The organism is Planctomycetota bacterium (assembly GCA_021414025.1).
Classification (GTDB): Bacteria; Planctomycetota; Phycisphaerae; order Phycisphaerales; family SM1A02; genus SYAC01.
In genome coordinates this window covers 173,015-229,592 of the sequence record JAIOPG010000006.1, presented here as the reverse complement: position 1 = coordinate 229,592, position 56,578 = coordinate 173,015, and the positions used below count along the sequence as shown (strand labels likewise).

The 56,578-nt window shown below is 63.4% G+C and carries 52 protein-coding genes (2 of these 52 cut by a window edge); 20 read left to right on the top strand and 32 right to left on the bottom strand.

Annotated features, from left to right (window positions below):
- From K8R92_08615 to K8R92_08600, 4 genes are all read left to right on the top strand, one after another.
- Positions 1-1,287, top strand: the 3' portion of a protein-coding gene (locus K8R92_08615) for a hypothetical protein (GenBank protein MCE9619959.1). Its footprint begins 603 nt before the window's first position; 1,287 of the gene's 1,890 nt are visible here — the last part of the coding sequence; its start codon lies off the left edge, out of view; the stop codon is at positions 1,285-1,287.
- Between the two features lie 235 nt (positions 1,288-1,522).
- Positions 1,523-2,518, top strand: coding sequence for a hypothetical protein (locus K8R92_08610; GenBank protein MCE9619958.1), 996 nt, complete (start codon positions 1,523-1,525; stop codon positions 2,516-2,518).
- Between the two features lie 208 nt (positions 2,519-2,726).
- A complete protein-coding gene (locus K8R92_08605) occupies positions 2,727-3,980 on the top strand; it encodes a hypothetical protein (protein ID MCE9619957.1) in 1,254 nt (417 codons plus the stop codon).
- 84 nt (positions 3,981-4,064) lie between these two features.
- Complete coding sequence (locus K8R92_08600; protein ID MCE9619956.1) at positions 4,065-5,648, top strand: hypothetical protein; 1,584 nt, start codon at positions 4,065-4,067, stop codon at positions 5,646-5,648.
- A 54-nt stretch (positions 5,649-5,702) separates the two neighbouring features.
- Here the strand turns inward: K8R92_08600 and K8R92_08595 are convergent, their stop codons facing one another.
- The 4 genes from K8R92_08595 to pap are packed head-to-tail and all read right to left on the bottom strand — an operon-like array spanning position 5,703 to position 9,676.
- Positions 5,703-6,398 carry an FkbM family methyltransferase gene (locus tag K8R92_08595; protein ID MCE9619955.1) on the bottom strand — a complete coding sequence of 232 codons (696 nt, stop codon included), beginning with the start codon at positions 6,396-6,398 and terminating at the stop codon, positions 5,703-5,705.
- The gene (locus K8R92_08590) at positions 6,395-7,087 is read right to left on the bottom strand and encodes an FkbM family methyltransferase (GenBank protein MCE9619954.1); all 693 of its coding nucleotides are present in this window, start codon (positions 7,085-7,087) and stop codon (positions 6,395-6,397) included. The genes K8R92_08595 and K8R92_08590 overlap by 4 nt, the downstream gene beginning before the upstream one ends.
- A gap of 16 nt (positions 7,088-7,103) precedes the next feature.
- Positions 7,104-8,183, bottom strand: coding sequence for a hypothetical protein (locus K8R92_08585; protein MCE9619953.1), 1,080 nt, complete (start codon positions 8,181-8,183; stop codon positions 7,104-7,106).
- A 17-nt stretch (positions 8,184-8,200) separates the two neighbouring features.
- Entirely contained in the window at positions 8,201-9,676 is a 1,476-nt protein-coding gene (gene pap / locus K8R92_08580; protein ID MCE9619952.1) for a polyphosphate:AMP phosphotransferase, read from the bottom strand.
- Positions 9,677-9,853: 177 nt separating this feature from the next.
- Between pap and K8R92_08575 the strand changes: the two genes are divergently transcribed.
- A complete protein-coding gene (locus K8R92_08575; protein ID MCE9619951.1) occupies positions 9,854-10,723 on the top strand; it encodes a dienelactone hydrolase family protein in 870 nt (289 codons plus the stop codon).
- A gap of 19 nt (positions 10,724-10,742) precedes the next feature.
- Positions 10,743-12,431 carry an AarF/ABC1/UbiB kinase family protein gene (locus K8R92_08570; GenBank protein ID MCE9619950.1) on the top strand — a complete coding sequence of 563 codons (1,689 nt, stop codon included), beginning with the start codon at positions 10,743-10,745 and terminating at the stop codon, positions 12,429-12,431.
- Between the two features lie 32 nt (positions 12,432-12,463).
- On the opposite strand, the gene K8R92_08565 is transcribed toward K8R92_08570, so the two are convergent.
- The 4 genes from K8R92_08565 to K8R92_08550 form a co-directional block, all read right to left on the bottom strand.
- Positions 12,464-12,961 (bottom strand): hypothetical protein, encoded by a 498-nt coding sequence (locus tag K8R92_08565; protein MCE9619949.1) that lies wholly within the window; start codon positions 12,959-12,961, stop codon positions 12,464-12,466.
- 88 nt (positions 12,962-13,049) lie between these two features.
- Positions 13,050-14,216: an FAD-dependent monooxygenase gene (locus K8R92_08560; GenBank protein MCE9619948.1), complete on the bottom strand. Its 1,167-nt coding sequence runs from the start codon at positions 14,214-14,216 to the stop codon at positions 13,050-13,052.
- 12 nt (positions 14,217-14,228) lie between these two features.
- Complete coding sequence (locus tag K8R92_08555; protein ID MCE9619947.1) at positions 14,229-14,948, bottom strand: CPBP family intramembrane metalloprotease; 720 nt, start codon at positions 14,946-14,948, stop codon at positions 14,229-14,231.
- 2 nt (positions 14,949-14,950) lie between these two features.
- A complete protein-coding gene (locus tag K8R92_08550) occupies positions 14,951-16,177 on the bottom strand; it encodes a hypothetical protein (GenBank protein MCE9619946.1) in 1,227 nt (408 codons plus the stop codon).
- A gap of 58 nt (positions 16,178-16,235) precedes the next feature.
- Here K8R92_08550 and K8R92_08545 point away from each other — a divergent pair, with 58 nt between their 5' ends.
- Positions 16,236-16,703: a hypothetical protein gene (locus K8R92_08545; protein MCE9619945.1), complete on the top strand. Its 468-nt coding sequence runs from the start codon at positions 16,236-16,238 to the stop codon at positions 16,701-16,703.
- A 10-nt stretch (positions 16,704-16,713) separates the two neighbouring features.
- Here K8R92_08545 and K8R92_08540 read toward each other — a convergent pair whose 3' ends face one another.
- The 5 genes from K8R92_08540 to K8R92_08520 form a co-directional block, all read right to left on the bottom strand.
- The gene (locus K8R92_08540; GenBank protein ID MCE9619944.1) at positions 16,714-17,550 is read right to left on the bottom strand and encodes a hypothetical protein; all 837 of its coding nucleotides are present in this window, start codon (positions 17,548-17,550) and stop codon (positions 16,714-16,716) included.
- 181 nt (positions 17,551-17,731) lie between these two features.
- A complete protein-coding gene (locus tag K8R92_08535; GenBank protein ID MCE9619943.1) occupies positions 17,732-18,514 on the bottom strand; it encodes a hypothetical protein in 783 nt (260 codons plus the stop codon).
- Between the two features lie 34 nt (positions 18,515-18,548).
- Positions 18,549-18,734, bottom strand: a complete 186-nt coding sequence (locus K8R92_08530; GenBank protein ID MCE9619942.1) for a hypothetical protein — start codon at positions 18,732-18,734, stop codon at positions 18,549-18,551.
- A gap of 25 nt (positions 18,735-18,759) precedes the next feature.
- Complete coding sequence (locus K8R92_08525) at positions 18,760-19,569, bottom strand: hypothetical protein (GenBank protein MCE9619941.1); 810 nt, start codon at positions 19,567-19,569, stop codon at positions 18,760-18,762.
- A gap of 5 nt (positions 19,570-19,574) precedes the next feature.
- Positions 19,575-19,814: a cupin domain-containing protein gene (locus tag K8R92_08520; GenBank protein MCE9619940.1), complete on the bottom strand. Its 240-nt coding sequence runs from the start codon at positions 19,812-19,814 to the stop codon at positions 19,575-19,577.
- Positions 19,815-19,993: 179 nt separating this feature from the next.
- Here K8R92_08520 and K8R92_08515 point away from each other — a divergent pair, with 179 nt between their 5' ends.
- Positions 19,994-21,727, top strand: coding sequence for an STAS domain-containing protein (locus K8R92_08515; protein MCE9619939.1), 1,734 nt, complete (start codon positions 19,994-19,996; stop codon positions 21,725-21,727).
- Positions 21,728-21,739: 12 nt separating this feature from the next.
- On the opposite strand, the gene K8R92_08510 is transcribed toward K8R92_08515, so the two are convergent.
- Both K8R92_08510 and K8R92_08505 read right to left on the bottom strand, forming a co-directional pair.
- Positions 21,740-22,462, bottom strand: coding sequence for a hypothetical protein (locus K8R92_08510; GenBank protein MCE9619938.1), 723 nt, complete (start codon positions 22,460-22,462; stop codon positions 21,740-21,742).
- A gap of 92 nt (positions 22,463-22,554) precedes the next feature.
- The gene (locus K8R92_08505; protein MCE9619937.1) at positions 22,555-24,105 is read right to left on the bottom strand and encodes an MFS transporter; all 1,551 of its coding nucleotides are present in this window, start codon (positions 24,103-24,105) and stop codon (positions 22,555-22,557) included.
- 101 nt (positions 24,106-24,206) lie between these two features.
- Here K8R92_08505 and K8R92_08500 point away from each other — a divergent pair, with 101 nt between their 5' ends.
- Positions 24,207-24,941, top strand: a complete 735-nt coding sequence (locus K8R92_08500; protein MCE9619936.1) for a hypothetical protein — start codon at positions 24,207-24,209, stop codon at positions 24,939-24,941.
- A gap of 173 nt (positions 24,942-25,114) precedes the next feature.
- Positions 25,115-25,906, top strand: coding sequence for a hypothetical protein (locus tag K8R92_08495; protein MCE9619935.1), 792 nt, complete (start codon positions 25,115-25,117; stop codon positions 25,904-25,906).
- A gap of 39 nt (positions 25,907-25,945) precedes the next feature.
- Here K8R92_08495 and K8R92_08490 read toward each other — a convergent pair whose 3' ends face one another.
- Entirely contained in the window at positions 25,946-26,542 is a 597-nt protein-coding gene (locus K8R92_08490) for a hypothetical protein (GenBank protein MCE9619934.1), read from the bottom strand.
- A gap of 310 nt (positions 26,543-26,852) precedes the next feature.
- Here K8R92_08490 and K8R92_08485 point away from each other — a divergent pair, with 310 nt between their 5' ends.
- Positions 26,853-29,444: a CotH kinase family protein gene (locus tag K8R92_08485; protein MCE9619933.1), complete on the top strand. Its 2,592-nt coding sequence runs from the start codon at positions 26,853-26,855 to the stop codon at positions 29,442-29,444.
- Positions 29,445-29,789: 345 nt separating this feature from the next.
- Here the strand turns inward: K8R92_08485 and K8R92_08480 are convergent, their stop codons facing one another.
- From K8R92_08480 to K8R92_08445, 8 genes are all read right to left on the bottom strand, one after another.
- Positions 29,790-30,242, bottom strand: coding sequence for a nucleoside deaminase (locus K8R92_08480; protein MCE9619932.1), 453 nt, complete (start codon positions 30,240-30,242; stop codon positions 29,790-29,792).
- Complete coding sequence (gene atpA, locus K8R92_08475) at positions 30,239-31,828, bottom strand: F0F1 ATP synthase subunit alpha (GenBank protein ID MCE9619931.1); 1,590 nt, start codon at positions 31,826-31,828, stop codon at positions 30,239-30,241. Before atpA ends, K8R92_08480 begins: the two co-directional genes overlap by 4 nt.
- 48 nt (positions 31,829-31,876) lie before the next feature.
- On the bottom strand, positions 31,877-32,482 hold the full coding sequence (gene atpH / locus K8R92_08470; protein MCE9619930.1) for an ATP synthase F1 subunit delta: 606 nt from the start codon (positions 32,480-32,482) through the stop codon (positions 31,877-31,879).
- 60 nt (positions 32,483-32,542) lie between these two features.
- Entirely contained in the window at positions 32,543-33,079 is a 537-nt protein-coding gene (gene atpF, locus K8R92_08465) for a F0F1 ATP synthase subunit B (protein MCE9619929.1), read from the bottom strand.
- A gap of 107 nt (positions 33,080-33,186) precedes the next feature.
- Positions 33,187-33,495 (bottom strand): ATP synthase F0 subunit C, encoded by a 309-nt coding sequence (gene atpE, locus K8R92_08460; protein MCE9619928.1) that lies wholly within the window; start codon positions 33,493-33,495, stop codon positions 33,187-33,189.
- A 153-nt stretch (positions 33,496-33,648) separates the two neighbouring features.
- Complete coding sequence (atpB, locus tag K8R92_08455; GenBank protein ID MCE9619927.1) at positions 33,649-34,596, bottom strand: F0F1 ATP synthase subunit A; 948 nt, start codon at positions 34,594-34,596, stop codon at positions 33,649-33,651.
- Positions 34,597-34,635: 39 nt separating this feature from the next.
- Positions 34,636-35,082, bottom strand: a complete 447-nt coding sequence (locus K8R92_08450) for a hypothetical protein (protein MCE9619926.1) — start codon at positions 35,080-35,082, stop codon at positions 34,636-34,638.
- On the bottom strand, positions 35,075-35,485 hold the full coding sequence (locus tag K8R92_08445; GenBank protein MCE9619925.1) for a hypothetical protein: 411 nt from the start codon (positions 35,483-35,485) through the stop codon (positions 35,075-35,077). Before K8R92_08445 ends, K8R92_08450 begins: the two co-directional genes overlap by 8 nt.
- A 48-nt stretch (positions 35,486-35,533) precedes the next feature.
- On the opposite strand from K8R92_08445, the gene K8R92_08440 reads away from it, so the two are divergent.
- Positions 35,534-36,091 carry an NADH-quinone oxidoreductase subunit I gene (locus K8R92_08440; GenBank protein MCE9619924.1) on the top strand — a complete coding sequence of 186 codons (558 nt, stop codon included), beginning with the start codon at positions 35,534-35,536 and terminating at the stop codon, positions 36,089-36,091.
- A 44-nt stretch (positions 36,092-36,135) separates the two neighbouring features.
- Here the strand turns inward: K8R92_08440 and K8R92_08435 are convergent, their stop codons facing one another.
- From K8R92_08435 to ispE, 3 genes are read right to left on the bottom strand one after another with little or no spacing between them, the layout of a single operon-like run.
- Complete coding sequence (locus tag K8R92_08435; protein MCE9619923.1) at positions 36,136-40,239, bottom strand: hypothetical protein; 4,104 nt, start codon at positions 40,237-40,239, stop codon at positions 36,136-36,138.
- A 21-nt stretch (positions 40,240-40,260) separates the two neighbouring features.
- On the bottom strand, positions 40,261-41,472 hold the full coding sequence (nadA, locus tag K8R92_08430) for a quinolinate synthase NadA (protein ID MCE9619922.1): 1,212 nt from the start codon (positions 41,470-41,472) through the stop codon (positions 40,261-40,263).
- 9 nt (positions 41,473-41,481) lie between these two features.
- Positions 41,482-42,414: a 4-(cytidine 5'-diphospho)-2-C-methyl-D-erythritol kinase gene (ispE, locus tag K8R92_08425; GenBank protein MCE9619921.1), complete on the bottom strand. Its 933-nt coding sequence runs from the start codon at positions 42,412-42,414 to the stop codon at positions 41,482-41,484.
- A gap of 65 nt (positions 42,415-42,479) precedes the next feature.
- On the opposite strand from ispE, the gene K8R92_08420 reads away from it, so the two are divergent.
- The 3 genes from K8R92_08420 (at position 42,480) to K8R92_08410 (ending at position 46,814) form a co-directional block, all read left to right on the top strand.
- Positions 42,480-44,213, top strand: coding sequence for a M3 family oligoendopeptidase (locus K8R92_08420; GenBank protein ID MCE9619920.1), 1,734 nt, complete (start codon positions 42,480-42,482; stop codon positions 44,211-44,213).
- Positions 44,214-44,295: 82 nt separating this feature from the next.
- Positions 44,296-45,372, top strand: a complete 1,077-nt coding sequence (locus K8R92_08415) for a saccharopine dehydrogenase NADP-binding domain-containing protein (protein MCE9619919.1) — start codon at positions 44,296-44,298, stop codon at positions 45,370-45,372.
- The gene (locus K8R92_08410; protein ID MCE9619918.1) at positions 45,369-46,814 is read left to right on the top strand and encodes an aminotransferase class V-fold PLP-dependent enzyme; all 1,446 of its coding nucleotides are present in this window, start codon (positions 45,369-45,371) and stop codon (positions 46,812-46,814) included. Before K8R92_08415 ends, K8R92_08410 begins: the two co-directional genes overlap by 4 nt.
- 9 nt (positions 46,815-46,823) lie before the next feature.
- Here the strand turns inward: K8R92_08410 and K8R92_08405 are convergent, their stop codons facing one another.
- Complete coding sequence (locus K8R92_08405) at positions 46,824-47,726, bottom strand: metallophosphoesterase family protein (protein MCE9619917.1); 903 nt, start codon at positions 47,724-47,726, stop codon at positions 46,824-46,826.
- A gap of 1 nt (position 47,727) precedes the next feature.
- Positions 47,728-48,735 carry a hypothetical protein gene (locus tag K8R92_08400; protein MCE9619916.1) on the bottom strand — a complete coding sequence of 336 codons (1,008 nt, stop codon included), beginning with the start codon at positions 48,733-48,735 and terminating at the stop codon, positions 47,728-47,730.
- 22 nt (positions 48,736-48,757) lie between these two features.
- Between K8R92_08400 and arfB the strand changes: the two genes are divergently transcribed.
- Positions 48,758-49,216 (top strand): aminoacyl-tRNA hydrolase, encoded by a 459-nt coding sequence (arfB, locus tag K8R92_08395; protein ID MCE9619915.1) that lies wholly within the window; start codon positions 48,758-48,760, stop codon positions 49,214-49,216.
- Here arfB and purM read toward each other — a convergent pair whose 3' ends face one another.
- Positions 49,217-50,326, bottom strand: coding sequence for a phosphoribosylformylglycinamidine cyclo-ligase (gene purM / locus K8R92_08390; GenBank protein ID MCE9619914.1), 1,110 nt, complete (start codon positions 50,324-50,326; stop codon positions 49,217-49,219).
- A 43-nt stretch (positions 50,327-50,369) separates the two neighbouring features.
- Between purM and sucD the strand changes: the two genes are divergently transcribed.
- Together sucD and K8R92_08380 are read left to right on the top strand one after the other, a co-directional pair.
- A complete protein-coding gene (gene sucD / locus K8R92_08385) occupies positions 50,370-51,320 on the top strand; it encodes a succinate--CoA ligase subunit alpha (GenBank protein MCE9619913.1) in 951 nt (316 codons plus the stop codon).
- Between the two features lie 48 nt (positions 51,321-51,368).
- Positions 51,369-52,415 (top strand): hypothetical protein, encoded by a 1,047-nt coding sequence (locus K8R92_08380; protein MCE9619912.1) that lies wholly within the window; start codon positions 51,369-51,371, stop codon positions 52,413-52,415.
- On the opposite strand, the gene K8R92_08375 is transcribed toward K8R92_08380, so the two are convergent.
- Entirely contained in the window at positions 52,315-54,420 is a 2,106-nt protein-coding gene (locus K8R92_08375; GenBank protein ID MCE9619911.1) for a hypothetical protein, read from the bottom strand. The genes K8R92_08380 and K8R92_08375 overlap by 101 nt on opposite strands.
- A 28-nt stretch (positions 54,421-54,448) precedes the next feature.
- Here K8R92_08375 and K8R92_08370 point away from each other — a divergent pair, with 28 nt between their 5' ends.
- Positions 54,449-55,171: a methyltransferase domain-containing protein gene (locus K8R92_08370; GenBank protein ID MCE9619910.1), complete on the top strand. Its 723-nt coding sequence runs from the start codon at positions 54,449-54,451 to the stop codon at positions 55,169-55,171.
- 31 nt (positions 55,172-55,202) lie between these two features.
- Here the strand turns inward: K8R92_08370 and K8R92_08365 are convergent, their stop codons facing one another.
- The gene (locus K8R92_08365; GenBank protein MCE9619909.1) at positions 55,203-55,952 is read right to left on the bottom strand and encodes an aquaporin family protein; all 750 of its coding nucleotides are present in this window, start codon (positions 55,950-55,952) and stop codon (positions 55,203-55,205) included.
- 61 nt (positions 55,953-56,013) lie between these two features.
- On the opposite strand from K8R92_08365, the gene K8R92_08360 reads away from it, so the two are divergent.
- Positions 56,014-56,578, top strand: the 5' portion of a protein-coding gene (locus K8R92_08360; GenBank protein MCE9619908.1) for a YdcF family protein. It continues 260 nt past the right edge of the window; 565 of the gene's 825 nt are visible here — the first part of the coding sequence; its start codon is at positions 56,014-56,016; its stop codon lies beyond the right edge, outside the window.

The window sequence follows — 56,578 nt, the reverse complement described above, 5'->3', positions numbered from 1 at the left end:
TGGCACTCGATAGCTCTTCAAGAAGATGGAACCGTGGTGAGTTGGGGTATTGGCAACGCCAATGTGGTGCCTGCAAATCTTGGCGCATGCAAAGCAATCTCTGCGGGCGTCAAACTCTCCGTGGCCATTCGGGAAAATGGGACTGTTGTCGCGTGGGGTGACGATGACTCCGGCCAAACCGCTGTTCCTGCGACTCTTGGCGCCAGCAAGGCCGTCGCTGCGGGATATGACTATGCCGTGGCACTTCAGGATGATGGCGTTGTCGTCGTTTGGGGCCACAAAAACTATGGACAGATCAATGTGCCGGCGACTCTTGGCGACTGCAAAGCCGTAGCTGCGGGCTATGTCCACACGCTGGCCCTCAAGGAAAATGGAACCGTTGTGGCCTGGGGAGCGGGAACGACAATAGGTGGAGGTTTTAATAGCCCGCACTTAGGCCAATCAATCGTGCCCGCAACCCTTGGCGCTTGCAAAGCGGTTGCCGCGGGCTATTTCCACTCCGTTGCGCTTCAAGAAAATGGAACTGTTGTGGCTTGGGGCTACAACTCCAAGGGGCAATGCACTGTGCCCGCGACTCTCGGCGCCTGCAAAGCGATTGCAGCAGGTCGGTATCACACCTTGGGTTTGCGGGAAAATGGGACCGTCGCCGCTTGGGGCAGCAATTCCAATGGTCAATGCATCGTGCCAGCGACGCTTGGTCCCTGCAAAGCAATTTCAGCGGGCGAATATCACTCAGTGGTACTTCAAGAAAATGGAACTGTTGTGGCTTGGGGCTACAACGGTAGTGGCCAATGCAATGTTCCTGCGACCCTGGGAGCTTGCAAAGCAATTGCTGCTGGATCGGACCAAACTGTGGCTCTCAAAGAAGATGGAACGGTCGTGCTGTGGGGTGTGTCTCCTTTCCCCTTAACCCTCGGCAATTGCAAAGCGATTGCCTCAAGTGTCCTTCACGACATTGCTTTGCAGGAGGATGGAACCGTTGTGGCCTGGGAATCGGGAGTCTATGTGAATGGCATAAATAGTTACGGTCAATTCGATGTGCCGGGAACGCTCGGACCCTGCATTGCTATTGCTGCGGGCTATGCGCATTCAGTCGTGATTCAATCTCCTGCGGTTCCCTGCCCCATGGATCTTGACGGCTCCGGCGAAGTGGATGGCGGCGACATCGGCATGATCCTGCTGGACTTCGGCCCCTGCCCCGGCTGCGTCACCGACCTCGACGGCTCCGGCGAAGTGGACGGCGGCGACATCGGGATGGTGCTGCTTGAGTTTGGCGCTTGCCCTTGATGCGCCCGTGATCACCTATTCATTGCGCTCATCGATCTGATTGAATCCGCGCGAGCAACGCGGTTTTGAAATCGTTATAGGCAATCGCAACTGCATATATGATTAAACTCGGTTAACGGTGACTATTCGGGGAACTTGGCTCAACCGGCCAACGGAAGGGGTGGTGCCTCTTCTTCTTTGGAAGCGGGCACGGTCGCGAGCCTTCCGGTTTGCGGATCACTGTCCAAAGCCATTTATGAATCCACACACTGCTTCGCTCTTGAAGTTTGTCTCCGTCTTGGCTCTTTCGCTCTCGCCCGCCGCGCTGGCAGCAACGCCGGGTGATGTGGTGTGGGGCACCGGCACGCCGCCCAAGAATCTAGGCCCATGCAAGGCGATCGCCGCGGGCAGCGGACACAGCGTGGCCATCCAGGAAAATGGAACCGTGGTGGCCTGGGGCTTCAACCGATGCGGCGAATGCAATGTGCCCAAGACGCTCGGCCCCTGCAAGGCGATCGCCGCCGGCTCATCGCACACCCTCGCCCTGCGCGAGGATGGAACCGTCGTCGCCTGGGGCTACAACCAATACGGTCAGACAAAAGTGCCCGCGACCCTTGGCCCATGCAAGGCGATCGCCGCGGGCAACTACCACTCGATGGCGCTGCAGGAGGACGGGAAGGTCGTCACCTGGGGCTACGCCGGCTACGGGCAATCCATCATTCCCGAGACCCTGGGCCCCTGCAAGGCGATCGCCGCCGGTTACTTCCACTCGGTGGCGCTGCGCGATGACGGCACCATTGTCAGCTGGGGCGCGGGCATTTCCGACACCGCCATGGATGTCAACTACGGCCAGTCCGTCATCCATCAGAATCTGGGTCCCTGCAAGGCGATCACCGCCGGGCGCTACCACACCGTGGCGATCCAGGAGAATGGAACCGTTGTCGCCTGGGGCCGCAACGTGAACGGCGAGATCGATGTACCGGAAACGCTCAACTCCTGCAAGGCGCTGGCCGCAGGCAACTACCACACCGTCGCGCTGCAGGACGATGGCACCGTCGTCGCCTGGGGCGCGGGATCCCGCGTTGCGCTGTCGCTGAACAATCACAATCAGTCCATCGTTCCCGAGAATCTGGGCCCCTGCAAAGCAATCGCCGCGGGCTCCTATCACTCGATGGCGCTGCAGAACGACGGCACGGTGGTCGTGTGGGGCGCGGGCACCAAGAACACCGGCACGCAAGGCAAGACGAAATAGCCGGCCGCGCCGGCCAGACCGGACCGCCCTTGGTTGTGCCGTCGATTCGTCGCTCATTTCGCCCATTTCCGCCTCCGGAAAACCCTTATTTTGTTTGCTTCAAAGCCATGCGCTGTCATACTGCGTGGGCGTCGCGGCCAGACCCCGCCGGCGGCATCCGTTCGTTCGGTTTTGAATTGCCCCACAACATTTTCCGGAGATCGTCGAAATGAAATCAGCCCCTGCCTTCAAGTTTCAGAACATGCTCACGAGCGCGGTGCTGACGGCCCTCTCCACGCTTGCAGCGACTTCGGCGGCGCTGGGCAGCGGCGGTCCGGTCGTAGGCTGGGGCGATCACTTATCCGGTCAGCTTCCCGTACCCGGCGACCTCGGCCATTGCACCTCCGTCGCGGGCGGCGCCTATCACACGCTGGCGTTGCAGGCGGATGGAACGGTCCGCGCCTGGGGCGCGGGCACCACCGATGTCGCCTTCGGCGGCGCGTCGGGAATTGAGTTTGGTCAGTGCCTCGTTCCCGAAAATCTCGGCTCCTGCAAAGCCCTCGCTTCGGGCGCCTATCACGGACTAGCCATTCAGGACGATGGCACACTCCGGGCCTGGGGCATGGAAGCCACCCCGCAGGGAAATTTTCCGAACATGGGACAGGCCATCGTGCCTCCGTTGCTCGGACCTTGCAAAGCGGTTGCCGGGGGCTACTTCCACACCGTCGCGATCAAGGACGATGGAACGGTGCAAGCCTGGGGCGCGGGAGCCGTGAATTCCTTCTGGCCGGATTACGGACAATTGATCCTTCCTCCGGCGCTGGGCACCTGCAAGGCTGTCGCAGCGGGCGGCTATCACACCGCGGCCATCAAGGATGATGGAACGGTGGTGTGCTGGGGCGCGGGCACCGTCAACTCCGGCGCGTGGCCGAACTACGGCCAGTGCATCGTTCCTGCCGGGCTTGGACCTTGCAAAGCCGTCGCCGTGGGCGACTCGCACACGGTCGCACTCAAGGATGATGGAACTGTGGTGTGCTGGGGCACGGGAATGACCTACGACCCAAATGGCGGAGGGACTGGGCAGGAGTACGGCCAATCGATGGTCCCGCCAAATCTCGGGCCGTGCGTTGCAATCGCCGCGGGCATCTACCACACCGTGGCTCTCCGTGAGGACGGCATGGTCGTGGTGTGGGGCGCAGGCACCGACAATTCCGGATATCCGCACTACGGCCAATCGATGGTGCCCTTGGATCTTGGTCCATGCAGCGCGGTGACCGCGGGCGGATACCACACCGTGGCGATCCAGGCGAACATGTGCCCCATGGACTTGGATGGCTCCGGCGAAGTGGACGGCGGCGACATCGGATTGATCCTGCTCGACTTCGGGCCCTGCCCCGGCTGCATGACCGATTTGGACGGCTCGGGCGAGGTGGACGGCGGCGATGTCGGCCTGGTGCTGCTTGATTTCGGACCATGCCCCTGAACCATTCGAGGAATTTTCCCAACAAATCAGGGAAATTGTGCTGGCATGAAATAGGAACCCCCATTGCATGAGTAACATTTCATGATGCGGAGGGCAATCCTTTTTCTGACGGCACTGCTGGTGGGCTCAGGCACGCTCTGCGCCGCGGACGCCGATCAGCCCCGCGCCGTGTTCGGTTCGCAGCGCGCCTCGGACTTCCTCCGCGATCTGCACATGGGGGCGGACTCACTCGACATCGTCACCATCGGCGACTCGAACGCGGGCTATCCCAATTCCGGCGGATGGAATCTGGGTCTGATCAACGCCTGCCTGGGCAAGGGATTCCTTCCCTACGCGTCGCCGCTCATGGTCGTGATGGGCAACGACCACCAGAGCCGCTCGAACGGAACAAGTTTCGGCTGGACCCATGCGACGCTCTCCCCCTCGGGAAAACTTCTTTCAGGTGCGGCGCATGGTCCCGATCAAATCAACGCCCACTATCTCCCTCGTTCGACCATGCATCCGGGCGGGGCCGCCGGCATGGACTGGGCCTATGTCGCGCCGGGAAGTTCCTGCCAAGCCCAGGACTGGTCGAACTACGCGGTGAGCCCGGCCCATGGATCGTGGTGCGAGCCGGGAACCCCGCTGATCTACCGCGTCGTCTTTCCGACTTTCCCCAATGGAAATGGCAGCCTTCAGCCTTCGGTGTGGAACGCCACGACCCATGAATTGGTGGCGCAGGCCGAGTTGACCGGCACCAACACGGGCCGATACAGCCTGGACACGGTCGAGACTCCCTTCGTGATGCCGGCTTCCTCCTACGTCGTCGCGGGGTGGAACTACAGCAACCCCGCGGTCGGCCCCGCCGGCGCGGTCTACGAAAGCGTCTACCGGCTCCGCAAGGGTTTCAGCGGCACGAACATCTACTACAACGGCGGATCTACCGTCGCGACCATGGCCCAGGACATCACTGGCGCGGGCAGCTCCTTCTGGAACTTCTACTTTGGAGAGATCCTCGCCCGGCAGAAGGCCGCAGGCGGCTCAGGGCGAGTCCTGATCTGGGTCAACGGCGGCATCAACGGCCCCAGCAGCTACCTGCAGTGGACCGGAGGCATGGAACAGATCATCGACGCAATCACCTGCGGATTTGCGCAGGCGGGAGGCGACATCGACAACCTCGCCTTCCTCTGCAGCGTCACGCACCCGACTAACGCGCCGCCACTCGCCGGGGCGGAGAGCATCTTGAGCGAAGTGCGGATGCGCGCGGAAGCCTGGCCTGACACGATGCAGCCGGGAGTCACCTATCTGAATCTCGAGAAGATCATCTCCGCGACCGACGCCGACGCGGAGAACTTCTACGCGGGCAACGGCAACAATCAGGCGCACCTGAACGAGTCGGGCTACCTGGCCTATTCCACAGGCATCCTTTCGCGGCTGCTGGACTATCCGGGTCAGCCCTGCCCTTCGGATCTCGACGGATCGGGTGAAGTGGATGGCGGCGACCTTGGCATGATCCTTCTGGACTTCGGTCCCTGCCTCGGCTGCGTCACCGACCTGGACGGCTCCGGCGAAGTGGACGGCGGAGACATCGGTTCGCTGCTGCTGGATTTCGGCCCCTGCCAGAGGACCAAAAGCCGGCCGCGCGAGCGGGAAACCCTGCCTCGTGCCGGCGTGCATCGCGAGCATTGATCGCGCGAGATCGGAATGGGTTCCCTGCGTCGCGCTTGGACGCGCGTTCGAGATTCAGCGGCCCGCCAGAGCCGTGTTTTTCAAAAGCACATTTTCGGCATACAGCCGGTCGACCGAAAAATTCGGCAGCATGTCAAGCAGCTCCAGTAGCGTCGGCTCTCCCTCGTAGATCTCCTTGTCGCTGTACTCCGCGTAGAGATAGCGCGTCTGCGCGAGCGTGGCGGCGCCGCCCTTGATCAGATCGCCCTCGGCCCCCTGCATGTCGGCCCAGATGAAGTCAACGAGACCGATCTGGTGCTCTTTGGCCCAGCTGTCCAGGCTGCGCACATTGACGGTGATGATGCGGTTGAACTTGACCCAGGGCCATAGTTCCTTGTGCTTCTTGGGGGCATGCAGGGAGCCGGACTGGTCCCAGCCCTTGAGATAATGCGCCGCTTCCTCCGGAGTGCAGTCGGGAAGTTTTCCGTTGCTGGCATGAAAGCTTGCCCGTCCATCCTGGGCTCCAACCGCCAATTCGTGAAGGGTCGCGCGGGGATCGCTGACGTTGGTCCGGAACCGCGCCGCGGCGCGGGGATCGGGCTCGAACGCGTGGATCATTGCCCCGGAAAACATCTTGAGGAACACCGCCGTGTGAAAGCCGTGATGCGCGCCGATCTCCAGGATCACCCTCGCCTCGGCGCCGACCTGCTCGCGCAGATACGCGGGGGAAACCTCGCCTTCGCTCAGTGGCGGCAGGCGATCGCGGCTCACCGCCCCACCCATGCCATGTTCTGCATCAGCACATCGTCGGGGTAGCGCTTGAGGATCGTGAAGTTGGGCAGCATGTCCACCAGGTTCTGCAGCGTGGGCTCCCCCTCGTAGATCTCCTCGTCGCTGTACTCCGTGTAGAGGTAGCGCGTCCGCGCCAGCGTGGCGGCGCCGCCTTTGATCAGGTCGCCCTCGGCGCCTTGCATGTCGGCCCAGATGAAGTCGACGGGACCGATCTTGTACTCCTTCGCCCAACTGTCCAGGCTGCGCACCGGCACCGTGATGGTCTTCTCGAATTTGACCCAGGGCCAGATCTCCTTGTGGGCCTTGGGCAGGCGCAGCGACCCGGACTGGTCGTATCCGTCGGGGTAATCCTCGGCGATGTCGGGCGTGTCGTAGGGAGGCGCGCCGCTGCTGGCGTGGAACTGGGCCTGCCCATCCTCGGCGCCGATGGCCGTCTCAAAGAGCTTGATGCGCGGGCTGCTCACGTTGGCCTTGAACTTCTTGATGGCGCGGGGCTCGGGCTCGAAGGCGTAGATCGACGCATGGGGAAAGATCTTCAGGAACCCCGCCGTGTTCCAGCCATGATGCGCGCCGATCTCCAGCACCACGCGGGCGGTGGCGCCGAGCAGGTTGTGGAGATAGAGGGGAGTGATCTCGGGGTCGGTGATCGGTGGCAAGGGCCGGCTCATCGCACAAGTCTAAACGCTAGCGCAGCAGCGACATGCCCACTTCAAAGGCGATCAGCGCAATGATGATCCACTCCAGGATCTCCATGCGCAGCTGCGACTGCGCGTCGCGGATCTTGCCGTAGATGGATTCGAGCGTCTCCACCTTGCGCAGCACGCTGCGCTCGTAGTCCTCGGTGTGGAAGCGGCGCGTGGCCGCGGAGTGCAGCCGGGCCAGGTACTGGTCGCCGTAGAGCTTAAGGGCGTTGTTCACCGCTTCGAAGATCGTGGCGGCGTCGATCTGCATTTCGGCCAGGCGGCTGGCGTCGCGTGCCGTGCGGCCGGCGAAGAGGCGGCGCCGGTTCAGGTGCTTGGCGCTGAGTCCGTAGGCCTCGGCCAGCGAGGCGTCCAGCTCGTCGTCGAGATGGCGCATCTCCAGCAGCTCGGTGTTGGCGAACTCGAGCACGGCGATGGAGGCGCCGGGATCGTCGTCCATCAGCAGCGCCGCGTTCCAGTCCACCACCGCGAGGTCGTTGGGGGCGTAGCGCACCGTGTGCGAGAAGGCGTCGGCGGTCTCCTCCTCGGAGAGTCTGCTTTCTTCCGCGCGAAGCAGACGCGCGACGAACTCGCGGTCGATCGACAGCGCTGAGCCGGCATCGGCAGGCGCTGGAATGGCGTAGATCACATAGTCCTCGACGTGCGGAGCGAGCCGGGGCTTGGTGACCGCGGCGGCGATGCGCTCCAGCACCTGCAGGGCAACCTTTCGCGCCGCCTCGGTGAGCTGCGGGTTACCGGTGAGCGCGCGGGCCAGCGGCAGCAGTGCCTCCAGCGGGCCATGGAGCGGAATCTCCAGGCAAACGCTGATCGCGCCGAAGTCGTAGATGGTGACGCGGCACTCGGCCGCGGTGTGCCACGCGGCCACCACCACGGGGTCAAGACGCACCACGCTGCGCACCGGGCGCGGGTGGAAGTCCGCGCCGGTGAGATTACGGCCGCCGCTGAGCAGTCCGCCCGAGGGCTCTCCGCCCGCGCCGGCGGCCAACACTTTTTCCGCCAGCGCCAGGTCGATGGCAAATGCGGCCTCGAAAGCAAAAAGCACATGGCACGTGGGAGACCGCATCAGACAATCCTATCGAATCACAGCGCGGCTTCGAGGCGTTCGCACAAGGTCTTGAGGATCGAGATCCTCGCGCTGTACTTGTCGTTGGCCGGCACCAGGATCCACGGGGCCAGGTCGTTGCTGGTGCGCTCGATCATGTCGCAGACCGCCTGCTCGTAGGCGCCCCACTTCTTGCGGTTGCGCCAATCCTCGGCGGTGATCTTGAAGGACTTGAACGCGGTCTTCTCGCGCGCATGGAAGCGGCGCAGCTGCTCCTCCTTGGTGATGGTCAGCCAGAACTTGGTCACCACGCCGCCGGCCTCGACGAGCTGCTCCTCAAAGTCGTTGATCTCGTGATAGGCGCGCATCCAGTCCTCCTCGGAGCAGAGCTTCTCCACGCGCTCCACCAGCACTCGGCCATACCAGGAGCGGTCGAAGATGGTCACGCGCCCGCGTCGCGGCATGTTCCGCCAGAAGCGCCAGAGGTAGGGCTGGGCGCGCTCCTCCTCGGTCGGCGCCGCAACGGGGATCACCTGGTAGTGGCGGGCGTCCAGCGCACCGGTGACGCGCCGGACCGCCCCGCCCTTGCCTGCGGCGTCGGCCCCCTCAAAGACGATGATCATCGACTTCTCCCGGAACTTCTTGTGGCGGCAGAGCATGTTGAGCTCGCCCTGGTACTTCTCGAGCTTCTTGGCGTAGGACTTGTGCGAGATTTTCGCTTCGTAGTCCAGGCTGGAAAGCACCGTGCGCCCGTCGATCGCGGGCTCGGTCAGCGCCGCGGCTTTGCTGACCGGGGGCCGCTTGCCGGCGAGCCGCTTCTTGAGCGCATCGAGCACGGTGCGGCCCACGGTGACGTATCGGTAGTTCGGATCGCTGCCCTCGACCACATTCCACGGCGCGTAGCCCGTGCTGGTCTCGCGCAGCGCTTCCTCCGAAACCTGGCGGAAGCGGTCGTAGAGCTTGTAGCGCTGCCAGTCGGTGTCGGTCACCCGCCAGCGCGTCTTGGGGTCGGATTCGAGTGACTTCAGCCGCTTCTTCTGGGCCTTCTTGGAGAGGTGGAACCAGAACTTGAGGATCAGTGCGCCCTCGTCGGCCAGCATGCGCTCGAAGCGCACGATCTCTTCCATGGCCAGCTCCAGCTGGTTGTCATTGGTGGCACCGACGACGCGATTGACGATCGGGTCCGTATGCCAACCTCCGAACAGGATGCCGATGCGCCCCTTGGGCGGCAGCGCCCGCCAGTAGCGCCACATCCGCGGCCGCTCACGCTCCTCGTCCGACATCTCGCCGAAGGCGTTGGTGAGGATGAACCGCGGGTCCATCCACTCGTTGAGGATGTTGACGGTCTCGCCCTTGCCGGCGCCGTCCACGCCGCCGATGATGATGACCACCGGGAATGTCCGGTCCGCCAGCAACTCGTACTGTGCCTTGAGCAAGGCTTCGCGCAGCTTGGGCACGGCCCGGTCATAGGCGCGGTCCGTAATGCTGTGCCCGAGCTCGGCGGATTCGAACATGGCTCGGTCATCGTATCGGAATGGGATAGACTGAGCATCATTCACGTTCGAAACACTCGAACGCACAAGGAGAATCTGATGAACACATCCCTGGTTGCGCGCCACTCGTTCGCCGGTGCCCTCGCGGTCATCGCCCTCCTCGCGGCGCACGGCAGCGCATCGGCGCAGGACAAGAAAATGCAGCACCATCAGGTGGACGACGCGCCGGCTCGCAACTGGGCCCAGGAGCAGCTGACCAAGTCGCCGCGCCACCAGGAGTGGGTGAAGGTCAAGAGCGGCAGCCGCGAGGTCAATTGCTTCGTGGTCTATCCCGAGGTGAAGGACAAGGCGACTTCGATGGTGGTCATCCACGAGATCTTCGGCATGAGCGACTGGGTGCAGGCGCTCACCGACGAAGTGGCCGAGGCGGGCTACATCGCGATTGCGCCTGATCTGCTCTCCGGCATGGGTCCCGGCGGAGGCGGCACGGCCGAAATCGCCGCCACCGGCAGCAACGCGGTGGGCCTGGCGATCCGGGACCTGCCGCCCGACCAGATCACCGCCGACCTGAACGCGGTCGCCGACTATGCGGCGAAGTTGCCCGCTGCCAACGGCCGGCTCGCGGTGGGCGGATTCTGCTGGGGCGGCACTCAGACCTTCCGCTTTGCGACCAATCGGGCCGACTTGAAGGCGGCGTTCGTCTTCTACGGCACGGCACCGATGTCCGGCCAGTCCGTCGACAAGGACGCGCTCAAGCGCATCGCCGTGCCGGTCTACGGCTTCTACGCCGAGAACGACGCGCGCATCAACGCCACGATTCCCGCGACGACCGAGGCGATGAAGGAGCTCAACAAGAAATACGAGCCGGTCACCTATGCGGGCGCGGGCCATGGCTTCATGCGCGCCGGAGACGGACCGGAGCCCATGGAGCCCACCGGCAAGAACGACAAGGACGGCGTCGACAAGCCGGCCGAGTACCAGAAGGAATTGGCTGCGTACAAAGCCAACAAGAAGGCCCGGCATGAGGCGTGGGATCGCCTGAAGAAAATACTGAAGGACATCCGTTGAATCCCATGTCGCTTCACCCATGACCACCTTCGCGCCCATCGCACGGCGGATCCAGCATGTCCAGCGCTATGTGCAGGTGCTGGAGGTGCTCGCCCGCAACGGCTTCGGGGATCTCGCCCAGCAGCTCGGACTCGACACGTTGATCGATCGCGGACGAAGTTTTCTCGGAGGCAAGTCCGTCAAGGGACATGAGCAGGTGCCGCATCTCGCGCGAATCCGAAAGGTGCTGGAGGAACTGGGACCGACCTACGTCAAGATGGGTCAGGTGCTCAGCACCCGCCCGGATTTGATCCCGCAGGACTTGGCCGACGAGTTCAAGAAGCTCCAGAACGATGTGCCGGGAGTGGACTACGAGGTCATCCACGCGAGCCTTGAGGCCGAGTTTCCCGGTCAGCTCAAGCACCTCTTTCGGTCGATCACCAAGAAGCCGCTGGCGGCCGGCTCGATCGCCCAGGTGCATCGCGCCCGGCTGCACGATGGCACGCAGATCGTGCTCAAGGTGCTGCGCCCCGGCATCCGCGAACTGACCGCCATCGACATGGAGATCCTGCGCACGCTGGCCGAGCTCGTGGAGAAGCACTTCTCCAACCTGGGCTACAGCCCGACCAAGGTGGTGAACGAGTTCGCCAAGGAGCTCAAGCACGAAGTGGACCTCACCGATGAGGCGCGCTCGACGGAGCGGCTCGGGAATTTCTTCATCGACGACGCCGACATCGTTTTTCCCAAGGTCTACTGGGAGGCGACCACGACAAACGTGCTGGCCCTTGAGGAGGTGCACGGCATCGTGCTTGCAGGACTGAAGGATGGCCAGATCGGCGCCGCGGACCGCCGCAAGCTGGTGGAGAACGGTGCCCGGGCGGTCTTTCTTCAGTGCCTGGATCACGGATTCTTCCATGCCGACCCGCATCCGGGGAATCTGATCGCGCTGCCGGGCGGGCGCATCGCCTTCATCGACTGCGGCATGACGGGCCAGGTCGACGCGCGAACTTCGCGGCAGCTGGCCGAATTGGTCACCGGCGTCGTCGCGGGCGATGTCGATCGCGTGCTCGCGGTGGCCGGGGCCCTGGGGGATGTGGACGGGGAAAAGCTCGAGGACCGCGAGCTTCGCGCGGACGTCCAGGGCATCCTCGCCGAGTTCCAGGGCACGCCACTGGACCGGCTGAACCTGGGAAAGGTCCTGCAGAATTTTTTCGCCACGCTGCGGGCGCACAAGATTCAGTGCCCGGCGGACATCATGCTGCTCATCAAGGCGCTGTCCACGATCGAGTCGGTCGGCCGCGACCTGGATCCCTCCTTCGAGATGTCCAGCTTCGTGCGACCCTACTTGGAGCGGCTGGTCAACAAGCGATACACCCCTTCGGCGATCCTGGGGCGGCTCCGGCGCAGCCTGCTTCAGTACGCCGAGCTCGCCGAGGAGCTGCCCGGGGAGCTGCACGATGTGATCACCCAGCTACGCCGCAACAAGCTGGCGATCAACCTGGAGCACAAGGGCCTGGGCCGGCTCACCAGCACCATCGAGCACGCGAGCCGAAACATCTCCTTCGCCCTGATCATCGCGGCCATGTTCGTCGGATCGTCGATCCTGATCCTGGCCAACCGCGACCAGACCTCGACCGGACTGTCGCTCATCGGTTTCGCGGGTTTTTTGGCGGCTTCCGTGCTGGTCGTGTTGATGATCGTTTCGAACCGGAAGAACCGCGGCGGATAGACCCCGCGACGACCGACGATTCCAATTCGAAGTCAGCGCCGCTTCGCCGTGGTCCGGCTGGCGCTCTTGGCGACCTTCTTCTTGACGCTCTTCTTCACGGCAGGTTTGACCCTGACCGTGGCGACCGGCTCACTCGGCGCCGGCGCAATGGCCTTGGCAAGACCCTCGAGAAATCCGCCTGCGGTCGTCGCCCATCCCCCCGCCTTGCGTCGCACGGCGTTCAATCCGTCGCGGGCGGCCTCGCCGGAGAATTCCAGGATCCGCCCATCCGCGGCGCGATAGGTCTTGCTCGCGGATTCGGCGAGCTTGGATCCGGTGCGCTGTGCCCGGGCCACCAGGACGCCAAGATCCTCGCGGAACTCCTTGGTGGTGGTGCTGGCGAAGGATTTCACGGCCTTCAGGAATTCCTCCCGCGCGGCGCGGTTCGCGTTCTCCTCCGCCGTGCGAGACGCCTCATCGGCGCTCCTGGCACCGGAGGCGCTCTTGGCGCGTGACTTGGTCTTGGTGGCGGTGGTGCGTTTGCTGGTCATGGGACGGGCTCCAAAAGAGTGTTCGATCAATTCGTCGTTGCACTATAGGCCAACCGGCGAAGCCCTGAGGTGATGCCGCGTCTCGCGTTCAACAATGGTCGGATTCATTGCCCCAACCGAGCTGCCAGAGGAGCTCCCTGCGCATCATGGCCTTGGGCGTCAACCGGAACATGGCCTCGCGCAGCGCCACCGCCATCGGAGTCGACCATCGCGCCACTTGACCGAAACGCCAGGAAAGCGAAACCATGCGGGTCGTGCGCGGCAGGCGCGCGGATTCGTAGATCGCGAGAGCCTCCTCCAGGCTCGCCGCTTCCTTCACGGAGCGAGCGAGAACCAGGGCATCCTCGATGGCGGTGCAGGCGCCCTGCCCCAGGTTCGGCAGCATGGGATGCGCGGCGTCCCCCAGCAGCGTGACACGTCCGCGGCTCCACGCCTTCAGCGGCCAACGGTCGCAGAGATCGTTGCGAATGATGGCGTCATCCGGAGTGGCGGCGATGGCGCCGGCCATGTCGAAAGGCCAGCCGCGGAACATCTCCAGCAGCTTGGCCTTTGCCCCGCGCGGATCCTCGGGCTGGTTGGGCGGCGCGTTGTGGCAGGCGAACCAGTACATGCGATCCCGCGCGAAGGGGCAGTGCCCGAGCCGCCTGCCGCGGCCCTGGACTTCGGCGAGCAGGCCCGGCTGCTTTACCTGCATCCGCACCACTCCGCGGTAGCAGGTCTGGCCGGAATAGCGCTCATCGCTCTCGCCCCAGAGGTGGCGGCGGATCGTCGAATGGAATCCATCGGCGCCGACCACCAGATCGGCCTTCGCGGATTCGTGGTTGGTGAAGCGCACGATGACTCCATCGCCCTGCTCCTCGATGCCGGCGCATTCCGCTCCGACGACCAGCGTTTCGGCCGGCAAGGCGGCGACCAGGGCCTGCTGCAGGTCGGCGCGGTGCATCACAAAGCTCGGCGTCCCAAGCTCGCGGGTGAGGGCCGTCATGTCGGTCACGCTCAGCGGCCGGCCGTCGGCGGCGTGGATGCCGATGGTGGCCATGGGCTGGGCGACGGCTCGGATCGCTCCACCAACGCCAAGTCCATCGAGCACCCGCACCGCATTGGCCCAGAGGCCGAGGCCGGCGCCGATTTCGCGGATGGCTGGCGCGCGCTCGAACACGGTTGCCGCGGCTCCAATTTTTCGCAGTGCCAGCGCCGCGGCGAGTCCGCCGATGCCGCCGCCGATGATGGCCACCTTGAGATGGGCGGGGTTCATGGGATTCGCTTTCTAGGCGTGCGGCGGCGCGACCGGCGCGTCCAGCTTGTAGCCCAGTTCGCGACCGAGCCGTCCGTAGGCGAGCCCGGCGTGGATGTCGTAGGTCAGGTGCGCGAGCATCGCCACATAGAGCGAGCCGCCGAGCCAGACCAAACCGTGGAAGCCCAGCGCGAAGCAAGTGATGATCGCCACCGACTTCCACCCCTGGACGAGGTGCGCCAGGCCGAACATCGCGGCGCAGATTGCCATTGCCGCCCATTCCATCCCGACCAGGTTGGTCAGCAGCCCGGTTTGCACGCCGCGCCAGGTGATCTCCTCGCTGACGCCCGCCAGCACCGCCACCAGGATCCACCAGGCGCGCTGCTTTGCGTTGTCCGGCATGAACAGATGCACGATGCGCACCCGCTTCTGCACGGCGCGGCGCCAGCGTGGTCTCATGACGAGCACCATGGCGATGTACATCGCCAGACCCGCCGCCCAGGTCCACAGCGAGGGCAGCTCGCGCGGGAACAGAACCATCCACTGCTCGTTCGCCGTGAAGATGGAAAACGCGCCGAAGAGCACAAGCGAATATGCCGCCGAACGGAAATGCTTCATCCGGTCCATCGGGGCCGCGTCCTTGGCGCGCAGTTGCCGCTGCCCCTTCCACGCGAAATAGGGAATGAGCAGGCCGAAGAAGATGAGATGGAACCACCCGAGCGGCGCGATGAAGTTCGGATCGAACTCGGGCATTTTCACCTCGTGCGCTGCGGAATCAGCCGCACCAGGGCCAGCCCGGCGATGAGGAGCACCACGATTCCGGCCCCGCCCCACAGAATTCGGTTCACCATCGCCACGCCGAATTGGTTCGCTTCGATCTCCGCGTTGCTGATCTTCTTCGCCTCGAGCATGGAGTCGCCGGCGCTCACCAGAGCGGTCAGCTTTTCCGCCGAAACGCCGGTTTCACGAATCACATCCTTCAGATCCTGCGCCGTCAGGCCCGCGAGGCTGTTGCCGTGGTCGAATCGGGCCGCCAGCAGGTCGAGGGCCGCAACGAGTTTCGAGATCTCGCTGCTCAGGGTCTCGGCGGACTTCATGGTGTCCCTTGATTGACCGAGCACCTGCGTCACGCTGTCGCGGTGCTCGTCGAATTCGCGGATGATCTCGGTCCGCTCATGGGCGACGCGGTCGAAAAACTCGTCGCGCTGCGCATCCAACTCCTTGGTGAGGTTGATGGCGAGCCGGTACGCCGTGAATTCCGCCTGCAGCCCGACCACGAGGGGATAGCGCGACGCGTACCAGAGGGCTCGTTCTCCAAGAAATCGGGTGTCGTCCAATGCCGATGTGACCTGCGCCACTTCCTGCAGCAGGCCGCCCGCGAGTTCGCGATCCGCCTGCGGCAGGCGATTGCGATCCCCGACGAAGTTGCTGAGCCGCACGAACGCGACCACTTCCTGATGTGGATTGGCCGCAATCCATGCGTCGATCAGCCGCTGCAATTCCTGCAGCTGGATTGGAGACAGGTACTTCTGCGTCTTCTCCACCATGTCCCTTCGGGTCGAGAACAATCGCTGCTGGACCTGCTTGACCACCTCGGTCGGAATGCCATATCCCGGCCACTCTTTCGCCAGTGTCCACTGCTGCAGTGCCGAGAGCACAAGAAGATCCAGCATGGCCACCCGCGGATTTGCCCCCACGGCGATGTCCAGCGACGAGCTGATGCTGTTGCGAAGGGCGGTCGCGGCCAGCAGCTGCGTGCGCAGGTCCGCCTGGGAACTCGATTGGACCACGGACATCGCCTCGCCCATCGCCATGATCCAGTCGTCCGCCATCATCATCACCACCGATTGCATTTCCTGGGAGTCCGCCAGCGCCGCCCGGTCGGCTTGCGACGCGCGAGTTGGAGGCGAGCCGGCGCAACCGGCGAGCCAGCACGCAGCCGGCAGCGCGATCGCGACCATGATCCGGGAGACCCGATTCATGCCGCGCAGTCTATCGCCATGATCGATTTGCGATGCGCTGACGACCTACAATGAGCCCATGCTTGATCAATCCAATTCACGGTGCGGATTGATCTTGTGCGCGGCCGCCTTCGCCGGCGGTTGCAAGCCCGCCAACGCCCCGCCGCCCGCGCCAACCGTGGTGCATCCGGAGGACAAGTTGATCGCTGAAAATGCCGAAGCGCGCGGCGAAGTCCTGATGCGGCACGAACTCGCGATGAACACCACCGTCAGCAAGGCGCTGGGAGCGTGCCACGAAATGAGCGGCAGCGGCTTCCACCGCTCCTACGGCATGCCCGGCGGCGCCGGCGGGCCGCCCTTTCTCGTGCTGGAACGAAAGATCGACTGCGTGAATCAAGCCGTGCCGGTCTGGATCTTCGCTTCGGCGTCCGAACCGCCCGGCGGAATGAACATCTCGTTCTATCCCGTCGACTGGCAGACCCGCGGCGTGCCGATCGATCGCATCGAGATCAGCATCCGCGATCCGAACTTTGTGCTGAACTTCTAGACCGCTCCGGTCAGCGCCGGCGACGGGACATCAATCCGGCGAGTCCCAGGATCGAGGCCACACCCGGCGCGGGCATGGCGGCGATGCCGGTCATGCGGTACTCGGCTCCCGAAGCATCCACTCCGAAGGCGCCGATGGTGGTGATCACATTTCCGGCGCCAACCGTGGCCAACGAGATCTGCCGGGTCAGGAACATGAGACCCTCATCGCCCTTGTAGGCCATGTCGAAATCAGTCAACGGATTGAAGTTGTTGGCCGGGACTCCTGAAAATCCCATGACCGCGAAGGGATTCCCGATCAGGTTGTACTGGTATCCGCCCGTCGGATTGTTGGTGTCCATGACATGAAGTGAACCTGTGCCGTCCGTTACCAGCGTGTCACCATCGACCAGGCCGGTGGCGTTGTTGAAGGCCAGCAGGTTGTAGCTGTTGTTCAGCAGGGCCAGATTGCCCGTGTATTGGTTGGCGCCGTAGGACACGACCAGGCCGCCCTCGGCGGTGGAGTATTCGAGCCCCTCGAAGAATGCGGTTGGGATCTGGTTCGCCACGACGGTGGCGGTCTGGGCGCCGGCGTCGATCTCGATCAACTCGGCTGAATTCGTGGTGATGAAATGGACCGCTACAAACTTGTTGTTGGTTGGGTTGTAGGTCAGGCCGTTTGTGCTGAGCCCGCTGGTGTGGCTGAAGCTGAAGAGCGCGGTCGCCGCACCGGTGGAGGTGTCGATCGAGCAGAAGGTGGTCGTCAGGCCGACCGAGCTGATGCCGTACAGCGGGGTGGTTGCCGCGGAGGCGAACGACGCGAAGAGGGCGGTGCTCAACAAGGAGACAGGAAGAAGCTTGGTGTTCATGATGGAAAGTCCAATCTTTGGTAAAGGGAAAGATGGCGCGGGAAACGTCCGGAACCCGTGCGTTCAAGGGAGCACAGGCATGTGAAAACTAGCCGCAATATCGGCTCGTTGCAAATGATCCTGGAAACATTTCACGACTTCGATTGATCGCGATTCAGGTGCATGGGGTTCGCCACGCGGCTCATAACTCCGCGGGTTCGATGATGGGATCGAATTCAGGCGCGTATTGGACGGTGGTTTCGACCATCCCTACCGCCGGCACCTCCATCACACCCGATTGTGCATGCACCACTCCCCAGAACATGCGCAATGCGCCGCTGCGATCGATCCAAAGCCGGACCTCTGGAACGCACCAGCCTTTCATGTCCAGGACGAAGCACTCGACGCCGTCTACCGTCTCGTCGCCGGCGTCGCTGATCGAGATGTTGGGCCATGTGGCCGGATCGAGACGGATGTGCCTGAAGTCCTGCTCCGGCATGAGCAGCCCCGGAACAATTCCCACGATCCCCTCGGTTTCGCCAATGGGCTCCGAGAAAGCGCCGAGCGCGGTGCTGGCCTTGAATTTGCCGGGCCACCTGGAGTAATCCCAATCAAAGCGCTTGAAGTTTTTGGTCGATGCAAAATACGCGTAGGCCTTGCCGCTCCCCACGATTTCCTCATCCGCTTTCAGTTTCAATCCTGCGCCGCGGTCGAATGCCGTGGTGAAGACCACATGAATCCTCGACTCTGGATTTCCATCGTGGAACACTCGCACCACCCACTGCCCATGGTCGCGGTAGCTCTTCGCGCTGGCGTAGCGAGACTTCATCAAGTCGAATATGACGGACGGACTTGGGCGCCCTGCGGCGGACGCCGGCGTCCGGGGCGCGCCCGGTGGGGATACTGCAGGCGGCTGCACGCTGCCGCCGCACGCGGCGAGTATTCCCAGGACCAATGCGGCGAAGAGGAACCGGCCGTGGCGCATGGATCATGCTCCTTCGTTCATCGGAAGAACCCGCCTACGGTCGGCGCCATATCGAGATCATTCCCCAAACCGTAAAAAGAAAAGCAAGCCCGTACGTGCCGCGCCAACTCCATTGGTGTGTCCCCGGCTCGAAGCTGGCGAGAAACCCGAACACGCAGAAGCCGGCCACCGCGATCAGCGGCAGGGAGATCAGGAATCGAGCCATTGCCTTCATGTGCATGCGTTGCAGTGTGCCATGAGTTGCTTCAGCACGTCCAGTCGTAGTCGAGCAGAAGCATGCCCACATCGCCGCCATCGACTTCGCCGCTGCCGTCCAGATCGCTTGGGCCACCGCCAGGTCCAAAGTCCAGGAGCAGCAAGCCGAGATCGCCGGAATCGACCACGCAGTCGCCATTGAGGTCCGCGGGATTACTCTCGGCGGGGCCGAGCGTGATTCGCGTCGTGCGAAAGTTTCCCCGCGCCGAAGTGGTGTCGTCGCCAAAGAACATGAAGTTGGCAATGTTGTAGGGCGTTCCGAACGAGGAGTAGTTGCGGAGCTCGCCGGCGAGAACGACCTCGCCATTGGCGAGAAGCTGATAGCCGCTGCCCACAATCCGAAGTCGGTAGGTCGTCAAGGCCGCGGTTGTGTTGAAGAAGCCCTCCTCGGCCTTGGTGAAGGCGGGACCGGACTGCGCCCAGACGCGATCGGGCCAGAAGGCGAGCTCGATGCCCTGCAGGTCGCTGGTGATGACAATCACCGAGACGCCGGAGCGGTTGGGGCCGTTGGCGCCGTCGTGGGTTTCGCTGTCGACCTTGATGGTGAAGTCCAGTGAAAACCCCGCGGAGCGGCTAAGGGTTGGACCGAAGCGCGAGAATCCCCCCTGCACGCTGTTGTTCGAGAGAGTGTTGTAGAGCGTGCTGCCCGAGGAATAGCTCTCCAGGGAAAGCGGATTGACGAACCATCCGCCGAACTGGCTTACCTTCTGTCCGCCGGCGGCGTCGTAGAGCACCGTTTGGGCCAGCGCCGACGCGCATAGGGCGAGGAGCGAAAGGGATGTGATGAAAGTTCGCATCATGGGAGTCAGCGATATTCGTCGCGCGATGGCGAGAAGATGTCGATCACGAGGCACTCGGTGAGGGTCTTGCCCCCATGCATCACACCGGCCGGAATGAGCCCGGCGACGCCCGGTTCAAGGACGCCGGACTCGTCGCCGATGGTGAACTCGAAGCGCCCCTGAAGCAGGTAGGTGATCTGCTCATGCGGGTGGTTGTGCATGGGGATCACCGTGCCCGCCTTGAGGCGGACCTCGCCGATGGTCATGCGATCCAGGCTGGCGTAGCGCCCCTGCGCGACGCCGCCGATGATGTCGCGCGCGGGCAGCGAGGCGAGCGGGATGAAGGCGGAGTTGGATTCTGTTTTTTTCATGGCGTTTTTCAATTGTAAGGCAAAGTCACTGTCCACTTCACTTGCACGAAGGAACTAGCCTATGCCTTGTGAGCATCAACGCGGCCGCGAACAATGGAAGCAATCACAACGCGCCCGGTTTCGGGGCGCGGCTTGGCACTGCGCTGCCGGCGCTGCGCTGGCTTCGCTCTTACGACAAGTCCTGGCTGACCGGCGATGTCGTGGCAGGCATCACGCTGGCGGCCTATCTGCTGCCGGCCGGGCTGGGCGACGCGTCGCTGGCCAACCTGCAGCCCGAAGCCGGGTTGTATGCCTGCCTCTTTGCCGGGCTCGTGTTCTGGCTCTTCTGCAGCTCGCGGCTCACCTCCATCACGGTCACTTCCGCCATCTCGCTGCTGGTCGGCGCCTCGCTGGGGGGGATCTCCGGCGGCGACGCGAGCCGGTTCGGCGCGCTGGCGGCGGGCACGGCGCTGCTGGTGGCACTGATCGCGTTCATTGCGTGGCTGATCAAGGCCGGCTCGATCGTCAACTTCATCTCCGAGAGCGTGCTGATCGGTTTCAAGTTCGGGGTGGCCCTGGTCCTGGCCAGCACGCAGCTGCCCAAGCTCTTCGGCATGCACGGCGTGCACGACAATTTCTGGAGGAACAGCGCCTACTTCTGCACGCATCTGCAGGAGACCAATCCCGCGTCGCTGGCGATCGGCGGTATCGCCCTGGCTGTGCTGGTGCTCGGAAAGGTTTTCCTCAAGCACAAGCCCGTGGCACTGATCGTCGTGGTCGGCGGCATTGCGGCCTCCTCGTGGCTGGGCTTGGACGCTCGCGGAGTGAAGCTGCTGGGCGATGTGCCGCAGGGGCTGCCGACCCTCGGGGTTCCCGCGATCCGCTGGGACGACCTGGGCGATCTGCTCCCGCTCGCGCTGGCCTGCTTCCTGCTCGCCGCGGTGGAAACATCGGCCATTGGCCGGACTTTCGCGGCGAAAAGCGGCGTGCGCCTCGACGCCAACCAGGAATTCCTGGCGCTGGCGGCGGCCAATCTCGCCGCGGGGCTGGGCCGGGGCTTTCCGGTGAGCGGCGGCATGTCGCAATCGCTGGTCAACGAAAGCGGCGGCGCGCGCTCGCCCCTCTCCGGACTCATCTCATCGGGCATCATCCTGCTGGTGATCGTGTTTCTGTCGCAGCTGCTCAAGGCCCTGCCGCAGCCGGTCCTGGCGGCGGTGGTGCTGATGGCCGTCACCGGATTGTTCAAATTCTCCACCATCCGCCATCTTCGCAAGACCAACCTCACCGAATATGTGGTGGTGCTGGGCGCGCTGGCGGGCGTGCTCAGCGCGGGCCTGCTCAAGGGTGTGCTGATCGGCGCGGTCATCTCGATGGTGCTGCTGATCCGCCGCGCGTCGATTCCGCACGTCGCGGTGCTGGGCCGCATTCCGGGGACGCGGCGCTATTCCGACGCTGACCGCCACACGGACAACCAGCGCGATCCGGGGGTGCTCATTTTCCGGCCCGAGGCGGGGCTGGTCTACTTCAACATGGATCACGTGCGTGACATGATCCTGGACCGGATCCGCGCCGAGGCTGAGGCGCCAAAGCTGGTGGTCATCGACCTCTCGGCAACTCCGAACATGGACATGCACAGCGCGCACATGCTGGGTGAGCTGGCCCAGGAATTGACCGCGGGAGGCATTCGATTCCGGGTAGTCGAGGCCCGCTCGTCGGTGCGCGATTGCCTTCGCAACGAGGGGGTAGACGAAGTGCTGGGTGGCGTGAACCGATTCACCTCAGTCTCCGACGCGATCGACGATCAGCAGGCCGAACCCCCGCGTGCGTGAGCGGCCGGATCGCTACAGGCAGGTCCACCCATATTCGAGCAGGAGCAGGCCGACATCGCCGCCGTCCACCTCGCCGCTGCCATCGAGATCACTGGCGCCGGAGCTGCCAAAATCCAGCAGCATGAAACCCAGATCGCCCGAATCCACCACGCAGTCGTCGTTCAGGTCGGCGGGATTGTGGTTGGAGAGGTCCGCGGTGCGGATGTTGTCGATGCCCGTGTCCAGAAGGCGACCGAGCACGGCATCGAAATGCACGCGGGCGATGCGCTGATCCGACACCATGCCCACGAACTGCATGGTGCCCGCGGGAATGGTAGCGGAGCCCAGCAGGTGGTTGTCGGCGTCGAACGCCGACACTGTCGCCGGACCGTGGATGTTGGCGTAGGCGTCCAGGGCGAAGGCCCGGCGCGGATCCTGCACGGTGATATCAAAGTTCTCGTCGCCATCCGAAACGCAGACGTTGTCCAGGCCCAGGTAATTTCCGATGACGATATTCGGCGCGATCGGCGCGGCGCTCGTGCTCAGAACGGTAACGCCGTTGAGGGTTTGTGGCCCATGCAATTCGACATGGTGCGGCCAGAAGCCCTCCTCGAAGGAGATGTTCAGCGTTTGATATTGCACCCATGCGTCCCACGCCGGTTTGCTGTTGGTGAACAGAATCGTCGACGCCTTGGACTGCGAAAGCGTGGCGCCGGCGAGCAGCGCGGACGAGATCAATCCGGTTTTGATTTTCATCGCTTCTCCTCTGGTAAAGGGGCCCGGAAACGCGCGAACGAACGGCTCAAATTTACATCCAGATTGTGCCGAAACCAAACGCACTTTCGGGCTCACGCCCGATGTCTGACCCGTTTCTCGCCCACGTGCTTCTTCTCCACCTCGGCCAGGTAGCGGCGGGTGGCCGCGGGCAGCACATCCCACATCTTGATGGCGAAAATCAGCCCGACGATCGTGAAGGGCAGCAGGAACATCGGCCAGTAGGACCAGCTCTTGGTGGCCAGGATGCCGATGACGAAGGACTGGATGGCGCTGCCGACGTAGGCGCAGGCGTCGGCGATGCCGGTCGCGGTCGCCGCCGCCTTCTTGCCTCCGAAGTCCGCAGTGGCCGTGCCCGACATGATTGAATGCACGCCGATCACCGCCATCATCATGGTGACGGCGCAGATGCCCAGCACCATCGACCGGTACTCCAGGAACCAGGCCAGCAGCGCGCTGTCGCCCGGCGCCGCGGCGGCGTTCAAGGGCTGCAGCGTCAGGCAGGCGATCATCACCGCTGTGCACACCAGCATGATGGCCTGCATCAGGCCAGCGCTGGGGGCGCGGCGCGAATGGAAGAGTTTGTCGCTGATCACGCCCGCGGCGAATCCCCCGGCGATGCCGGTGACGCAGCCCCAGAAGCCCCAGTTGGAGGTGATGTTCGGCACGCCCAGCCCGGTTTCCTTGGCGAAGATCTGATACCACTGCAGGATGCCGTTGCGCAGGATTCCGGAGGTCAGCTCGATCACGCCGATGGTCATGATGATCTTGTTGGTGAAGATCTTCTTCATCACCTCGAAGTAGCGGTACTTCTTGTCGTGCACCTCGTCCGACGAGGCGTCGTCGGTCTTGAAATCGGTGAAGCCGGCGGTGTCGGGCGAGTCGCGCAGCAGCACCAGGTCGATCAAGGCCCACACCACCATGATCAGCGCGGGGATGACGAAGATCAGCCAGAGCGCAGGGATGGTGCGGCCATCCAGGGCGAACATGTAGTTGAGCAACTCGCGCACCTTGGTCGGCGTGGCGGGCTGGTCGATCTTCACGGCGTCGGCGATGGCGCCGCCCCAGTCGAAGGCGAAGTAGACGCCCAGCGAGATGAGCGTGCCGAAGATGGCCCCGAAGGTCCCCCGCTCGCGCACATGGAACCAGAAGGACTTCACCTTGATGGTGGAAACGGCGCCGAAACTCTGAAAGAGCATGTTCAATCCATACAGGATGGAGAAGGCCAGCACCAGGTTGACCTTGAGCGTGCCGTGCAGGAAGAGGTAGAGCACGCCCGCCATCAGTGCGTTCATCAGACTCGAGCCGATGGCGCCCAGCAGAATGCCGTTCTTGCCGCCGATCTTGTCCACCAGCGGCCCGATGAAGAACAGCGCGACGGCGTAGACCGTGAAGCCCACGCCGCTGATAAAACCAAAATCCTCCTTGGTCATCAGGTCGCCCAGCGCGCCCTTGGCCACGACCAGGTTGTAGCGGCCCATGTACAGGAACGCATAGGTCATGCCCAGCGGGAACCAGTTCACGAAGCGGCGCACCATGAACTTGCGCGTGTGGTGCAGCGGGTTGGTCAGGAAGTACAGGACGATGATGTAGGTCAAGCACAGGCTGACAAGGAAGAGCTGCATGATGTCGTTGGAGAATAACCAACGAAGGTGAGGCGTGGGCTGATTGCTCCGTGAGCGAGGCGCGCACGATCACAATCACTTGTTTCAAATAAACTGCCCCCATGCCGTCGCGACGATCTGTTGCCACCTGGACCATCCTGATCGGCGTGATGGCTTTCCTCGGCGCAGCCCTGCTGATCGGGTTCGTCGCGACTCTGGTGATCGGCCTGCAAACTTGGAGCGGGCCAGATACCGGCCAGGCTCACTACAACGTCGAGGTCGTCCAGACGCCGAAGGGAATCCAACTCGTGCGCGAATATCGTGATGCCCTCCTTGTCAAGGACGGAGTCATTCTGGCACGGGTCGCATTTGACATGATCCAATCGGACCATCCAAGGGGCATGCCCATTCATCGCCACTGGGAATTGAGAATGGGTTCCATTTCCTTCCAACACGATCAAGTCCCCGGTGCCGGTGTATCCAACGAAGAGATCGGCTTCTATCGTGCCGCTGTTGCCGAAAGCATGCACACTTCAAATGCCTTGTCGCCTTTCACGCCCGCCACCATCGAGCAGGCAAGAACCATCGACACTTTCGACGAGACGATCTGGACGAATGCGGCAATCTACGGATGGACCAGTATGACGCACTCTCCCCTCATCCTGGGAATTTTCATCGCAGCCTGCTCAGGGATCGCCTGGCTTGTCGTTCACCGTGCAAACCGCGGTCTTCGCCGTGCGGCTCGCGGCTGCTGCAGGCGATGCGGCTACGACCTCGCTGGAATTGCGCCAGACTTCTGCCCCGAGTGCGGCCACGCGACCGATCTCGAGGATCCGAAACGGCACATCGTTTCGTGAATGAAATGCAGATTCCATTCCGGAATTCGGGTCGTAATTCCAACAGCCGATTGTGCAACAACATCGTTGTTCCAATTCGATTCCAATGTTTATTTCTGCCGATTCACAATCGCATCTCGAAAACTTTTTCACCCTGCGATGGATTCTGGTTTTTGCGCGCCTAAAATTGGCGCATGAGAACATTCCAATGCACCTCGCGGGTTCGTCGATCGCTCACCGTCGCGGCCATGCTGTTCGGGTCTTTTCTCGGCGTGGAGGCCATCGCCGGCACCACCGTCTTCTTCGATCCTTCGCAGGTGGCAACGCCCGTTTCATCCGGCATCACTTCGGACACCATCAGCAGCAACGGGTACCTCTTCACCTACACGCGCGACAAGCTCTTCACCGGCGGAACCGGCCACATCATCGGCCGCCAGGTTCGCGTGCCCTGGCCGGATGGCGTGGAGGCGCAGGCCGTGACCACTCCTCCCCCCGGCCAGACGGACTACAAGGCAAGAATCATCATCAAGCGGGTCGACGGCGGCGTGTTCGACTTGGTCAATTTCCGCGCCAAGTTGCTCGCCAACACCGCGGGGGCCGGCGGGGCCATCGAAATCATGCCTCTTCTCGATGGCGAGGATGGATTCAATGATCCGCTCTCCTTTGATGTCTCCGGGTATTACGGGCAGACGTTCTATTACGACGAGTCGCCCAACCCCTGGGGATGCACTGCCGCATTGAAGGGCTTCGACACCTACAAGATCGACCTGTATGTTGACTTTGCCTTTACCGAACTCACCCTGGAGGACCCCTCCATTTGCTTTGGCGATCTGGACGGTTCGGGTGAAGTCGATGGCGGCGACATCGGGTTGATGCTCCTTGACTATGGCCCTTGCGCCGGCTGCCCGACCGATCTTGATGGATCGGGCGAGGTCGACGGCGGCGATGTGGGACTGGTGCTCCTGAGCTTCGGCCCTTGCCAATGATCTTCGGCGCTCACTGCGCCCGGCAACATTCTGCTTCGTCTACTTGTTCCGGCGGCGGAACAAGGGCACGGCGCCGATGAGCAGCGCGAGCGCACCCGGAGCGGGCACCAGCTCAACCCGGAACGCCGCGTCGTCGGAGGCGAAATTCTGGATGGTGCCCGGCAAGTTGGGACCCACGAGGTAGCGGCCCGGGACATACGCCGTTCCCGGAGTGGACCCGATGTCGAACGACACGGGAGAGAGCGTGGCCTGAACGAAGAGAGCGTAAAAACCACCCGGAGTCAGCGGAATGTCGATCGGGTCAAAGGCGAGCTGCTGCCAGAGGCCGTTGCCGATCACATTGAAGGACTGCGTTGAAATCGGCGACCCGATGGTGGAACCCACGGGCGTGTACGCGGCGATGCCCATGGTCACGGTACGACCCTGCAGTGTGCGGACATTCAGGAATCCCTTGTCAAAGATGGTGTCGCCCGACAACGGCACCTGGAAGGATTCGCCGAAGTTGTAAACCACCGGCCCATTTGAAACGTTTGTGATGAACCCGCCGGTCCAGGCGGATTGGGTTTCCAGCACGGTCAAGGCGCTCGCGGACGCTGACAGTGAAGCGATGGTCAGAACAGCGGTCAATGATTTCATGTGATTGCTCCAGCTCGATTGAAAGGAAATCACCGCTCGTGCGTCGCGGGCGCATGCCCGGCATAACCACAGCGAAACGGCGGATTCGTGGGATAAAAAGCCACAAATCTTGCACTCCAGACCCGATATTTTTTAGAACCCTTTAAGCCAACTCTCTCGTCCGACAACTAGGAACTACGGATCGGTCGGATTTCGACCCGTGGGCAAACATTTAGCACGGGATCAAACCGAGTCAAATTGAAGGTTGCAATTTCAGCCAAATTCCCCGGGGATCTTTGTTTGAATGGGTTTCATGGGATATGGTGGAGACATGTCACGCATCCGTCGGCCCTCATTCTTTGGTTCGTGGTTGGTTGCGACGCTCGGCATCACCTCGCTGGGGAACCCCGCGCTCGCGGGCATCCGCATCAACGAGATCCAGTCGTCCAATCTGAGCACGATCCAGGATGAAAATGGAGATTCCTCCGACTGGGTGGAGCTCTACAACCCCGACGCGGCCGCAGTGAACCTGCAGGGCTGGGGGCTTTCCGACAACGCGGGAAATCCGATGAAGTGGCTCTTCGGCAATGTGACGATTCAGCCGGGACAGAAGCTCATGGTGTGGGCCTCCAGCAAGAACCGACCCAATGGACCGCAGATCCACACCTCGTGGGCGATCAGCGCCGGCGGCGAGCCGATCGTGCTCAGCAATGCCGGCGGCACGCTGGTGGATTCCCTTCCATCCACCGCCATCGCCTCCGACCTGTCGATGGGCCGCAAGCCCGACGGCACCGGCACGCTTTACTTTTTCTCGCAGCCCACTCCGGGTGCGGCCAACACCACGACGGGATATCCCACGGAAATTCTTGCGCAGCCGGTCTTCTCCGTGCCGGGAGGAATGCGCACCACACCCGCCACCGTGGCCATCACCACGACCGCGATCGGTGGCACCATTCGCTACACGCTCGACGGCTCCGACCCGACCGAGTCATCGACCGCCTACACCGGTCCGATCACGCTCTCCAGCCGCGCGGGTCAGGCCAACGGGATCTCCATGATTCCCACCAACAGCCAGGCGGTGGGCCCGCCCTACTACGAGGGATGGCAGCAGCCCATTGGCGAGGTCTACAAGATCAACGTGCTGCGGGCGTGCGTCTTCAAGCCCAATGTGCTGCCGAGCCGCATCACCACGCAGAGCTACCTGATCGATCCACTGGGCGTGGGGCGCTACCCCTTTCCGGTGATTTCGATTTCTTCAACAAGCGCCAACTTCTTCAGTGCCGAGACCGGCATCTATGTGGTCGGCAACTCCAACAATTTTTACCAGGAGGGCAGCGAGTGGGAGCGGCCGGGCCACATCGAGTTCTATGAGACGGGCGGCGCTCTGGCGTTCCAGGGGGAGATCGGCGTGCGCATCCACGGCGGCACCACGGTGAACCGACCGCGCAAGACCCTGCGCATCTACGCGCGCAATCCGACGGGCAGCGCGCCGTTCAACTACCAGATCTTCCCGGACAAGAGCGTGGCGAATTTCAAAACCTTCCTGCTCCGCAACAGCGGCAACGACTGGGGCCAGGCCATTTTCCGGGATGCGTTCGTGAGCACGCTCGCGGGGCCGACCGGCATCGATCGCCAGTTCACGCGTCCGGCCGTGGTGTTTCTGGATGGCGAATACTGGGGCATCCACAATGTCCGCGACCGCTTCGACGAGGACTACTACCTCAATCACTATGGCCTGGGCGAAACTCAATTCACGCAGTTGGAGATCTGCTCATGCAACGGGAGCTGGCCCAGCGCCACCGAAGGCGACACGGCGCTGCTGGCGGATTTCAACGACATCCTCAACCGCGCCGGCAACAACAAGTTTGCCTCCGCGGCGGGCTATACCGCGCTGGCCGGCCGCATCGACATCGACAACTACATTGATTACAACATCATGGAGATCTGGTGCGGCAACACCGACTGGCCGGGCAACAACCAGCGGCTTTGGAGGGCGGTCACGCCGGACAATTCCCAGGGCGCGAACCCGCGTGCGGACGGTCGCTGGCGCTGGCTGCTTTACGACACGGACTTCGGGCTGGGACTGGATTTTTCCTATGTGATCGGCTGGGCCGATGGAGCCAACCACAACACGCTGGCCCACGCGACTGCGGCCAACGGCAGCGATTGGAGCAACAACGAGATCGGCACGCGCCTGCTGCGCAAGTCGCTCGACAACACGACCTTCAAGCGCAAGTTCATCAATCGCTTCGCCGATCTGCTCAACACCACGCTGTCATCGGTCAACGCCAGCGCGTCGCTGGATCAATACCAGGCGACCTATTCGCCCGGCATGACCGAGCATGTCAACCGGTGGCGCCAACCCACGAATTGGTCGAGCGTGCTGACGCGCATCCGCAACTACATCCAGCAGCGGCCCGCCGCGGTGCGCTCGCACATCGTCTCGAAGTTCGCACTCAGCGGCACCGCGAATCTCACTGTGAATGTCGACGACACGGCCCATGGCACGGTCACCATCAACACGGTCGCCCTGGATGGAAGCACGGCGGGCGTGCCGGCGAATCCCTATCCCTGGCTGGGCGTGTATTTCAAGGGCGTGCCGATTCCGGTGAGCGCGCAGGCGAAGGAAGGATTTCAGTTTGATCACTGGTCCCTCACCAACCTCAATGGAACACTGACGAATGCGTTCAACCCGACCACCGAGCTGACGCTGACGGGCGCCACCACATTGACGGCGTACTTCGCTCCCATTCCCTGTCCCTACGACCTGGACGGCTCCGGCGAAGTGGATGGCGGCGACATCGGGCTGGTGTTGCTGGACTTCGGCCCCTGCCCCGGTTGCCCCACCGATATCGACGGCTCAGGCGAAGTCGACGGCGGCGACATCGGCTTGGTGCTGCTCGACTTTGGCGCGTGCCCGTAAATCAATGGTGTTTGGCTCACTTGCACACTGACGTCAGTATGCAAGTGTGCGGATAAGGGCGAGTCCTTTGTGCCGAGCGACGCAAAAGAGGTGCCCCCAAAATGGCGACTTTAGTTGTGAGCAGTGAGCGAAGTGCTTTAAGTGACACTTGACTTCCCGCGTCGCGAATAAAGGTGGCACCACCAAGCGAGTTTAGCGCAGGGGCGAGTCCGCGAGCCCCGGAGCGTTGTCTGAGCGACTGGTGCCACCTTTTTCGCAAAGCGTGTTGTCTGAGCGACTGGGGCTACTTCTTTCCGCAAAGCGTGTTGTCTGAGCGACTGATAGCACCTCGCTCACGAAGCAATCTCACTCGCCAATATCTTCGGCCCACAGATCCGGCTTCTCGCGCTGTAGCCGCTCCATCAGGGCGACGCAGCGGGCATCGTCGACCAGGTGCAGCAGGATCCCCTGCTGGCGCATCCACTCCTCGGCGCCCATGAAGGTGCGATGCTCGCCGATGACCACTCGCGGAATCTTGAAGAGGATTGCCGTGCCCGAACACATGGGGCAAGGGCTGAGCGTGCTCACCAGCGTCAGTTTGCGCCAATCTCGTCTACGGCCCGCGTTGCGGATGCAGCTCACCTCGGCGTGCGCCGTGGGGTCGCCGGACTGCACGCGCATGTTGTGCCCGCGTGCAACAACCTCCGCTTGATCATTGAGCAGCGCGCTGCCGATGGGAATGCCGCCTTCGCTCCAGCCCGCTTCGGCCTCCGCGATCGCCGCATCAAGTCCGACGCGGATGATTTCCGGCGAAATCATTTCTTGGCGGCGGGCTTGGCGCTGCTGGCGCCATCCGATGGCGCGCGCCAGTTCTGCTTGAAGGCCTTGATCGCGGCGATGAAGTTGTCCTCGAGCCCCTTGAAGGACTTCTTCTCGACCAGCTGGTCGCGAAGGGTCTTGTTGGGTCCGTGGAAATTCGCCAGCAAATCCTTCTCGAAGCTCGAAACATGGTCCAGCGGAACATCGTCCAGCAGGCCCTTGCTTCCGGCGAAGATCGAGATGCACTGATCGAAGACTTCAAACGGCGTGTACTGTCCCTGCTTGAGCAACTGCACCATGCGTGCACCGCGGTCAAGCTGCCGCTGACTGGAGGCGTCGAGCTCGGTGCCGAGCTGGGCGAACGCTTCGAGTTCGCGGAAGGAGGCAAGATCGAGTCGCAGCGAACCCGCGACTTCCTTCATGGCCTTGATCTGCGCGCTTCCACCGACGCGGCTGACCGAGATGCCCACGTTGATGGCGGGACGAATACCCGCGGCGAACAATTCAGGCTGCAGATAGATCTGACCGTCGGTGATCGAAATCACGTTGGTTGGGATGTAGGCGGACACGTCGCCTTCCTGCGTCTCGATGATCGGCAGCGCGGTGAGCGAACCGCCGCCGTTCTCCTGCGAGAGCTTGGTCGATCGCTCGAGCAAGCGACTGTGCAGATAGAAGACGTCGCCGGGATAGGCTTCGCGGCCGGGCGGACGACGCAGCAAGAGCGAAAGCTCGCGATAAGCGACGGCCTGCTTGGAAAGATCGTCGTAGACGCAGAGCACGTGCTTCGGTGTCTTGCCTTGCTTGCCCTGCCACATGAACCACTCGCCCATGGCGCAGCCGGAGTAGGGCGCGATGTACTGCATCGGAGCGCTGGTGCCAGCGCCGGCGTCGACCACGATGGTGTATTCCATCGCGCCGTTGCGCTTGAGCGTGTCCACCACGGCGGCAACGGTCGAATCCTTCTGGCCGACGGCGACATAGACGCACACGACGGCGTCGGGGGTGCCCCAATACTTCTTCTGGTTGATGATGGCGTCGATGCAGACGGCGGTCTTGCCGGTCTTGCGGTCGCCGATGACCAGCTCGCGCTGGCCGCGGCCCACGGGAATCATCGAGTCGACGGCCTTCACGCCGAACTGCAGCGGCTCGCGGACGGGCTGGCGCTCCTTGATGCCGGGGGCCACGATGTCGACCTTCATGCTGGCAGTGGCTTTGATGGCCGGGCCGCCGTCGACGGCGTTGCCCAGGGCGTCCACCACGCGGCCGAGCAGCTCGGGGCCCGCGGGCACCTCAAGCAGACGGCTGGTGCTGCGGACGGTGTCGCCTTCGCGGATGCGGGTGGCGTTGCCGAAGATGGCCACGCCGACCATGTCGGTTTCGAGGTTCATGACCTGGCCGGTCACCACGCCGCCCTCGGAGTCGAACTCGACCAGCTCGCCGCTCATGGCCTTGCTCAAGCCGTAGACGCGGGCGATGCCGTCGCCGATCTCGACCACCTGTCCCACTTCGGAGACTTCGAGCTGCTGGCTGAACTGCGTGATCTCTTTTTTGATGACCGAGGTGATTTCGTCCGTTTTAATCTTCACTGTGATGCTCCGTGTACAAAGTCAATGGGTGAGAAAATTCGTGTGTGATCAGTTCTTCTTGCCGCCGTCGTCCATGAAGCGGTCGGGGGAGACCGCCAGATCGTGCCGCGCCGCGTCGATCATGGCCGAGCGCATGCGCCGCAGCCGGGTGGCCACGCTGCCATCGATGAGCTGGTCGCCGATGCGAAGCTTGATGCCGCCGATCATGTTGGCGTCGCGATAGCTGTGCAGCACCGCGTCCTTGCCGTAGGTGTCCTTGATTCGACTGGAAACGCTCTTGGCGACGTCCTCGGGAATGACCCCGCCGGCCACCGTGAAGACATCGACCTCCAGCTTGCCGAATCGCTCCTGCATGATCTGGTCGTAGGCGTCGCCAACTTCCAGCAGGTGACCAACACGGCCCTTGCGGCTGAGGATCAGGATGAACTTCATCAGCAGGTCGCTGACGTTGCCCTGCAAAATGTTCTTCAGACTCTGCTCGCGCTTCTTGCCATCCACGATCGGGCTCTTGAGGAACTGCCGGAACGGGGCGTTGCCGCGCACCAGTTCGCAGAGTTCGTCGAGTTCAGCGCCGACTTCCGCTGGCACGTCGCCGCCCTTGGCCAAAGCCAGGGAGAGCAGGCTCTCGGCATACATCTTCGCGACTCGGTCCACTTGGGCTGGCATTGGATTCCTGTTGAGTGATGGTTCGTGCGTGCGTGCTTCGGTCGGGTCTTAGCGACTGGTCATCTCGGCGAGGCTCTCATCCACCAGGCGCTTCTGGTCGCCGGGCTGGATCTCGCGCTTGAGAATTTTCCCAGCCACAGCGGTGGCGAGAGTCGCGGCGGTGGCGTGGATTTCGGCCAGCGCGGTGCGCTTGGCGCTCTCAAGCTCCTGCGTGGCTCGCTGTCGCATCTCGTCCAGCTCACGCTGGCTGCGGGAGCGAAGTTCCTCCGCCTGGCGGTCGGCCTCTCCACGAGCCTTGCGGATCATGTCGTCGGCGGCGGCGCGCGCCTCCTCAAGCTTCTTCTCGAACTCGCCCTGGGCGGCCTTGGCCTTGGCCTGAGCGGCCTCGGCGGCGCGGATCTCGCCGAGAATCTTCTCGTCGCGGGCGTCGAGGGCCTTGGTGATCTTCGGCCACACCACGAAGGCGAAAATGCCCAGGGCGACAAGGAACACCACCACGGTGCTGATGGCGGGAAGCAGCTTCATGTCCAGGGGACTCTGAGCGGCGCCTTCCGCGGTCTCGCTAGCAAGAAGAAGAATATTCATGGGAAACCTCTCAATACAGTGTGGATTGCAGCATGATCATCGCTGCAACCCGGGAAATGTGCGGGGCCGGCGCGGGATTTCGCCCGCGCCGGTCCGCACCTGATCAATCACTTGATGAAACCGATGAGCAAACCAACGACCACCGCGAAGAGGGCCACGCCTTCGACGAGAGCGGCGGTCAAAATCATTTGAATGAAGATCTTGCCGGCCATTTCGGGCTGACGGGCGATGCTCTCCAGAGCGCTGCCTCCGATGCGGCCGATGCCGATGCCGGCTCCGACCGCGGCCAGGCCGGCAGCGATGCCGCCGCCGATGCCAAGGCCCGGATTGACTGCGCCAGCGGCATGCACCGCTGCTGCGGTGTCCTGCGCCAATGCGGGCGAAGCCGCGAACAGGGTCACAAAGAGTGCTGCCATACCAAAGGTCACGATGTTCTTCATTACAAGGTCTCCAGTGTCAGTGTCGCGATGCGGTGGGACGCATCAGGGTTTCGATTCGAGCCCGGGTTCCCACAACCAAGGCCAGTGTCCGAGCGGGTCCACGCGAACCCGAAGTTGTTCCGTCAAAAGTCAGTGCGCCGCCGCCAGAATGTCATCTTCCACATCATGCTCCTCGTGCGCGTGCTCCTCGTCGTGGTGGCTCATCAGACTGATGAACACCGCGCTGAGGAACATGAACACAAACGCTTGCAGGAAGGCGACGAACAATTCCATGAAGGTGATCGCGACGGCGAAGAGGCCCGAGAGCAGCGTGACGCCGCCGGTGGCCCAGCCATTCTGCGTGCCCGCCCAAGTCATGCCGCCGAACATCAGGAAGGTGGCCAGCAGCGTGTGGCCGCCGAACATGTTGGCGAAAAGTCGAATGCAGAGAGCCGAGGGCTTGATGATGAGGCCCATCAGCTCGACCAGAAAGATCATCGGCACCACCAGCAGCAGCGGCTTGGGGCCGGCGACCAGTTCATGGCCGCCGCAGAGATGCTCGAGCCAGCCCTTGAGGCCGAGCTCGCGCAGACCATGCACCTGCACCACGATGAAGACGAAGAACGCCAGCACCGCGTTGACGGTGATGTTGGCCGTGGCGGTTCCGCCGACCACCGAGAGCTCGGCGTCCTGCAGCCAGGTTCCGGTGATGGCCTGCATGTCCTGCAGCGGAATCATGCCGAAAAGATTCAGCGCCAGAATCAGGAAGAACAGCGTCAGCAGAAAGGGCGCGTACTTGAAGGCGTCCTTCTTGCCCATCATCGGCGCCAGCATCTCGTCGCGCAGATAGAGGCAGATGACTTCGATCAACTGGGCGATGCGGCCGCGGGAGAGGTAGCGGCGGTGCCCCATGGACTCGGGTCCGGTCTTGATGTTCTTGCTGGCAAAGAGCAGCACTCCCAGGAACAGGGCCAGCCCGATGAAGAGCGAGACCACCTGCAGCGTGAGTCCGTTGAATGGCACCTGGCCGCCGATGCGGACCGGCGAGTCGAGCACGTGGCTGATGGGGCTGTGGCCTGAGGCGAGGATGAAAGTCATGGTGGGGTTCGGGAAAGAGAGAGTCAGAAATTACTGCCTTTAGGGGCTTCGTGGGGAGGCCGTCTGCCGTGACACTGATTTCGCGACAATGATGGCTTCCGCAAGGAGGCCGATCACCGCCCAAATCACCCCGCCAATCATCACGCTCATGGCTGGAAGATGGGAGGAGAAGTATATCGAAATCAGCACCAAAGGCGCCCCCAGAATGCGTAGGACGGTGCCCCCCAGCCACCAGAGCATCCACTCGCTGGCGGGCCGCTCCTTCCAGGGCCGCATGGCGTAGAAAATGACCGCCAAAAAGATGACCATGAAGCCGGATGACCAACGGAAACCATCTGCGGATCCCGCTGGAGCACCCCAGCTTTCCAAGGGCAAAGTCTTTGTAAGCACTGACAAGATAAGCATTAACGTAAACAGTCCCGTGACCCGTTTCACGGGCATGGCAAACCGCGGTTCGGCTTTGATGGCCTTAGCCACCTTATCCATTTGAGCCATCCTTTTTGGATTTTGGATCAGGATTTTCCAGCTCATTGTTGAGCTTCAGGGCGCTCCTTAGAAAGGTCAGCAGACCGACCAGCACTCCCGCCACCGCACCCCCGATGATTCCCCAATGGCCCAGGTTCGGGAAGAGGTAATCCACCCCCCAGCCCAGGGCGACGCCGGCGATGACCTGGCTGGTGAATTCCCAGCCGAGGGCGGCCATTTTCCAGCCGATGCGGGTTTCCCGCCGGTCCCGGTTGCGGCGGGCGGCGGGCGAAAGCGGGAGCAGCCGCTTGATGGAAAAGGGCGCGTCACGGTCGGGATCCTCCCCCGAATTGGTATCGCCCCACAGATCGGTGTGGCGCGGCGGTTCAGGATCAGGATCGGAGTTGTTCCCGGTGGGTGGCATGGTTTTCACGGAAGCCTACACTTCCAAGCCAAACGCCGAGTTCCCCGCATGGCCATTCCCGACGACGAAATTGTTGATGTCTCCCTGAGCAAGCTCAATCGCTCGGAGAATCTTTTCGTGCTTTCCGTCTTCAAGGGGCTGGGCACGACCATGCGGCATGCCTTCGAGAACTTCGGCCGCAACGGCTCCAACAAGAAGAACATCTGGGTGCTGCAGTATCCGGAGCAGAAGCGCGACGACCGGCCCGTGGAGGAGGGCGGACAGTTCCGCGAGAACTTCCGCGGCGTGCACCGCTTGAACAAGGACGAAGACGGCCGCGTGCGCTGCGTGGCCTGCTTCATGTGCGCCACAGCGTGCCCCGCGAATTGCATCCACATCGTCGCCGAGGCGAGCCCGTGGGAGGACCGCGAGAAGTACCCCAAGCAGTTCGACATCGATGAGCTGCGCTGCATCTACTGCGGCATGTGCGAAGAGGCGTGCCCGGTGGACGCGATCGAGCTCACGCCGCACTACGAGATCACCGGACTGTCGCGCCAGGAGCTGATCTTCGACAAGTCGAAGCTGCTGCAGGTGTACGACCAGACCGTCGGCGAAAAGCCGATGTGACCGCGCTGTGAATCACCACAATCTTGCTGAGAACTGCGCTGCGGCTATTTCGGCTTCTTCTTGAAGAGATCCAGGACGTCGCCGATCGTCGGGTCCTTGGCACCCGGCGCCGGCGTCGTGCCGGGAGCCGTGGTGCCGGACTTGCCGTTCAGGATTCCCTCGACCATGCCGCCCACGCCCTTCAAAAGATCGTCGCCGCTCTTCAAGTCCAGCGCCGGCTCCACTGTCATCTTCAACTGATCGCCCTGCAGCGGCCCCGAGAAGACCACCTTCAACTGAATGGCTTGGCGCATCTCGGCGGTGGTGCTGCCCAGCGCCTTGTTGATCTCGCCCATGACCGAGTTCAGCCCCGCGTTGGCGGCCACCGCGTTGGTGACGCCCTCCAGCGGATAGCGCACGTTGATCGCGTTGGCGTAGGCCGGCTGCGTGGTGAGGTTGATGTTGGCGTCGGAGATGATCGTCTGCTGCCAGGTCTCCCCCTGCTTGCCCGCCTTGATCGTGAAATCTTTGTACGTGAGGATGCCCTTGTTGACTTCGCCGTTGAGTGGCGAAACCAAGCCGGGAATCGTGGACTTGCCATCCTTCACCGTGGCCAAATTGAGCAGGCTGACGATCTGCCCCTTTTTCTCCAGCTCGACCTCGCCCACCTGCACGACGAATCGCGCGTCGGTCTGTTTCATGTCGAAGGGCAGCGGCGCCCGCACCTCGGAGACCGTGGTGTTGATCGCCTTGTTCTTCAATTCAATTTCCGCAAGGATCGGGTTGATCGGCCGCAGGATCTTCTGGCGGATGTTGTCATCCGGGCGAATCTGCAGCGTGATGGCCTCGGCCGGCACGACTGACATCTGACCGTCGACGATGCGCACCGCGGGAATGTCCAGCGTGAGAGTTGGACTTTCGACGTGCCCCTTGAAGCTGTCTGATTTATCGAAGCCGGTGCGGCCCGAGAGCGTGACGCTGAAGACCGGCCCCGCCAGATTGGGAATGAAGCCGTCGCCCTTGGTGATGGCGTCCACGATGGCCGAGGGGAACTCACTGACGTTCACATCCGCCACCAGCTTCATGCCCTTTGTGTTGAGCTTGCCGTCGGCGCCGGCCAGATTCTGCGCCTTCAACTGCACGGCCATGGGCTTGGTCGGCTGGCCTTCGGTGGCGAGCGATCCATTCACGGTGACCTGCGCGCTCTCGGCGCCGCTGGTCTGCAGTGAGACGTCGGTCGCACCGAAGGCGAGCGTGGCGAGTTTTTCAGGCTGCGAGGCGGCTGGCGCAGCAGCCGGCGCCGCGGGCTTGGCTCCCGGCTTTGGTTCCGACGGCGGAACCAGGCTCTCCGGAGCAAAGGTCAAATTGAAGGGCTCGATGCGAACCTTTGTGGCAATCGCCGCGCCCGCCGCCAGCGGATCCAGCGCGCCGTTGACCGAGGGAATTTTCACCGAGGCAATGTCCAGCGCCACCTTGAGGTCGCTCAGATTGCGGATGGGCGTCTTCTTCTGGTCGCGCTCCAGATAGTTCTTCACCGCCGAGCCAGGCACGCTGGCCAGGGCGGAACTTTTTGTGAGCGTGATGGATCCATCGGCGGCTCGGGTGCCGTTGAGGTCGGCGACGATGCGGCCGAGATCGGCGTTGACCGCGAAGGTCATCGCGCTTGATTGATTGGTGACATTCGCTTTCAACTTGCCGGCATTGGGCGCGCCACCCGCGGTCCACTCCGGAACATCGCCCATGCCCAGCAAGTGCGCGATGCGCTGCGTGGAAACTTCGTTGGCCGTCACGGAGGCGGTCCAGTCGGAGCCGGGTTGCGTCTTGAACTCGCCGGCGATCTTGGCCGCGGGGCCGGTGGCTTCCAGCACATCCATGCTCAGGGTGGCGGTCGCCGCACCATTCATCGAGAGCGGGCCGGTGAAATTGGCGTGCAGATTCTTTCCAAGCAGCGGCTCGCTGAGACCCTGGACATTGGTCAAACCGAGCGACGATGCGGTGACCGCGACCGTGGAGCCCGGCGCGTTGGGATCCTTCTCCACCGTGGCCTGAATGCTCAGCTCGGAGAGCGTCGCGTTGGTGATACCGCCGGGAAGTCCGTTGGCCAGCAGAGCCGTCGCCGTCAGCGTGCCTTTGAAAGTCTGCGGGCCGTCGGCGTCGAAGTCGCCGCGCACCACGGCATTCTGCACGGTGGCGGTGCCGGTGAGTCCCGGCGCCTTGGCGATGGCGAGCTTGTCCACGAAAATCGAAATTGGACTGGGAAGGAATCCGGCCTGGCCCTTTTCCAGCGCGGCGCGATCCACCTTGATGGGACCTGCGGCGATCGTGCATTTGGCCGGCGCCGAAAGGACGACCTTGCCCTGGCTTGCCCACTCCGCCAGCCCGGGCGACACGGTCCAGGCGGTGTTCTCGATCGAGATTGTCGCAGTGGTCGCGTCCCAGTTCGCCTTTGCATTGACCGTGCCGGGAACCATCTGCACCTTGAGGTCCATCGAGCCCTTCTCGTAGGAGCCCGCCAGCGTCGAGTGAATGGTGGAGTTGCCCGGTTGCACCTGGCGCAGGATTTCCACGATGTTCGAGGGCATGCCCGGCAGCAGCGAGGGATCGAATGGCCCGAGCTGCGTGGAGCTGTCCACCATCATCTGCTTGGGCGTGAAGGCATTCTCTTTCATCAAGCCGGTGAGGCTGGCCCGCGTGTTGATCGGCGCGCCGTTGATGGTGGTCTGCAGCACAAAGTCCACCTTGTCCGCCAGCGGCGCTGCGGCGAGCGTGACGAAGAGGGCGCCCATCGCGACCGGCGCGTTGCCGGCGCTGGTGAATTGCGCTGCGCCGGTGCTCATGGTTCCCTGCGCCGTGATTTGGGCAAGGTTGAATTGTCCGCTGGCCAGCGGCGGCGGAATGGTGAAGCTCTGCAGCGCAATCGCGATCGGCAGCGCCTTGGGGGTGACCACGTTGTACTTACTGAGCAGCTCGGGCGCGAGCGAGGCGTCGAGCGTGGTGGTCTTGCCCTGCACCGCACCGGTGTTCATGTCGATGGCGGCGGTGCATTGCAGCTTGACCTGCGCCGACTTCAGCGAAAGATCGAAGCCGGTGCTGCTGTTGGTGGCGACGGCGAGCGTGAGCGTGGGACCGAGGTCGCGGGCGATGTTGATCGGCGTGCCCTGGACATATTTCTCCAGCAGCGCGGTGGGCAGATCCTGCACGGAGATCGTGCCCGCCCAGGTGCGCGGATCCTTGGCCCAGGAGGCGATCGGCTCGCCGGGTCCGGGCCGGTAGGCCTGCATCTTGGCGCGGATTGGCGCGGCCTGGCCGTTGACGGACGTGTTGATGTCCGCCGAGAGATCGATGGGTTTCCCGGCGTCGGCGGCGATGACGAACTTGGCCTGGGCGATCTCAAGCGATGCGCCGGTGACGGGCACCAGCACGCCGTTCACTTCCGCATTGAGCGAGCCGGTGATGCCGATGGGATCGAACGCGCCCGCAGCGGTCATGACATCCTTGAAGGTGCCGTTGGCGGAAATGGAGCCGGGCTTGTCGCCGATCTTGGTGTTGGCCGCGAGCTGGATCTCGATCGGACCATTGTTGGAAAGGGCGACCTTGCCCTTGAGGCCTTCGATCGCGAAGCGCGGACCATTTGCGTTGGCGATGTCCACATCAAAGCCGTTGATCACCACCTGGATTTTGCCCGGCCAGTTGGCCGCGATCGCGCCAGGCGCTGCGGCCGCGGGCAGGTGAGGCGGAGCTGCGGGCGCCGTCGGCGCGGCGCTCTTGGCGAGTGAGAGCAGGCTGAGCTTGCCGTCAGCGCCGAGCTCGCCGGCGACCTTGCCCGACACCGTCATGTCGATCTGCTTGATGGTGGTGGAGAGCAGTTCCAGGAAGCCATTCTGCAGCGAGAGGGAGACCAGCACGGTGCTCTTGCCGTCGTCGCCGACGATGCTGAAGTTGTCGATGCGCTGCGGGCCGGACCAGCTGAAGGACATGTCGCCGATCGAAACCTTGCCGTTGACTTTCGACGCCACCGCGTCGGTGATGAATCCGCGGAACATCGGCATCGACGCGATGGTGGGCAGCAGCGCCACCAGAAGGACCACGACGACCACGAGCGACGCGGCGGTCCAGAGAATCAGTTTGCGGCGCTTCTTGGGAGGATTTGATGTGGTGGGCGTGGTCATGGGGCGATCGGACAAAATACCTCAATCGATGGTGACGGGCGCGGGCCCGGTTGCGGGCGCCAGCTCGAGCATTTTCTCCAGCGCCTTGCGGGCCAGGGCCGCCGCCTTCGGGTGCACCTCGATCTGATTGACGATTTTGCCCTGCACCAGTTGGTCCAGGCACCAGAGCATGTGCGATTGATTGATGCGGTACATGGTGGTGCAGAGGCATTGACAGTCGCTGAGCATGCGCACCTCCACGCCGCGCTCGGCGGCGGCCTGCGCGAGGCGATTCACCAGATGCACCTCGGTGCCCACGACCCAGTGCGAGCCCTTGGGGGCCTGCTCGATCTGACGGATGATGAACTCGGTGCTGCCGACCAGGTCCGCCTGCTCGACCACTTCCTGGCAGCACTCGGGATGCACCAGGACTTTCACCTTGGCGTCCGCAGCGCGCGCCTCTTCGACATGCTCGGGGCGGAACAGCTTGTGCACGCTGCAGTGACCCGCCCACAAAAGAACTTTGCTGGAGCGGATGGTCTCCGCGCTCAGGCCGCCCATCGGCTGCTTCGGATTCCACACCGCCATGTCGCTCGCGCCGCCATCGCGCTCGGCGTCGATCTCGCTCTTCAAGCCCAGCGAGCGCGACGTGTTGCGGCCCAGGTGCTGGTCGGGCATGAAGATCACCTGCACGCGCTCGCCCTTTGCAAGTTTGCGGTCGCCGCCCGCGAAAGCCCAGGCCAGCACATGCTTGGCGTTGCTCGAGGTGCAGCAGGCACCGTCGTGCTCGCCGACGAAGGCCTTCACCGCGGCGCTGGAATTGACGTAGGTGATGGGAATCACGCGCGTTTTCTTGGCACCCTTGCCGGCGTGGGCTTTTTCGATTTCCTCCCACGCAGTGAGGGCGTCGTCGTAAGCGGCCATGTCGGCCATCGAGCAGCCCGCCGAGAGGTCGGGAAGAATGACTTTCACCGACGGCTCGGTCAGGATGTCCGCGGTCTCGGCCATGAAATGAACGCCGCAAAAGAGGATGAACTCCGATCCGCGCAACTTGGCTTCGCGATTGGCCATGCGGCTGAGCTGCAGCGAGTCGCCGATCAGGTCGGCGTGCTGGATCACATCGTCTTGCTGGTAGTGGTGCCCCAGAATCAGCAGCTTGTTGCCGAGTTTCTTGCGCTGCGCCGAAATGCCCGCGGCCAATTCCTCCTCGGAAAGAGAGCGATAGTGAGCGGGAATTTCGGGCTGCCAAAGCATCCGGTCATTCTAGGCCCGTGACTGCGTCGAACCCGGTCGAAGCGGCGCGGGCGTGGCCATCCCCTGCACCGGGATCGCGGGCATGCCCATGTGCTTGGAGACCGCGTCCGCCAGCAGCTCCGCCTCGAGAGCGCTGGCCGTGAGCACGAAGAGCGTGCTTCCGCTGCCGGAGACATGTGCGACGCGCGAGGTCAGCTCCGACAGCTCCTCCATTTCGCCGCGCAATTTCGGCGCCACTTCGCAGGCGGCCAAGGCCAGGTCGTTGAAGGGCGCGTCGTGCGGAATGTTTTCCAGGCGTGAAAGTTTCTTCACCCTTTCCACTTCTGCGGCTCCCTGCGGACGCAACCGATCCAGGGTTTGATAGACCGCGCCGGTCGGGCAGGCGACCGCGGGCAGCACCAGCACCGCGTGCAAACTCTCGGGCAATGGCGCGGCCTCCAGTTTTTCACCGAGTCCCGTGACCACCGCGCTTCCGCCCTCGATCAGGAACGGCACATCGGAGCCCAGCGAAGTCGCGATCTCGTGCAGCACATTTTTCGGCAGTTTCAATTCAAAGAGTTCGTTGAGCGCCCGCAGCATCGCCGCCGCGTTGCTCGAGCCGCCGCCCAGGCCGCCGCCCACCGGGATTCTTTTCTCCAGCCGCATCTTGATGGGAAGTTTTTTCCCCACGTGCGACTCGACGGCCAGATGCGCCCGCACCGCGAGGTCCTTGGTGATGGACCAGTCGATCTCCGAAGTGCGCCGCGCTTCCTTGTGCCAGAGGATCGCGTAGAGCGAAAGCGAATCGGGCTCCAGTGCCTCGATGAAAAGCTCGTCGCAGAGGGAAACCGTCACCATCCAGCTCGCGATCGGATGCATCTTCTTCGCGTCGGGCGACCCGACCGAGAGCGCCAGATTGAGCTTGGCGGGCGCCGAAACCGAGATGGCGGGACGCGGGTTCACACCTTCAAAGTAGCGGAGAATCGCGGGCTTCGGCTACATTACAAATCCACCCCAAGGAGCAGCCCATGTCGCAACCCGCCGTCGATTGTTCGCCCACCGCCGCCACGCAATCCTTCGTTCCTGCCGGCCTCAACGCCGCCGACTGGAACCAGCTCGAGCCGCTCTATCAGCAGCTGATCACACGCACCTTGCGCTGCGAGAACTGCCTGGAGAGGCTGATCCTGGACCGCAGTGAACTGGACGCCGCTGCAAGCGAGGCCGAGGCGAATCTCTACATCGGCATGACCTGCCACACCGACAACGCCGCGGCCAAGAAGGCCTTCCTGGATTTCGTCGAGCAGGTCGACCCCAACCTGAAGCGCGTCGGCTTCGAGCTGGACAAGAAGATCGCCAACAGTCCGCACGCCAAGATGCTCGACAAGGATCGCTACGGCGTGCTGCTGCGCTCCGTCAACCAGGAAGTGAAGTTGTTCCGCGAGGAGAACGTCGCGCTGCAGACCGAGGCCACCAAGCTCGACCAGAATTACAGCGAGATCTCCGGCGCCATGATGGTGAACTTTGACGGCGAAGACCGGACGCTGCCGCAGATGGCCCGCTACCTGGAGGAGACCGACCGCGCCAAGCGCGAGGCGAGCTGGCGCGCGGTCGCCGAGCGGCGCCTGCAGGACTCGGCGAAGATCGACGAGATCTACGACAAGCTGATCGCGCTGCGCAACCAAATGGGCCTCAATGCGGGCTTCAAGAATTTCCGCGACTTCCAGCATCAGCGCATGCACCGCTTCGACTACACGCCCGAGGATTGCGGCCGCTTCCAGGACGCCATCGAGAAGCATTGCGTGCCGCTGGCCCGTGAAATCCAGCGAAACCGCGCCAAGGCGCTGGGACTGCAATCGCTGCGCCCGTGGGACCTCAAGGTGGACATCCAGGGTCGGGCGCCGCTTCGGCCCTTCACCAACGCCGACGATCTGATCGCCAAGACGTCGCGCACCTACAAGAACATGGACGCGGGCCTTTCGCAGATGTTCGACACCATGCTCGGTGGCGGCTGCCTGGATCTGGACAGTCGCAAGGGCAAGGCGCCGGGCGGCTACCAATATCAGCGGCAGGCTTCGCGCAAGCCCTTCATCTTCATGAACGCCGCCGGACTCTTCAATGACCTGGTCACCATGGTGCACGAAGCGGGTCACGCCTTCCACAGCCTGCTCTCCAAGGACGATCCGATTCTGCTCTATCGCGGAAGTCCGATGGAGTTTGCGGAGGTAGCCAGCATGAGCCAGGAACTTCTGACGCTTCCCTACCTGAAGGAATTCTTCAACGAGGCCGACGCGGCGCGGGCCAAGCGCGACCAGCTTGAAAACCGGGTGATCACCATTCTTCCCTGGATCGCGCAGATCGACGCCTTCCAGCACTGGGTCTATCTCAATCCGAAGCACGACGCGAAGGCGCGCGAAGCGAAGTGGCTGGAACTGGATGCTCGCTTCGGCGGCATCGTGGACTGGACCGGCCTGGAGAAATTCCGCGCCACGCTCTGGCAGCGGCAGCTGCACCTGTTCGGCATTCCCTTCTACTACGTCGAGTACGGCATCGCCCAGCTCGGCGCGCTGCAGGTGTGGCTGGCCAGCCTGCTCGATGAGAAGAAGGCAATCGCCAATTACAAGAAGGGCCTGACGCTCGGAGGCAGCAAGCCCCTGCCGCAGCTCTTCGAGGCCGCGGGGATCAAGTTCGATTTCTCATCGTCGATGGTCGAGAAACTGATGGGCGCGCTTGGCGCGGAGCTGAAAAAACTTCCCGCGAATTGAAACCCCCTTCCGAATGCGGAGCAATTCGCGCGAATTGAAGCGACTCGCCTAAACCCGGACATTCTTTTACATTCAGGACATCATGAAAAAGGTCATCATTCTTGGCGCCGGGAAAATTGGTCGCATGTGCGTTCATCTGCTGCAGAAGTGCGGCGACTACGAGGTGACCTGCATGGACTCCAGCGAGGCGAACCTAGCGTGGGTGACCAAGCATGTGTCCGGCGCGAAATGCATCAAGGCGAAGTTCGACGATGCCAAGGCGCTCGACTCGAGTTTCGCCGGCCAGTGGGCGGTGCTCAGCTGCGCGCCGTTCCAGTGCAACCTGCTGATCGCGCAGAAGGCAAAGGCCCACGGTGTGCACTATCTCGATCTCACCGAGGATGTCGCCGTGACCAAGCAGGTGATCGCGCTCGCGAAGGATGCAAGCACCGCGTTCATCCCGCAGTGCGGCCTGGCGCCGGGATTCATCACCATCGCCGCGTGGCACCTGGCCAAGGGCTTCGACAAGATCCAGGACCTGCGACTTCGCGTCGGCGCGCTGCCGCGCTTCCCCAACAACGCGATGAAGTACAACCTGACCTGGAGCACGGACGGCCTGATCAATGAGTATTGCCAGCCCTGCGAGGCGATTCTGGAGGGGCAGTTCGTGACCGTGCCGCCGCTGGAGCAGCTCGAGCAGATGAAGATCGACGGCATTGACCTTGAGGCGTTCAACACCTCGGGCGGCCTAGGCAGCCTGGGCGAGACGCTCAAGGGCAAGGTGCGCAATCTAAACTACAAGACGATGCGCTTCCCCGGCCACCGCGACATTCTCAAGCTGCTGCTGGAGGATCTGGGCTTCCGCAATCACCGCGAGGATCTGAAGAAGATCTTTGAACGCGCGCTGCCCGCCACCGACCAGGACCAGGTCGCCATCTTCGTGAGCTGCGTCGGCGAGAAGGATGGCCGCCTGCTGGAGAAGACCTACGCCAAGATCGTGCTGCACAAGGAGATCGACGGGCAGCCCTGGACCGCGATCCAGATCACGACCGCCGCGGGCATCACCGCCGTGCTCGATCTGCTCAAGGACGGCGCGATTCCCGCCAAGGGATTCGTCCGCAACGAGGATGTGCCCTTCGAGAAGTTCATCGCCAATCGCTTCGGCAAGCACTACGCATGACGGATCCGGCCCCCGCATTCGACCCCGAGTCGTTTCGGCAGGCGGGCCACGCCTTCATCGATTGGATCGCCAACTACTGGAGCACGGTCGAGAAGTTTCCGGTGCGCTCGCAGGTGGCTCCGGGCTGGGTGCGATCGCAGTTGCCCGCCTCCGCGCCGGAGCAGGGTGAGCCGATGAAAGCTGTGCTTGCGGATGTCGACCGCGTGATCACGCCGGCGCTGACGCACTGGCAGCATCCGTCGTTCTTTGCCTACTTCCCCGCCAGCGCCAGCGCGCCGGCAATTCTTGGCGACTTGCTCAGCGCTGGTCTCGGCGTGCAGGGCATGTTGTGGGCGACATCGCCCGCGTGCACGGAACTTGAAACCCTTGTGCTTGACTGGCTGGTCGACTTGCTCGGATTGCCCGCCCAATATCGCAGTGAGTCGCATGGCGGCTTCGGCGGCGGCGTGATTCAGGACACGGCCAGCAGTTCAGTGCTCTGCGCACTGATCGCGGCGCGGGAGCAGGCTACGGGCGGCACCACCAACAACGATGGCTTGCGGACCTACGCGAAGCAACTCACGGCCTACACCAGCGGCGACGCGCACTCCAGCGTGGAGAAAGCATTTCGGATTGCCGGCCTGGGCGACACCGCGCTGCGGCGCGTCGCCGTCGACACCAATGGTTGCATGAACATCGCGGAGCTCGAGGCGGCACTTCAGCGCGACATCGCGGCGGGCTGCCAGCCCTTCTTTGTCTGCGCCACCGTGGGATCCACCGCGTGCGGCGCAATTGACGATGTGCCGGCCATCGCCAAGATGGCCCGCGCGCACAAGATGTGGCTGCATGTGGATTCGGCGTGGGCCGGCGCCGCCGCGACTTGCCCCGAGCTGCGCCCCGCGATCGTGGCTGGCGCCGAGGGGGCCGACTCCTGGTGCTTCAACCCGCACAAGTGGATGATGATCAACTTCGACTGCAACTGTCTTTTCCTGCGCGACCGCCGCCCGCTGATCCAGGCGCTGAGCGTGCTGCCGGAATACCTGCGTAACAAGGCGACCGAGAGCGGATCGGTGATCGACTATCGCGACTGGCAGATTCCGCTGGGCCGGCGTTTCCGGGCGCTGAAGGTGTGGATGACGCTGCGGCATTTCGGCGCGGCGGCGATCCGCGAGCACATCCGACAGCATGTCAAGTGGGCGGAGGAGTTCGAGGGGCTCGTGAAAGCCGACGCGCGATTTGAATTGGTGGGCAAGCGCAGTCTGAGTCTGGTTTGCTTCCGTCTCAAGGGCGGCGACGAGGAGAATGAGCGGCTTCTCGAGCAACTCAACGCCACGGGCAAGGCCTACCTGAGTCACGCCAAGATCAACGGCAAGTTCGCGATGCGCATGGCGATCGGCGGCAGCATGACCACGCGCGAGCATGTGCTGTGTGCGTGGAAGGCCATCGCTCACTTGGCGAAGTGAATCGCAAACTTAAACAACAAAATTGATCTTGCTCTCGCGGCGCACCACCAACACCACGATCTCGGCGGGCACATTGCGGCGGTAGGGAAACCATGCTCCCGCTCCCACATTCACGAAGAGCCGGCTGAACCCCTTCTCGTACAACCCGCTCGAGTGCCGGTGCGCCAGGGCCAGATTCTTCTGCGGATTGCGGCGCAGCGCCACCTGCCCGCCATGCGTGTGCCCGGCGAGCACCAGTGGAATGCCCTCCGTGGACGCGGAGGCGAATGCCTTGGGATTGTGCGTGAGCAGCAGATGCGGATGTTTGTGTGCGATCGACTCGACCGACTTTTGCAGCGCCTTGGGCGACTTGTGCCAGTCGATGCCGGCGATGCGCAGGTCATGCTTGGCGCGGCGCCGCGTCACCACCTTCTGATGCAGCACGTCAAGGCGGTGATGAGTCGCCGCGGCCGCGAACGAAGTCGCGTCGTCGAGATGGTCGTGGTTGCCCAGCACCAGGAAGTGCCCCAATGGAGCTCGGACCTTGCCCATCGCCGCAAGCAGTGGCTCGCATCCCCTCCATTCCAAGTCCACCACGTCGCCGGTGCACGCCAACAGGTCGACCTTCGCGTCGTCCAATTGCGCGACAAGTTCGATGGCACGCTTGAGCGGCATGAGCTCGCCCCAGTGCAGGTCGCTCAGGTGACCGATGCGCAGGCCGTCGAAGGCGCGCGGCCAGTTGGGCACGGCGATCTCGATCTCACGGAAGGCGATCGGCTGCGCGTGATGGCGGCGCATCAGGCGCCCTTTCAAGATGCGGTCGATGGCCTTGGTGAAGATGATCTGCCGCAGCTTGGCGCGCTGGAACTTGCCGCCGCGCTTTTTGTGCGTCGGATGTTTGGTCGGCTTGGGCATCGCTTCCAGGGCCGGCATGTCAGAACTTGACGGAGAGCCCGAAGCTGAATCCGCCGATGTAGGACTGCAGGTTGTAGCTGTTGGTGTTCACGTTCTGCCGCAGATTCACATAGTCGAAGTAGAGGCCGACATTGTCGGTGAACCACGCGGTGGCGCCGGCGTCGATCTGCATGAAGAGTCCGCCGCTTCCCGGCCAGACCGGGCCCGCCTCGATGCCACCGTAGACGTCGACGCGACGAATGAAGCAGATGGCCTCATGCGTGTCGAAGCGAATTTCAAGACCGCCGCCGCCGTAGATGGTGCCGAAGGTTCCGTTGAAGGTGCTGGTGGTGTTGGTCGGCGTGTCGGTCAGACTCTGACTGATGCCGAAGCCGCGGCCGCCCACGACCGCGAAGAAGCGCATGTCCACCGGCAGTGACTCGTTGTCGACGGGTTCGAGCCAGGGGAAGGCCTGCTTCGAGAAGGGCCGCCAGAGCCAGCTCTCGGTCTCGATGCCCCAGGTCCAGTAGGAAAAGCTGTTGACCAGCATTTCCCCGGTGAGGAAGAGCGTGCTGCCGAAGAAGCCTGAGGTCGGCGCGGCCATGGCGCCGGAGGTGCTGAAGCTGGTGCCGGTCGCCCGAATCGTCCAGTTCTTCCAAGTCGCGGAGAGGTTGCCGATGAAGCTGGTCTCCATCGAGTTCAGGGCCAGGGCGTTGCTCAGGTCGAGATTGACCGAGCCCGCGCCGCCGTAGGTCACGTTGCCGCGAAGGCGCGGCAGCCAGACGCCGACGTCGAGCTGCAACTCGAGCGGTGCGCCGCAGATTTCAAAGAGCGTGGTCTTCGGCGCACCGGGTCGCGGATCGGTCGCTGATGCGGTGGAAGCGGTCGCCGCGGGAGTCGTCGGGGTCGCGCCACCGCTTTGATAGGTGATGGAGTCGAGAGAGGCGAGGGCGAGCTGGGTCGAGCTCGCGGATTGCGCCATCGCGCTTGCGCAGGCGACTCCGGACAGGGCCGCCGCGGAAAGCACGGTTTGAAATCTGAAGTTCATGGTGAAAGGGTATCGTCATGGCATGGAGCCGCAGGAAGACGAAGATCCCGCCCGATCGCCCAACGCGATTCCGCTTGGCCGCCGCGCCTGGGTGCATCCCAGTTCGCTGGTCTGGTCGTTTTCCACGAGTCCGGGGCCTGGTGGCCAGCATGTGAACAAAACCGCGACCAAGGCGCTGCTGCGAGTGGATCCCAATTTGATCTGCGACCTGCATCCGGCTGCGCGAGCGCGGCTCGACGCGCTCATGCAGCATCGGTCGTCGGATGGCCTGGCAAGTTTTTCGTCGCATCAGCATCGCAGCCAGGCGGCCAACCGCGATGAGTGCATCGAGCATCTTCGCGCCATCGTGAAGCAGGCGGAGATTCCGCCGCACGTTCGCCGCAAGACCAAGCCCTCGCGCGGAAGCAAGGAGCGGCGACTGGAATCAAAACAGCGCGAGGGTCAGAAGAAAAAGAATCGCGGGTGGAAGGGCGGGGAGTGATCACTCCGCAAACCTCACCTGCCCCGTGCCCTTCTCGATCGCGCCCATCACCCAGGGCTTTTCGCCGCTGCGCTTGAGCTTCTTCATCACGCCCTTGGCGAAATCCGGCCGCACGATCACGCAGTAGCCGACGCCCATGTTGAAGACGCGCCACATCTCCGCCTCGTCCACGCCGCCGCGCTCCTGCAGGAAGCGGAAGATCGGCGGCACCTTCCAGCTCGCCTTGTCCACCACCGCGTTGAACTTCTCCGGATAGGCCCGCGGCAGGTTGCCCTCGATGCCCGCGCCGGTGATGTGGGCCATGCCCGTCACCACGCGCTTCTGCTTGTAGCTGCGCATCAGCTTCACGATCGGCTTGGCGTAGATCCGCGTGGGCTCGATCAGGATCTCGCCGAGGGTCTTGGGCCCGAGCTCGGGAAAGACCGCGTTGAGATCCAGCTTCGCTTCCTTCACGATCCGCCGCACCAGCGCGTAGCCGTTGGAGTGCACGCCGCTTGAAGCGAGCCCGATGATCACATCGCCCTTCTTCACTCGCTTCGGCTCGATGGCGCGATCCATGTCCACCACGCCCACCGCGAAGCCGGCGATGTCGAAATCCCCCTGCTTGTAGATGTCCGGCATCTCGGCGCACTCGCCGCCGATCAGCGAGCAGCCCGCGATCTCGCATCCCTCGGCGACGCCGCGGATGATTGTCGCGGTCTCCTCGGGGCGAATGCGGCTGAGCCCCAAATAGTCCAGAAAGAAAAGCGGCTCGGCCCCCTGCACGATCAGGTCGTTCACGTTCATGGCGACGCAGTCGATCCCGACCGTGTCCAGCTTGCCCATCTCCACCGCGAGCACAACCTTTGTTCCAACGCCATCCGTGCACGCCACCAGCACCGGATCCTTGTAGTTGCGCTTGAACATCTTCTCCTTGAAGTCCAGGCGGAACATCGCGGCGAAGCTTCCATAGTTGCCCAGCACGCGCGAAGAATGCGTCCGCCGCAGCGCGGGCTTGATCAGGTCGACCACCTTGTCGCCCGCCTCCATGTCGACGCCGGCCTTGGCGTAGGTGAGCCCGCCCGAAGGCTGGTTTGTCGATGGATTCGCCCCATTCACCGCAGTCGTCATGCCCCGATGGTATCGGCTGAAGCACGCTATCTTTGCCCTTCCAATGAGCATTTTGATCGACGCCTCCACTCGGGTGATTTGCCAGGGCATCACCGGCTCTGCCGGCGCGACCCACACCAAGGGCTGCCTTGAATACGGCACCAAGATGGTCGGCGGCACCACGCCCGGCAAGGGCGGCACCAAGGACGCCAACGGCATTCCGATCTTCAACACCGTCGAGCACGCGGTGCGCGAGACCGGCGCCAACGCCACGATGATTTTTGTGCCGCCGCCCTACGCCGCCGACGCGGTGCTGGAGGCCGCCGATGCCGGCATCGCGCTGATCTGCTGCATCACCGAGGGCATTCCGGTTCAGGACATGGTGCGCACCCGCGCCACCCTGGACGAGACCTATCCGCACATCACGCTGATCGGGCCGAATTGTCCGGGCGTGATCACTCCGGGCCGCAAGCTTCCCGACAGCGGCGGCTACGAAGGCGGCTGCAAGATCGGCATCATGCCCGGCTACATCCATCTGCATCGCACGGACTCCAAGCAGCGCAAGGCCGTCGGCATCATCAGCCGCTCGGGCACGCTCACCTACGAGGCGGTCTGGCAATGCTCGCAACTGGGCATCGGCCAGAGCACGTGCGTCGGCATCGGCGGCGATCCCGTGAAGGGCCTGAACTTCATCGAGGCGCTTTCGATGTTCAACGCTGACCAGGAAACCGAAGGCGTGATCCTGATCGGCGAGATCGGCGGCCAGGATGAGACCGAGGCGGGCGAGTGGATCCGACTGCACATGAAGAAGCCGGTCGCGGCCTTCATCGCCGGTCGCACGGCGCCCAAGGGCAAGCGCATGGGCCATGCCGGGGCCATTATCGGCGGAGCCAACGACACGGCGCAGGCCAAGATGGACGCGCTGAACAAGTGCGGCATTCATGTCGCCGAGAGTCCGGCGGACATAGGATCCACCATGGCGAAGGCCCTTGGACTTTCGACCGTATTGAGTTGATCCCGTTTGATGGAACTTGCCGCAACGCGCAGCCGCGAGGAACCTGGAATGAAATTTCTACGAGCCACACTTCTTGTCGCGATTTCTCTTGCGCTGTGCCTCGGGCAAACCGCGGCCACTGACGGCGCTGCCAAGCCGCAGACGACGGTCGCCGGCGGCGAAAGCAAGCCACTCGCGCGCATCGCGGTGATCGGCGCCAGCATGAGCAGCGGCTTCGGCGTGCGCGTGGCGACCACGCTCGATGACGGCAAGAAGGTCTCCGAGGGCGTCGACCTGGCCGCACTGGTGAAGATCGCTTGCAAGGATCCCTCCGTGCTGCTGGCGAACTACGCCACCAGCCTTTACTTCATGAATCCCGCCGCCACCGCCCGCAGCAGCGCCGCACGCGCGCTTAGCGCCAATCCCACCTGCGTGCTGGCCGTGGACTGGATCTTCTGGAACGGCTACGGCGTCTCCAACGTCAAGGGCGAGCGGCTGACCAAGGACGAGGAGCGCATGGCCCTTCTTGAGAACGCGCTGCAATGCCTGCAGCCCTTGTGCGCCTCGAACATTCCGATTGTGCTGGGCGACTTTCCCGACATGCACAGCGCCATCGGCGGCGGCATGATCTCGGCGCCGATGGTCCCTTCGGTCGAGTGCCTGGCCGCACTGAACAAGCGCGTTGCCGAGTGGGCCCAGGACAAGCCCAACGTCTGCCTGCTGCCGCTTTCGCAACTGACCACCGACCTCGCGGCCAAGAAGCCGATCAAGGCGGCGGGCCGCGAGTGGACGATTGAGAAGCTGGGTCCGATGCTGCAGAAGGATCGGCTGCATCCAACTTTCGCGGGCACGGTGACCGTGCTGGCCGTGGCCCTGGACGCGTTGGACCGACTGACCGCCAACGCGGCGCTGGCCAATTTCGAGATCGACCCGGCTGTGCTGCGCGAGCGCTTCGTCAAGAAGCTCCAGATGGAAGCGGCGCCCTCCGCCGTGACCGCGACCGTTCCCACGCCGACTAAGACTGATTCGAAAGATCCACCAGCAGGCGCTTCTGCGCCGGATCCTTCTCCTTCAGGATCGTCTTCTGCAGCGCCGAGCGGGCGCGATCCGCGCTAGTCGCCCGCGCATAGGGCTGCATCAGCCGCCGCCAATCGTTGATCGCCCAGGGTGAGCGCACCGACTTCTCAAAGAGCATCAGCGTGTCCACATCCTTGACGCGATTGAGCTGGTCGCCCCAGAGTTGCCAGAGCATGTCGCGAGCCCTCGCGGTGGGCTCAGGCACCATGCGGTAGGCCGCGAGGAATTGATCGGCCTGCCGCTGCCGAAAGAGCGGCTCTAGGGCCAGTGCCGCCAGTCGCGGCGCGAAGGACTTGCCGCTGCAGGAGAGCCAGTATTGCGCCGCAATCTTGTCCTCGCCGCGATGAATGAGCTCGCGCAGCGCCGCGAGACTCGGCGCACCATCCTTGTCGTCCTTGCTGTCGGCCAGCAGCTTCCTGCAATTGGCGGTGACATCTTCCTGGCCGGGCACCGGAGGTGTCGGCGCCTTGCGCGCCACAGGCGGCAGCAACTTCGGCGGAGTGATCAGCATCAGCGGATCGCCGATGGTCGCCACGCGCCACGGCAATCCGAAGGGACCCTCCCACTGCCGGCTCGCCACGATGAAGGGCACAAAGTTCATGCAGCGCTGCATCACCTCCGCGGGCGTGTTGAAGGCGAAGAGATACGGCTCATGCACGCTGCCCACATAGCAGTAGGCGCCGGAGTCCAGCCAGCGCCCGCCGATGGTCTCGCGATTGGCCGGCGCCCAGAGCGACCAGGAGTGAATCAAGTGCAGCGCCAGCGGCGCGGAGAGGATCGGCACGTCGCCGGGTGAGCCGCGCTCCGGCATCGGCGTCTTGCCGGGATTGCCCAGGTCGAAGAAGTCCAGGTAGCCGCTGGTGTTGAAGAAGAGCACGCTGAAGTCAAAGCCCTGCGCCAGCAGCAGCCGCCAATCCGCCATGTGGCCCTGCGGACCGGAATGGATCTTGACCTTGAAGCCGGCGTCGGGCAGACCCTGGGCCAGCTCGGTGAAGTCGTAGCTTGAATAGTCGCCCGCCTGATAGCTGTCGAAGGCGCCGACTGACTGGCGCTCCAGGAAGAGGCTGCACATCGCGGCGTACGCGCAGTATTTGGAGGTGCCGAAGATCGCGCCGCAGAAGGCGTAGCGCGTGAAGTCGGGGTTGCGGCAGAGCGCATCGGTGGTGGCGACCGGATCGGAGGGGTTGACCGCGGGAACGCCGCGCGCCGCGGGACGGTAGAGCGCGGGCACATCGATCACGGTGCTCTGCGCGAAAGTCCGGCACAGCGTCAGCGTCTCCAGCGCGTCGCCAAGCTTCTTGTAGGGCAGCCCGGTCGCGATGAAGGCCTGATCCACCGCCATCGAGAGATTGAGGAACTGGTCGGCGGAGAGCGTGTCGTTGACGGCGCCGAAATTGCCTTCCAGAAACGCAGGGATGAGACCGCGGCCCGCGGCCAGCGCCACGCCCGCGACCCACGCCGGATCCTTGGGATCAATGATCACGATGCCGGGCGGCGTGTAGGTCTGCGCGATGATGGCTTTCGCAGGCGGTGTGTTGGGTGCGGTCGCGTCCCAGGCGCTGGAGACCGCATTCTGGATCGCTGCCTTGAGCGCGGCAGGGTCGTCGACGTTGGGGGCTTTTTCAGTGCGCCGCACCACCTGGGCAGGCTTGAAGGCGCGGATGAACTGCGGCGCGAAGATGTCGTCCTCGATGAGCACGGGCCAGCGGCCTTCAAGGCGCCAATGCGCGATCTCGTCGAGGAAGGAAGCTTCGTCCTTCACCAGCACCACGCGGTCGATGGTGGGCACCTTGGTCTGCACTCCCGCCACGCGAAGACCCAGCGCAATCGGCCATGGCTTGGGTTGATCTTCGGCGTTCGCGGGCGGCGTAGAGGCGGGAGCTGCGGGCTTCGTCTGGGCGGGCGCCGGCGCTGCAGGCTGCGCGGGCGGAGTCGTCGCCGGGGCCGTCTGCGCCGCGGCCATCGCCACCGCACAACTCAGCGTCGCGCCCATCGCGGCGAGCGTGCGAATCCAACCAAGCGGCCGCATGCACGATGATTTCATATCGGCGATGATAGACCGGAGATCGACCTTGACCCAGCGTCCCACCGAGCTTGAAGGCATGGATCATCCCGGCGCGTCGCAGGCGGACATGGACGCCAGCTTCAGGTTCATCCGGCGCGTGAACCGCTTTGCGGGCGGCGTCGGGGCGTTCAAGCGCGCGGTCCGCGCCGCGCTGCGAGCCCGCGGTCCTTCGACCGAGCCTCTTGAGATTCTCGACGTCGGCACGGGCTGCGCGGATCTGCCGATCGCCATCGTCGCCTGGGCACGGAGACATTCGATTTCGCTGCGGGTGACGGCGATCGATCCGCACGGCGGGTCGATCGCGGCTGCACGCGAATGCCTCGATCGATGTGGGATGGATGCATGCTTCATTGACCTGGTGCCGTGCGGCCTGGATGATGTGGCCCGACACTGGCGGAAGCAGAAATGGGATCTGGTGCATGCGGCGATGATGCTGCACCACTTGTCGGATGAGCAGGTACCGGCGGCCCTTGCAACGATGGGCCGGGCGAGCCGTGGATTGGTGGCGTGGAACGACCTGTGGCGCTCGCCGATGAGCGCGGCGATCGTGCATGCACTCACTGAATTCTCCACCGAGTTCGTGAGACACGACGCGCGGTTGAGCGTGGCGAAGGGTTTTTCACGAAGCGAGGCGTTGAGTCACGCCAGCCGCGCCGGGTTGCACACGACACAACTTTCGCTGAATCCATTCACTGCGCGGTTTCTTTTGTTGGCGGCACCCACCCTGTGACATTCTGTGGCGTCGACTTTTGCCGCCCTGACTAGGACGCCATCACGACGATGGACTTGAAGATCCACGCCGCTGCGAGTCCGCCGACAATCGGTCCGATGACGGGGATCAGTGCATAGCCCCAGTCGCTCGGTCCCTTTCCGGGAATCGGCAGCAGCGCGTGGGCGAGCCGCGGCGAAAAGTCCCGCGCCGGATTGATCGCGGCCCCGGTCGGTCCGCCCAGACAGAGCCCGATGGCGAAGACCAGCAGCGCGACCGGCATCACGGCAACCGGCCCCAGCAGGATGTTGACCGTGCTGCCATCGTCCATGTTCATCTGGAACTCCTTCAGCATCAGGATGCCCAGCACTAGCACCGCGGTGGCGATCGCTTCGTTGAGCAGGTTCGACAGCGGCGCCCGAATGGCCGGCGCCGTGCAGAACGCTCCGAGTTTCACCGCGGAATCTTCGGTCTTGCTCCAGTGCGGCAGATAGGCCAGCCACATCACCAGGGCACCTGCGAAGGCGCCGAGCAACTGCGCCCCGATGTAGTGCATGACCAGTTCCCCCTCGAAAAGCCCGGCCATCCAAAGTCCGATCGTGACCGCGGGATTGAGGTGCGCCCCGCTGAGCGGCGCCACGCAGTACATGGCCACGAAATAGGCCAGTGCCCATCCCGTCGTCACCGCGAGCCAGCCCGAGCCGTTGCCCTTGGTCCGCGCCAGGACGTTGTTGGCGACCACGGCGTCTCCGATCAAAACCAGGAGCGCGGTGCCGACAAACTCGCCCATGAAGGGTGCCATGTCGTGAGCATACTGGCAGATTTCACCCGCCGGGAATGGGAGATACCCTGTTCACCGCCTCATGTTTCTGACCACACCACGATGGTGGCTTCCATTGTTCATGCCCTCGACGGTGTGCCTGGTGCTGATCGCCGCGGGACTGGTGCTGATCTGCAGAAACCGCGCGCGCAGCGACACGCGAGCCTGGCGCGCCGGATTTTCCATGAGCGCAATCGGCGCGATGCTGCTTTATCTCTCGTGCACGCCGCTGATCGCGACATGGCTGGCGGCGAGCCTGGAGCGCATGACGCCCGGGATGCCCGTGGCCGCCGCGCCCAAGTGCGACGCGATCGTGGTGCTGGGCAGCTCCTTTCATTGGCACCGAGAAAAGCCGGGCGATCCATTGATTCTCACCGCGATGACCGAGCGATTGCGCGTCGCGGTGGAGGCCTACAAAATGGGCAAGGCGCCGTGGCTGGTCCTTGGCGGCGGCGGCAAGGACGATGAACCGAAAGTGTGCGAAGGCGCCTTCCAAAAGCAGGAAGCCATGGCCCTGGGCGTGCCGGAATCCGCGATCATGGTCGGTCTGCCGGTGCTCAACACCGAGGGTGAGGCTCTGCAGCATGCCGCGACCTTGCGGGCGCTCA

What these genes read in the sequence shown, in the direction of transcription:
- K8R92_08500 (MCE9619936.1), top strand. Translation starts at nt 24,207, where the DNA reads ATGCCGTCGCGACGATCTGTTGCCACCTGGACCATCCTGATCGGCGTG.
- K8R92_08380 (MCE9619912.1), top strand. Translation starts at nt 51,369, where the DNA reads ATGAAATTTCTACGAGCCACACTTCTTGTCGCGATTTCTCTTGCGCTG.
- K8R92_08545 (MCE9619945.1), top strand. Translation starts at nt 16,236, where the DNA reads ATGCTTGATCAATCCAATTCACGGTGCGGATTGATCTTGTGCGCGGCC.
- atpF (MCE9619929.1), bottom strand. Translation starts at nt 33,079, where the DNA reads ATGAATATTCTTCTTCTTGCTAGCGAGACCGCGGAAGGCGCCGCTCAG.
- K8R92_08570 (MCE9619950.1), top strand. Translation starts at nt 10,743, where the DNA reads ATGACCACCTTCGCGCCCATCGCACGGCGGATCCAGCATGTCCAGCGC.
- K8R92_08365 (MCE9619909.1), bottom strand. Translation starts at nt 55,952, where the DNA reads ATGGCACCCTTCATGGGCGAGTTTGTCGGCACCGCGCTCCTGGTTTTG.
- K8R92_08450 (MCE9619926.1), bottom strand. Translation starts at nt 35,082, where the DNA reads ATGGATAAGGTGGCTAAGGCCATCAAAGCCGAACCGCGGTTTGCCATG.
- K8R92_08485 (MCE9619933.1), top strand. Translation starts at nt 26,853, where the DNA reads ATGTCACGCATCCGTCGGCCCTCATTCTTTGGTTCGTGGTTGGTTGCG.
- K8R92_08505 (MCE9619937.1), bottom strand. Translation starts at nt 24,105, where the DNA reads ATGCAGCTCTTCCTTGTCAGCCTGTGCTTGACCTACATCATCGTCCTG.
- K8R92_08480 (MCE9619932.1), bottom strand. Translation starts at nt 30,242, where the DNA reads ATGATTTCGCCGGAAATCATCCGCGTCGGACTTGATGCGGCGATCGCG.
- K8R92_08540 (MCE9619944.1), bottom strand. Translation starts at nt 17,550, where the DNA reads ATGAACACCAAGCTTCTTCCTGTCTCCTTGTTGAGCACCGCCCTCTTC.
- K8R92_08490 (MCE9619934.1), bottom strand. Translation starts at nt 26,542, where the DNA reads ATGAAATCATTGACCGCTGTTCTGACCATCGCTTCACTGTCAGCGTCC.
- K8R92_08440 (MCE9619924.1), top strand. Translation starts at nt 35,534, where the DNA reads ATGGCCATTCCCGACGACGAAATTGTTGATGTCTCCCTGAGCAAGCTC.
- K8R92_08495 (MCE9619935.1), top strand. Translation starts at nt 25,115, where the DNA reads ATGAGAACATTCCAATGCACCTCGCGGGTTCGTCGATCGCTCACCGTC.
- K8R92_08535 (MCE9619943.1), bottom strand. Translation starts at nt 18,514, where the DNA reads ATGCGCCACGGCCGGTTCCTCTTCGCCGCATTGGTCCTGGGAATACTC.
- K8R92_08550 (MCE9619946.1), bottom strand. Translation starts at nt 16,177, where the DNA reads ATGAATCGGGTCTCCCGGATCATGGTCGCGATCGCGCTGCCGGCTGCG.
- K8R92_08445 (MCE9619925.1), bottom strand. Translation starts at nt 35,485, where the DNA reads ATGCCACCCACCGGGAACAACTCCGATCCTGATCCTGAACCGCCGCGC.
- K8R92_08565 (MCE9619949.1), bottom strand. Translation starts at nt 12,961, where the DNA reads ATGACCAGCAAACGCACCACCGCCACCAAGACCAAGTCACGCGCCAAG.
- atpB (MCE9619927.1), bottom strand. Translation starts at nt 34,596, where the DNA reads ATGACTTTCATCCTCGCCTCAGGCCACAGCCCCATCAGCCACGTGCTC.
- sucD (MCE9619913.1), top strand. Translation starts at nt 50,370, where the DNA reads ATGAGCATTTTGATCGACGCCTCCACTCGGGTGATTTGCCAGGGCATC.
- K8R92_08605 (MCE9619957.1), top strand. Translation starts at nt 2,727, where the DNA reads ATGAAATCAGCCCCTGCCTTCAAGTTTCAGAACATGCTCACGAGCGCG.
- K8R92_08610 (MCE9619958.1), top strand. Translation starts at nt 1,523, where the DNA reads ATGAATCCACACACTGCTTCGCTCTTGAAGTTTGTCTCCGTCTTGGCT.
- K8R92_08420 (MCE9619920.1), top strand. Translation starts at nt 42,480, where the DNA reads ATGTCGCAACCCGCCGTCGATTGTTCGCCCACCGCCGCCACGCAATCC.
- K8R92_08400 (MCE9619916.1), bottom strand. Translation starts at nt 48,735, where the DNA reads ATGAACTTCAGATTTCAAACCGTGCTTTCCGCGGCGGCCCTGTCCGGA.
- K8R92_08560 (MCE9619948.1), bottom strand. Translation starts at nt 14,216, where the DNA reads ATGAACCCCGCCCATCTCAAGGTGGCCATCATCGGCGGCGGCATCGGC.
- K8R92_08585 (MCE9619953.1), bottom strand. Translation starts at nt 8,183, where the DNA reads ATGCGGTCTCCCACGTGCCATGTGCTTTTTGCTTTCGAGGCCGCATTT.
- K8R92_08415 (MCE9619919.1), top strand. Translation starts at nt 44,296, where the DNA reads ATGAAAAAGGTCATCATTCTTGGCGCCGGGAAAATTGGTCGCATGTGC.
- nadA (MCE9619922.1), bottom strand. Translation starts at nt 41,472, where the DNA reads ATGCTTTGGCAGCCCGAAATTCCCGCTCACTATCGCTCTCTTTCCGAG.
- arfB (MCE9619915.1), top strand. Translation starts at nt 48,758, where the DNA reads ATGGAGCCGCAGGAAGACGAAGATCCCGCCCGATCGCCCAACGCGATT.
- pap (MCE9619952.1), bottom strand. Translation starts at nt 9,676, where the DNA reads ATGTTCGAATCCGCCGAGCTCGGGCACAGCATTACGGACCGCGCCTAT.
- K8R92_08530 (MCE9619942.1), bottom strand. Translation starts at nt 18,734, where the DNA reads ATGCACATGAAGGCAATGGCTCGATTCCTGATCTCCCTGCCGCTGATC.
- K8R92_08555 (MCE9619947.1), bottom strand. Translation starts at nt 14,948, where the DNA reads ATGCCCGAGTTCGATCCGAACTTCATCGCGCCGCTCGGGTGGTTCCAT.
- K8R92_08510 (MCE9619938.1), bottom strand. Translation starts at nt 22,462, where the DNA reads ATGAAAATCAAAACCGGATTGATCTCGTCCGCGCTGCTCGCCGGCGCC.
- K8R92_08590 (MCE9619954.1), bottom strand. Translation starts at nt 7,087, where the DNA reads ATGAGCCGGCCCTTGCCACCGATCACCGACCCCGAGATCACTCCCCTC.
- atpE (MCE9619928.1), bottom strand. Translation starts at nt 33,495, where the DNA reads ATGGCAGCACTCTTTGTGACCCTGTTCGCGGCTTCGCCCGCATTGGCG.
- K8R92_08600 (MCE9619956.1), top strand. Translation starts at nt 4,065, where the DNA reads ATGCGGAGGGCAATCCTTTTTCTGACGGCACTGCTGGTGGGCTCAGGC.
- K8R92_08435 (MCE9619923.1), bottom strand. Translation starts at nt 40,239, where the DNA reads ATGACCACGCCCACCACATCAAATCCTCCCAAGAAGCGCCGCAAACTG.
- K8R92_08405 (MCE9619917.1), bottom strand. Translation starts at nt 47,726, where the DNA reads ATGCCGGCCCTGGAAGCGATGCCCAAGCCGACCAAACATCCGACGCAC.
- K8R92_08575 (MCE9619951.1), top strand. Translation starts at nt 9,854, where the DNA reads ATGCAGCACCATCAGGTGGACGACGCGCCGGCTCGCAACTGGGCCCAG.
- K8R92_08525 (MCE9619941.1), bottom strand. Translation starts at nt 19,569, where the DNA reads ATGATGCGAACTTTCATCACATCCCTTTCGCTCCTCGCCCTATGCGCG.
- K8R92_08410 (MCE9619918.1), top strand. Translation starts at nt 45,369, where the DNA reads ATGACGGATCCGGCCCCCGCATTCGACCCCGAGTCGTTTCGGCAGGCG.
- K8R92_08520 (MCE9619940.1), bottom strand. Translation starts at nt 19,814, where the DNA reads ATGACCATCGGCGAGGTCCGCCTCAAGGCGGGCACGGTGATCCCCATG.
- K8R92_08375 (MCE9619911.1), bottom strand. Translation starts at nt 54,420, where the DNA reads ATGAAATCATCGTGCATGCGGCCGCTTGGTTGGATTCGCACGCTCGCC.
- purM (MCE9619914.1), bottom strand. Translation starts at nt 50,326, where the DNA reads ATGACGACTGCGGTGAATGGGGCGAATCCATCGACAAACCAGCCTTCG.